This is a genomic window from Blautia sp. HCP3S3_C12 (assembly GCF_052064155.1).
GTDB lineage: Bacteria > Bacillota > Clostridia > Lachnospirales > Lachnospiraceae > Blautia_A.
In genome coordinates, this window is the sequence record NZ_JBQHWC010000009.1 from 57,672 (window position 1) to 114,351 (window position 56,680).

A 56,680-nucleotide genomic window follows, 5' to 3' on the forward strand; every position below is an offset into this window, starting at 1 on the left:
AAATACGAGTAATATTCTCAAATACAGAATCTTCAGACTCGGTTCCCTTATAGTTTTTGTTTGTAATCTGTACAGTTGTGATGATAATACCATCAATCATGTTAGTAGTATTGAATTTGTAGGAAATGGTATAATCTTTTCCTTCTTCCAGTGTCACATCCTTACCATCAACTTTTGCAGTTACAGTAGTCTTAGGTGCATACTGGGAAGCTTTTGTATATCCCTTTACATAGGAAACTTTCTCAGCTGTCTTAGCAGTTGCTTTTACTGCATTGATATCAAAGTGATAAATTTCTTCACAGTGTTCATAGCTCTTCAGACCTTTGATGATAACTGTTCCGGCTTTCTTTCCGGCATCAACACCCTGTACAACTACTTCGTAATTTTCCGGAGACAGAGCTACTGTTTTTCCACCTTCTTTTTTTGTAAATACAACTTTAGATTTATCAATAACTCTTTCTTTACCTGTATAAGTAGCAGCTGTTGTAAGATAAGTTTTGGCATCATCAGTTAATTTATATCCTTCATGAGCAAATGTCTCATTGCCAAGAGTATAGGACATTTTCTGGAAGCCAGTCGTGTTTTTATATTCCCTCTTTGTTTTGGTATCAACTGCTGTAATCTCCAGATCATATGTCTTAGTTCCGGCTTTCGGAGCGTCTAATACCTGAACATCGTAATCTACTCCCATTACCAAGTTCAGCTCTTCGCCTGTTGTTTTATCATAGAAATGTATATTTCCGTTAAAACGCTTATCATTGAATGTTAACACAGTTCCATCATATGGGATACTGCTAATCTGGATGTTTACATTTGCAAGATTTCTCTTGACAACTTTATAGCCATCTGATGTTGTCAGTTTGCCCTGGTCTCTTACAGATTTTGTTACATAGTTAGGAGCGCTGTCCAATGTAACTTTTGCTTTATGTGTCTTATTATCAACAGTAAAGTTTTTTGCATCCTTACTATCTGCTTCTACAGATTTGATTACAGCTGTAGATAATGCAGTTGCCTTAACGTCAGAAATAGCTGGTGTGATTACATTTCCTGTATACTCATATGTTGTATTTGGCTTAGCCATGGATGCTTTGAATTCACCCTTTGTTGCTTCCTTAACCTGAATCTTGTAATCATAATTTAAGCTTCCGGAATACAGTTTTGTATTCTTTGGTGTTGCTGTAATTGTGAATACAGAATCTGCATCTGTGCCATTATCGCCTGCTTTGAGGGTAGAAGTAATATCAAATTCAGAATTATCAAGTTTTGTGCCATCTGCACCAGTGAATTCTGCTACAATCTGCTTTGAATCAGGTGACTGATCTTTTCCATTATATGTTACCATATGACCAGGTGCACCCAAATAGATAAGGCTTGCACGACCAGCAGCCTGCTCACGATTTAAGTCTACTGCTGTAACAGTAACTGGATCACTTTCGTATACCCAGGAATCATTGCCAAGTGTGGGTGTCCATCCATTGTCATATTTATCAGAATAAATACGTAATGTTACCTTTCTTCCTAAATCTGCAGCAGTTGGCTGATATGCTGTAATAGTTCCATCATCTGTATAAACAGGTTGCGGTGTCTGAGCAAGACCATCTACATACCAGGTGTAATAAAACTCATCGACTACGTCGCCGTCTTTATCGTAGAATTCTCCATTTGCCTCTACAGGATTAGTCCAACCTGTCTGAGAAAGTTTAATATCTGTTTTAGATTCAGATACAGCTGTTGCTGCTTCTGCATCTGCTGTAGTATCTGCTACAGGTGCTTCTGTCTCAGCATCATCTGTAAATGCGTCTGCTGTATCTGCTACAGGTGCTTCTGCTTCAGAAGTTACTGCAGCGTCTGTACCGTCACTGAACTCAGCAGCCCATACCGGCACATTAGAAGTAGCAAGCATTGCAACTACAAGAGACATACTTAATGTCTTTTTAGCCATGCCCTTCTTTGTGTTTTTAATCTTTGTCATGATTATAGTTCCCCTTTCCTTAATATAACTATTTTCTTTTTGGGTAAAGATTCCTAGACATAATCTGTCTGTTATGGTTAATAATAGTGCTTTAACCACTTTTTGTCAAGTGTAATGCTTAAGAATTTTACGATTTTTTTAAATTTTCCTGCGTGTTGAATCATTTTATTTCCTTGATTTTTTCCTGCATACCCCCATAATTTGTTACATATTGAGAGTGTTTTCCGGAATTGTCACAAGATGATGTATTTCTATCTGCTTATTTCTTTCTCACAATCACCTTATCCAGATGCCAGATATCATCCACGTATTCCTGGATGGTTCTGTCGGAGGTGAATTTGCCGCTGCAGGCGGTGTTGAGGAGGGCTTTCTTTGCCCAGCCTTTTTCATCTTTGTATGCTTCTTCTACGCGCTTCTGAGCGTCTGCGTAGGAGCGGAAGTCTGCAAGGATGAAGTAGCGGTCTGCTCTGTCTGTGTTCTTGTTGGTGAGCAGGGAATCGTACAGGTCGCGGAAGAGCTCTGTATCGCTGGAGAAGGTTCCGTTGATGAGCTGCATCAGTACCTGACGGATTTCTTCGTCTGTGTTGTAGATTACGTTTGGATCATAGCCGCCGTTGTTCTCATAGTTGATAACTTCATCGGAGCTTAAGCCGAAGATAAATGCGTTTTCTGCACCTACTTCCTCTACGATCTCTACGTTGGCACCGTCCATGGTTCCCAGTGTAGGTGCACCGTTGAGCATAAATTTCATATTACCTGTACCGGAAGCTTCCTTGCTAGCTGTAGAGATCTGTTCGGATACATCTGCTGCCGCAAAGATGATCTCTGCGTTGGATACACGGTAGTTTTCAATAAATACAACTTTGATCTTTCCATTAATAGAAGCATCGTTGTTTACTACATCTGCCACGGAGTTGATCAGCTTGATGATCTTCTTGGCTGTTGCATAACCTGCAGATGCTTTTGCACCGAAGATAAAGGTTCTTGGATAGAATTCCATTTCCGGATGCATCTTGATCTGGTTGTACAGATAGATAACATGCAGGATGTTCAGGAGCTGACGTTTGTACTCGTGAAGTCTCTTAACCTGTACATCGAAGATGGAGTGCGGATCTACTTCTACGCCGTTGTGCTCAAGGATGTATTTAGCCAGACGCTCTTTATTCTTGAACTTGATGTTCATGAATTCCTGGAGTGCTTTGTCATCATCTGCGTAAACTGCCAGTTTCTTTAACTGCGGAAGGTCTGTAATCCAGTCCGGTCCGATATGCTCTGTGATCCAGTCTGCAAGGAGTGGATTTGCGTGAAGCAGGAAACGTCTCTGAGTGATACCGTTGGTCTTGTTGTTGAATTTCTGTGGCATCATTTCATAGAAGTCTTTTAATTCCTGGTTCTTCAGGATCTCTGTATGAAGGCGTGCAACACCGTTTACAGAGTAGCCTGCTGCGATTGCAAGGTGAGCCATCTTAACCTGTCCGTCGTAGATGATTGCCATCTTTTTGATCTTCTCGTAGTTTCCCGGGTATTTTGCCTGGATTTCGAGAATGAAACGACGGTTGATTTCTTCGATGATCTGGTATACACGTGGAAGCAGTCTGGAGAAGAGCTCGATCGGCCATTTCTCAAGTGCTTCGGACATGATGGTATGATTTGTGTAAGCAACGGATTTGGTTGTTACTTCCCATGCTTCGTCCCAGCCAAGTCCTTCTTCGTCCATGAGGATACGCATTAACTCTGCTACTGCTACAGTTGGATGGGTATCGTTCATCTGGAAGGTTACTTTCTCATATAATTTCTTAATGTCGCTGTGTTTCTTCTTATATTTATCGATTGCTGCCTGTAAACTTGCAGATACGAAGAAGTACTGCTGTTTCAATCTCAGCTCTTTACCTGCATAGTGGTTGTCGTTCGGGTAAAGGACCTCTACGATGTTGCGGGCAAGGTTCTCCTGCTCTACTGCTTTCTTGTAATCACCTTTGTCAAAGGAATCCAACTCGAAGTCTACGATTGGTTCTGCATCCCAGATACGAAGTGTGTTTACTACATCGTTATCATAGCCTGTGATCGGCATATCATAAGGGATAGCTTTTACTGCCTGATATCCTTCATGAATGAATTTGTTTCCGCCCTTTTCAGGATCGTATTCTACTCTTACATATCCGCCGAAGTGTACTTCTTTGGCATATTCCGGACGGCGAAGTTCGAATGGGTAGCCGTTCTTTAACCAGTTATCCGGTACTTCGATCTGGTAACCGTTCTCGATTTTCTGTTTGAACATTCCGTAGTGATAACGGATTCCGCATCCATATGCAGAGTAGTTTAATGTTGCGAGAGAATCAAGGAAGCATGCAGCAAGTCTTCCCAGACCACCGTTTCCAAGAGCCGGGTCTGGTTCCTGGTCTTCGATGCAGTTGATGTCGAATCCCAGCTCATCAAGAGCTTCTTTTACTTCGCCATATGCACAAAGGTTGATCAGGTTGTTTCCAAGGGCACGTCCCATCAGGAATTCCATGGACATGTAGTATACAGTCTTTGGATCCTGTTCGTCGTATGCTTTCTGTGTTTCAAGCCAGTTATCGATGATAACGTCTTTTACTGTGTAGCTTACTGCCTGGAAAATCTGCTCCTGTGTAGCTTCTTCAATTGTTTTTCGATAGAGGAATTTTACGTTGTCTTTTACGCTTTTCTTGAATGCCTCTTTCTTGAACATTTCGTTTGTCATTTCATACCTCCCGTAATGGTTTCACTGTTCACTTTATTCTCAGCAATACACCTTGCGGATATTGCCGGTGAACCTCTTCATTCCGTCAACTCTTCTGTTTTCTCATATCAGAGAAATTGGGGGGCAAAGAATCTCCGCCTCCAATTTCCTCTCTGAAATCAGACTATCACAGATAATGATACTCTTTTTTCGACAGTCTGTCATGTGTATAATTGCCGAATTTTATAACATTTTTTTGTTATCGTGCATTGCGAAAGTAGTATATTTCCTGTGAAATACCTGTAACTTATCAGTACCTTGTCAATAATTGATCAAATGTTGTCAATTACAGTTTCTTAACACCCATAGTTACTGCTTCTTTGTTGATGTTCCACTCTTTCACATAACCATCGGTCTCGCCAAGTACCATTTCGTCTGCAAGTACTTCAGATTTGATCTCATCTTCATGTGCTTTCATAACTTCCTGGATCTTGTCGTTTCCATGAGCGTATACTACGATCTTATCCATGACTTCGAAGCCTGCTTCTTTTCTCATGGTCTGGATCTTGCTGATGATCTCGCGGACGAATCCTTCTTCGATCAGTTCAGGTGTGAGGTTTGTATCAAGAACTACGGATGTTTCACCGTCGGATTCAGATACATAGCCTTCTGTCTGTGCTGTTTCAATAAGAAGGTCTTCTTCTGTAAGTTCTACATCATTTCCGTTGATATCCAGTTTCAGGACACCGTTGGTTCTCAGTTCGTTCATTGCTGCTGTTCCGTCAATGTCTGTGAGAGCCTGTTTAATTCCGCCGAGGAGTTTACCGTATTTCGGTCCTACTGTACGAAGCTGTGGTTTGAAGCTGTAGGAGATAAAGGATTCTACGTCATCTGCAAATTTTACTTCTTTGACATTCAGCTCGTCTGCGATGATGTCTGTGTAGAATTTGTCCATCTTCTTCTCAGCTTTTACATACATAGTTCCGATCGGCTGACGGTTCTTGATGTTTGCTGTATTTCTGCATGCACGTCCGAGAACTACGATCTCAAGAAGTTCTTTCATATCTGCTTCGAGGTCTTTGTCGATCCATGCTTCGTTTACAGTCGGGAAGTCGCAGAGGTGGATACTTTCGATAGCATCTTTGTCTACGCTTCTTACCAGGTTCTGGTACATGTCTTCTGTCATGAACGGGATCATCGGAGCTGCTGTCTTGGCGATTGTTACCAGTGCATGGTACAGAGTCATGTAAGCGTTAATCTTATCCTGCTCCATTCCTTTTGCCCAGAAACGTTCACGGCTTCTTCTTACATACCAGTTACTCATCTCATCTACGAATTCCTGAAGTGCTCTTGCTGCTTCCGGAATCTTGTAGTTTGCCAGATCATTGTCTACTGCCTGAACAGTTGTATTTAATCTGCTAAGGAGCCATTTATCCATGACTGGAAGCTGGTCATATTCAAGGTTGTATTTGGTCGGATCGAAGTTGTCGATATCTGCATATAATACGAAGAATGCGTAAGTATTCCAGAGTGTGCTCATGAATTTACGCTGTCCTTCTACAACTGCCTTGCCGTGGAAACGGTTCGGAAGCCATGGAGCACTGTTGATGTAGAAGTACCAACGGATGGCATCTGCGCCGTATTTGTTCAGTGCATCGAATGGGTCAACTGCATTTCCTTTGGACTTACTCATCTTCTGTCCGTTCTCATCCTGGACATGTCCCAGAACGATTACGTTCTTGTATGGTGCTTTATTGAAGAGCAGTGTGGATTCTGCAAGGAGTGAATAGAACCATCCACGAGTCTGGTCTACTGCCTCGGAGATAAAGTTTGCAGGGAACTGCTGCTCAAATAATTCTTTGTTTTCAAATGGATAGTGGTGCTGTGCGAAAGGCATTGCTCCTGAGTCGAACCAGCAGTCAATAACCTCCGGTACACGATGCATTTCTCCACCGCACTCCAGACACTTCAGTGTGATCTCATCGATGTATGGGCGGTGAAGCTCTACTGTCTTGGCTCTCTCATCACCGCTCATCTCGAATAACTCCTGACGGCTTCCGATGGAATGCATATGTCCGCATTCACACTGCCAGATGTTCAGTGGTGTTCCCCAGTAACGGTTACGGCTGATACCCCAGTCCTGAACGTTTTCAAGCCAGTCGCCGAAACGTCCTTTACCGATGCTCTCAGGGATCCAGTTGATTGTATTGTTATTTCTGATCAGGTCATCTTTGACTGCTGTCATCTTGATAAACCAGGATTCTCTTGCGTAGTAGATCAGTGGTGTGTCACATCTCCAGCAGTGTGGATATTCATGCTCGAATTTCGGAGCATCGAAAAGTTTGCCTTCTTTGTCCAGGTCTGTGAGAACCATAGGGTCTGCTTTCTTTACGAAAACGCCTGCGTATGGAGTCTCTTTTGTCAGGTTACCCTGTCCGTCTACGAACTGTACAAATGGAAGATCATAGTTACGTCCGATTCTGCTGTCGTCTTCACCGAATGCAGGTGCGATATGAACGATACCTGTACCATCGCTCATAGTAACGTATGTGTCACATGTTACGAAATGAGCTTTCTTTTTCTGTTTTGCTGCTGCTTCTCCTGCACATGCAAAAAGCGGCTCATACTCTTTGTGTTCCAGATCTGTTCCTTTGTAGGTTTCCAGAACTTCGTATGCTTTTTCACCTTCCTCTTTTGCAAGTTTGCCGAGGACTTTGTCCAGAAGTGCTTCTGCCATGTAATATGTGTATCCGTCTGCTGCTTTTACTTTGCAGTAAGTCTCATCCGGGTTTACGCAGAGTGCAACGTTGGACGGAAGTGTCCATGGTGTTGTTGTCCATGCAAGGAAGTATGCATCTTCACCGATAACTTTGAATCTTACAACTGCGGAACGCTCTTTTACAGTTTTGTATCCCTGGGATACTTCCTGTGCAGAAAGCGGAGTACCACAACGTGGACAGTAAGGAACGATCTTGAAACCTTTATACAGAAGTTTCTTGTTCCAGATTTCTTTCAGTGCCCACCATTCGGATTCAATATAGTCATCATAATAAGTTACATATGGGTGTTCCATATCAGCCCAGAAACCAACTGTGGATGAGAAATCTTCCCACATTCCTTTGTATTTCCAGACACTTTCTTTACACTGTTTGATAAATGGCTCCATACCGTATTCTTCGATCTGTTCCTTGCCATCCAGTCCCAGTTTCTTCTCTACTTCCAGCTCTACCGGAAGTCCATGAGTATCCCATCCTGCTTTACGCGGAACCATGTAGCCTTTCATTGTACGGTATCTCGGGATCATATCCTTGATTACACGTGTAAGTACATGACCGATGTGCGGTTTACCGTTTGCAGTAGGCGGTCCGTCGTAGAATGTATAGGTTTCTCCTTCTTTTCTGTTTTCCATACTTTTCTCAAAGATATGGTTCTCTTTCCAGAATTCCTCGACCTTTTTCTCACGGTCTACGAAATTAAGATTCGTATCAACTTTCTGGTACACAGCTGTTTCCTCCTATTTCTTCTGATAATAAAAAAATCGCCCTTTTTGTAAAAGGACGAAGGTTTCTCTACTTTCGTTATACCACCTGTTACACGGTACGGGCGTCACTGCCGATACATGCATCCTCTAACGGGGATTACCGTCAGCTCTTACACGGCGCAATGCCCCTGGGAACTGAAACTCCGGAGTGATCTTCTCCTGCATTTACTTGCACCGGACTCCCACCATCTCCGGCTCGCTGCTGCTTTCCTCTACAGGTTACTGTCTCCATCTTTGTCTTTGTGGTTATTATGGCCACGGTATGGTAAACCGCAGCGTTTCCATAAAGTTTATTATAAGGGCTTATTTTTCAGGATGTCAAGTGTTTTTTCTTATATTTATAGTTATATAAAATACTATCATTTAATTTTACACAGACGTTGTAAATAATGCTATAATGGGGTAAAATATGCTGTCAGGAACGAACCGTATCACCATTATTTATCAGATAAAGGATTACACTTCATATGTTTAAAGGAAATTTTTATAAAATCATAAAGCAAGGCATGTCTGCCCTTCTCTGCGGAGGACTTCTTTTTTCCCAGCCGGGAATTATTTATGCATCGGAGAATACAGCTGCACAGGTTACGGCTGTGCCGGAGCATTCCTCCACCTACTCCCAGGCTGCAGATACAGACTCTATCAAGGGCTGGCCTGCAGGACCTAATATTGAGGGAGAATCTGCTGTTCTTATGGATGCAGTCACAGACACTGTCCTGTATTCCAAAAATGCAGATAATAAGCTATATCCTGCAAGTATTACCAAAATCATGACTGCACTGCTGGTCTGTGAGAATCTGGATATGAATGACAGTCTCACTATGTCCGAGGCTGCTGCCTACGGCATTGAGGCCGGAAGCTCTACCATTTATGCAGAAACCGGGGAGGTCTTTACTGTAGAACAGGCTGTGATGGCACTGATGCTGGAATCTGCCAATGAAATGGCTTTGGCACTGGCCGAGAAAACCAGCGGTTCTGTAAAGAAGTTCGTTGAGCTGATGAACCAGAGAGCTGCACAGCTCGGCTGTAAACACACACATTTTAATAATCCCAATGGTCTCCATGATGAGAAGCATTATACCACTGCCAGTGACATGATGAAGATTGCCAAGGCAGCCTGGTACAATCCTCTGTTCCGTAAATTCGTCACCACCCAGACCTACGAGATTCCCCCTACCAACAAGCAGCCGGAAACCCGTTATCTGCTGAACCATCACAAGATGCTGGCAGGGCAGTCCTATGCCTATGACGGAGTCCTGGGCGGCAAGACCGGATATACCACTAACGCAGGAAATACCCTGGTCACCTATGCCAAAAGAGGAAACTCCATCCTCATTGCAGTGGTCCTTAATTCCACAAACGGTGCTTTTCCGGACACTGCCTCTCTGCTGGATTACGGATTTAATAATTTTGAAAAAGCAGATTTAAATGTGGATCCGGATCCTGTGACAACTCCATTTCTCCCCTGCGAGAAATATCTGCTGAAAGACAATGGAAACACCAGTCTCTTCCATTATATCAGGCATGTGTATGTTACTGTCCCCACAGGAACAGACACCGGCACCCTGACCAAAAAGCAGTGGGTTCTCAACAATTCTGTAGGCCCTAAGCGTATTAAGAGTAAATATTATCTGGATGACCACATGGTTGGCTACGGTATGCAATATGAAAAGGAGATCCTTTCAGATCTCCTTCTCCAGACTTCTCTTTAATTGTCGTTTCTGACGGAGGAGCTCCTTTCTCTCACGGAGCTCCTCCGTTTCTTTTGTATCTGTAAACCGCAGAGTCTTCACTGCAAAGTATTTGTTCTCGTCCGTCTTATGAATCCGGATTTTTCCCTTGATCAGCCCGTGCTCTCCGCAGGCAGAAACACTGTAATAAACTCTGGGATTGTTCATGAACCAGCGAATCTTGCGCCTGGCAGGTTTGTGACACATGGGGCAGAGAGTGCCGGCCACGCCTCTGTCCTTCATAATCCGTTCTCTGTCGACAAACTCTCTGAATACATACTTATCATAATCCGGATAGGAAATAAAGATTTCGTCCTTTTTCTTCTTTGGATTCTGATACACATCCAGAGAAGGATGGTTGATGATCATAATGTTGCTGATCCTTTTCAGCACTTCTGCCGTATAGTAGGCATCCGCAAGTGCTCTGTGAAAGCCATATTTCTTCTCAATGCGAAGCTCATCAATGGCATGCTCCAGTGCACACCGGGAATCCCCGTCATCCCAGGTAATACTGTAAAGCTTCTGTACATCATAATAGGTTACAGGCCCGGGAAGCTGATCCAGCATTTTATAAAATTTCATATTTCTCTGAAGTTCCATCACATCCTGATTTCCCCAGGTAAAGAAATACCAGTCCCTACCGCACCACTCCAGGAATTCTCCTGCTGCCTGCTCAAAGGATACCCCGTCCAGCAGATCTCTGTAATCCATATGGATCACCTCATGGATGCTGCTGTGGATCCTGTTATATACCTGAGGCCGGATCAGACGATGAAAGCTGTCTGTGATTTCCTTTTTGCTGTTTACCTTCACTGCCCCGATCTCTATGATCTCAAAGGGCAGCTTTTCATTGCGGTTTTTCTTTCCATCAGGACTCTGGTTCCATTCCAGATCAAAGACAATATAATTCATGCAATCATTCCCTGCAGTTTTTTCACTGCAGCTTCTCTCCTAACTCATAAATAGCCTCTATCAGATATTCCTGGAATCTGGCTCCGTCTGCATCCATGAGTACCACATTCTCTTCACTTTCCTCATGCTGCCACCAGCGGAAGTCACAGATGGTTCTGCCTCTGGATGCACAGTCAGAGCATTCCACATCCAGCACTGCCTTCTTTGCCACAAAAAGCTCCGGATGGGTCAGATACATAAAAGGCACAGCATCATGAATGCTTACCTTTCCTCTGTATTTGTTGCCGTTTGCCAGACTATAGCCTGCCATATCCCCGCAGAATCTGGCGATCCTGTTATTGGACTGGCACATTTTCTCTACCTGGGAAGCTGTCAGTGCACATTTCTCAGTAGCATCCAGACCGCACATTACCACAGGGATTCCTGAACGGAATACGATTCTGGCAGATTCCGGGTCTTCATAAATATTGAACTCTGCAGAAGCAGTTACATTTCCTCCTGCTACAGCTCCACCCATAAGCAGAATCTCCTGGATTTTCTCCTTTACCTCGGGGAATACCTTGAGAAGTAATGCTACATTGGTGAGAGGTGCTGTACAGATCAGTGTGATATTCTCGCCTTCAGGAAGCTCTGAAATAAGCTTTTTCATAAAAAAGGCTGCACTTTCCTCTACTACATCCTCCTGAGATCTGGGGATTTCCACGTTTCCCAGACCATTGGCACCATGATAGTCAGATGCCGGCTGCGGATCTCTCAGCAGGGGAGTTTCTGCTCCTCTTGCCACAGGAATAGAAAGCCTGTAAAGGGATACCAGATCCAGTGCATTCCTTGTCACCTTATCTATTGTCTGATTTCCTGTTACAGAGGTTACTGCCAGAAGCTCAAAGGCTTCCGGATGGGCAGCTGCATAGGCCAGCGCTATAGCATCATCTACACCGGGGTCGCAATCCATAATGATTTTTCTTTTTTCCATAATCACTCTCTTTCCGGATCATCTGTTGTTAATCCTGGCTTTTTTTTAAGTTCTTTATTTTAAGATTTTTATTTTAAAATTTTCAATTCATATTCGCGGCTTCCAAGGCCAATTTTTTCTCCCTGATCCAGGGTTGCTTTCCACTCAATATTAGGATTGGAGTCCTTGAAGTGGTCGTGGTGACAGTGCCATCCCGGCTCTGCCAGATGATCTCCAAGCTGACTGTTATCCAGTGGTTTTGCCTTCAGACAGGCATCTGCACAGGCCTGATCCAATGCAATAGGGTCAAAACTTGCAAACATTCCGATATTAGGAAGGATTGGTGCATCATTTTCTCCATGGCAGTCACAGTTGGGGCTCACATCCTGTACCAGTGAAATATGGAAGCACGGACGGTCATGACAGACTGCCTGTGCATATTCTGCCATTTTTCTGTCCAGAAGCTCATTGGCATCACTGTTAGGATTATAAACTGCATCATAATTACATGCACCGATACAGCGTCCGCAGCCTTTGCACTTATCGTAATCGATCACTGCCTTCTTATCCTGATATGTAATGGCATCACTTCCGCATTCCTTTGCGCAGCGGCGGCATCCTCGGCAAAGGTCTTCATTGATAGCCGGTTTACCGCTGGCATGCTGTTTCATTTTTCCTGCACGGCTTCCGCAGCCCATTCCGATATTCTTGATGGTTCCGCCAAATCCGGTAGCCTCATGTCCCTTGAAGTGTGTAAGGCTGATAAAAATATCCGCATCCATAATGGCACGCCCAATCAGGGCTGTCTCACAGTATTCTCCGTTTGCCACCGGCACCTCTACCTCGTCTGTTCCGCGAAGTCCATCACCGATAATGATCTGGCAGCCTGTTGTAATTGTATTAAAGCCATTCAGATTTGCACAGTCCAGATGCTCCAGTGCATTTTTTCTGCTGCCTGGATACAGAGTATTGCAGTCTGTCAGAAAGGGCAGTCCGCCCTGCTCTTTGCACAGATCTGCCACTGCCTTTGCATAGTTCGGACGAAGGAAAGCCAGATTTCCCAGCTCACCAAAATGCATCTTGATCGCTACAAACTTGCCTTCCATATCAATATTCCTGATTCCGGCTGCAATACAAAGCTTTTTCAGCTTGTCAATCTGGCTGGTGCCAACCGGGCATCTAAAATCCGTAAAATAAACTGTTGATTTTTCCATCTGTCGTTCCCTCCTGCTAATTATGATCTCAATCTTATTGTTTATTTATCATATCACATGTCTGTCAATTATGAAATTCATACCATCACATTTTTTCAGAAATCTCTTTCATCCGGTTACTGTTCCCTTTGTTCTCAGTAACTACATCTGTTCATATGCTTTGGAAACTTTCTTATACTCTGCAGGTGCAGTGATCTTCTCCACGATCACATCTCCGTCTTCTGCATTCTGGTAACGGTAAATATAAACACCCTCCTGAATCTCATCCCCTTCGATCAGAGATACTGCCATATAGCTCTGACCTTCCACTTCAAAGGTATCCATAATGGCAAATTCCCGTTCTGTTCCATCAGAGATGGGGATATTGATCACTTCGTATTCTGATGCTGTATTGTCTGTAGAAATTTCTGTTTTTATTTCTTCTTTATTCTCGCTCATTTTTTCCTCTTTTCCTTTATAAAAATTAATAATAATTGCGCCGACCCAAAGCAGCTCCTAACGCTCCTGTCATTTCCGGTGTTGCTATCCCACATTTTAGCAAAACCTGTTAGTGAAGTCAAAAACAATCTGCGGGATCCGCTCTCCCTGAGGCCAAAAAGAAAGCCATGCCCATATGAGCACAGCCTTCTCGTTTTCTTTATTTTTATTCACTTATGCCATGATCGGTTTTAATGCTTCTGCAAGCTTCTCTTTCTCAGCTTCTGCCTCTTCCAGGTTTTTGCCGAGAGTTGTGTAATAGATCTTGATCTTTGGCTCTGTTCCGGATGGACGTACAACTACTGTCTCACCGTTATCCAGCTTGTAGATCAATACATTTGCTGCAGGAAGTCCTGTTTCTTCCGGTTTCTGATAATCTGTTACTTTTACGATGGCATGACCTGCGATCTCTGTGAGAGGTTTGTCACGAAGTCCCTGCATCAGAGCTGACATCTTGTCCATTCCGCTTAATCCCGGGAATTCAAAGCTGTCTACTTTGTTCAGGTAACGTCCGTACTGTGCATAAATCTCTTCCATTCTCTGTTTCAGGGAACTTCCGATGCTTCTGTAATATGCAGCCATTTCACAGATCAGCATAGATCCGATGACAGCATCCTTGTCACGTACATATGGTCCTGCAAGATATCCGTAGCTCTCTTCAAATCCGAAGATAAATCTGTCTACTTCATCTGCTGCTTCAAGCTGTGCGATCTGATCGCCGATCCACTTGAATCCTGTAAGTACGCTTCTGAGTTCTACTCCATAGTGCTCTGCCACTGCATCTGCAAGTGGTGTGGAAACAATGGATTTCACTGCTACCGGATTCTTTGGCATTGTACCTTTTTCGATACGGCCTGCACAGATATAATCAAGAAGGAGTACACCTACCTCATTACCTGTTACCAGCTCATAGGAACCATCCGGGCATTTCATTGCAATACCAACACGGTCTGCATCCGGGTCAGTTGCAAGCATTAAGTCTGCACCTGTTTCTTTTGCAAGATTTAATCCAAGCTCCAGAGCTGCAAAGATTTCCGGGTTCGGATAGCTGCAGGTTGTGAAGTATCCGTTAGGATATTCCTGTTCCGGAACGATGGTGATATCTGTGATTCCGATATCTTTTAATACCTGAGTTACAGGTACAAGTCCTGATCCGTTTAACGGGCTGTAAACCAGTTTCAGTCCCGCTGTCTTGCAGAGACCCGGACGAACCTGACGGGATTCAATAGCTTCATAGAGCGCCTGCTTGCAGTCATCTCCTACAAAACGGATCTTTCCCTGTTCTACGCCTTCTGCGAAGGACATATATTTGGCACCTGTAAGTACGTCTGTTTTCTGGATCTCTTCATATACAATGGCAGCTGCATCGTCTGTCATCTGGCATCCGTCAGGACCGTATGCTTTGTATCCGTTGTACTTAGCCGGATTGTGGGATGCTGTTACCATAATACCTGCATTGCAGTCATAGTAGCGTGTTGCAAAGGAAAGTGCAGGTACAGGCATCAGTGCGTCATAGATTCTGACATTGATATCATTTGCTGCCAGTACGCCTGCTGCTGTTTTTGCAAATACATCACTTTTGAGACGGCTGTCATAGCTGATGGCTACTGTCTGATTGCCGCCCTGTGTTTTTACCCAGTTTGCAAGTCCCTGTGTTGCCTGGCGGACTACATAAATATTCATACGGTTGGTGCCTGCTCCAAGAACTCCACGAAGTCCAGCTGTTCCGAATTTCAGTGCTACTGCGAAACGATCCTTGATCTCTTCGTCATTTCCTTCGATTTTGGATAATTCCGGATTAAGATCCGCATCCTGCAGATCTGCTGCCAACCAGCGTTTGTATTCTTCCTGATACATTTTTACCACTCCTGCCCTTATTTTTTATTATTTTTTGTGTATATTACATAAGATATCTTCACTATACCATAATTTGTTCAAATCAGCAATACAAATTACCAGAACCCATGTAAGACAATCCTATTCCTTTTCATTTTCCTGTTCCAGCAGCCTGAAGGACAGCTCCAGATAGAAAATCTCCTCCGGGTCATCCAAATCCGACTGAAGGATTTCCCTGATCCTGTCCAGTCTGTAGAGAAAGGTGCTCCTGTGTATAAACAACTCCCGGGCAGCCTGGGTGGCACTGAGATGCTGTTCCAGATATACCCGAAGAGTTTCCAGATACTGGGTCTGATTTTTTTCATCCTGTTCCTTTAAATCCAGAAGCCCTTCATGGCAGATCATATTTCCCGGTAGTCTCCTGGTAGTCTGTTCCAGAATATAGGTCAAGGCTACCTGATTAAAATAATGGATCCACAGATATGGCTTTTTACGGCTGCCTACATCCAGGGCTGTTTTCGCCTGTATATACTGTCTCCGCAGATTCATATGTCCGGTCATCACTCTGCTGTAGCCAGCCTTCAGATAGGTATCTCTGATAAAATAGATCAGTTTACCGGAAATTTCCTCCTGATCCATCCCCAGTCTGGTAAGGTTAAAAAACACTACGATCTCATCCTGATACAGAAAGCATACAGAATCTTCAAACTTCTTCTTAATATAACGAAAAACAGCCTTTGTGGAAAGATTCTGCTGATTCAGATAAGTAATCTGCAAAACCAGGCACATGTATTCATGATTTCCGCCCCATCCCAGTTCACCAAGCTGTCTGCTGACCCGCATATAGTCTGCTGTACGGTCCGAGAGAAGCCGGATAAAAATCTGTTCCATATCCTCATCCGGATTTGTCTCCTCTTCCTGAGCCAGCAGAAACTCCAGCTTATCTGTGAGAATATCCAGCACACAGAAAACTCCCTGGGTGATCTCCGTCTGGGTTTCTGTCAGGATCAGCTTGTGTGTTACTTTTTCATCTACCAGAAGATTTCTACTGATAGAACGGCACCCACTGGTATGATCCCAGTGCTCTGTATACATTTTTGACGACAGATCTTCTCCTCCGGCTTCCGATGATGACGCAAAATCCAATCCCTTTACAGCAAGAGAGTTTTGCAGAAATTCCGAAGTTACCTTCAAAAGTGACTCCATCCCTGCATGTTCTACCATCAGATTGTGGATTTTCCGCTCCCACTCATCTGCAGCATCAAAGATTTCCTGAAGATCATTCATAAATCCATAAATTTCTTCCATTCCTTCCAGGACTATTTCCATGTATACCAAGGTATCCGGAAGTTCATTAGATATCTGCAGCCTTTCAGTGTCGGCTTTTCTGCTTATGATCCAGAATGTTTCCTCTGTATCTGATGCCCTTTGCACCAGGTCAGCAATATGCTCTCCCTGGATCAGATATACATGTTTCTTTTGAACAATTTTTTTCTCCAAATACAAAAAAGGGCGCAAATATCCGTCTGTGCCGGATAAATTTCCCTTTTTTAGAATTTTATATTTTTCCTTTATTTTTTCGTACAAGTAAACTGATGAGAGCCGCAAGCCTCCATCCTCCTTACACAACAAACGTTTTGGCAACCTCCACTGCCTCAATGCAGTTTTCCGTATAGGCATCCGCTCCCATATCCTTTGCCAGCTGCCTGGTTACTGCACCGCCTCCGACCATAATTTTAAATTTACGCTGATCTTTACTGCGTTTCAGAGATTTCACCACCTGTTCCATTTCCGGGATGGAGGTACTCAGCAGAGAGGAAATACAGACGATGGACACATCCGGATTCTCCTTCACAGCACGCAGAAACTGTTTTTCGGAAATATCTACTCCCAGATCGATCACCTTAAAGCCTGCGCTGCGAAACATAACAGCCACCAGATTCTTGCCCACATCGTGAAGGTCTCCCTCCACAGTTCCCAGTATTACAGTTCCCATATTTCTCCTGTTAAGCTGCCCATCCTGCTCTTCCAGAAGTTCAAAGCCCTTACGCACGCTCCGGGCTGCAGCAAGTATCCGGATAATGTCTGCACCCTTGGATCTGTAATTTTCTCCCACTATTCTCATTGCCGGAGTCATAGCTTCCTCCACAATCCGGGCTGCAGAAATATGCTGATTCACCGCCTGGCGAACCAGCTTCTCTGTTTCACCCGGATTCCCCTCCTCGATGGCATTTTGTATCTGCTCAAGTATTGTCATATGATCAAGCCTGCCTCTAATTCTTCTTGCAAAAACACCTCCGCCCCGCGGCGAAGGATTTTCTCTAATTTTATCACAGCCACCTGCTTTTTACAAGTCAAGCGGATATTCGCAATCCGCTGCTTATTTCTTTTCGCAATTGAAGCAGGGGACTTACTTGATTCGGTAAGAATGTGGCTGTTCCTTTACACTGTTCCTCTATTCCAGAAGATAGCAGCTGGTGTAGGAAATAGTACAATCTCCGTAGTAATATTTCAGCCCATTTGCCTGGCATACCTGGGTCACCAGCATTCCATAGGCTTCCATAGATGAAAAAGCCTGCTTTGGAAATCTGCAGGGAGCATCCGGATAGGTACAGACCTTACATTTGGTACAGCATCCCGCACCGATCGCCAACATATCCGGATATATTTCCCTCAATTTCTTCTCAAACTCTGAAAAATAGTTTTTATGTCTGGCCTCTGTTTCCATCATGCCTTCGCCATCCAGGGCATCCTCCAATTCTCCAACCGTCTGAACAATAATACCATTTTTATACTGCCGGACCCTGGCCTCACATTCCTCCAGCGAACCGCAGCCCGGAGGACAGCTCCAGCATTTATCATATTTATGGCAACTGCCTGAGGCACACATCTGCCGCACCTCCGGCTTCAATTCAATGGTGTCACAATCCAGCAGCACCACATGGGAAAAGCCCTGCTCCATTCCCATTTGCTCTAATTTTCTGATGTCCATATTACAATCCCCCTTGCTAATCTCTTGTATAATCTATATCAATTCGTGTCAGGCGGATAAAATCATTCACCTGTCTCAAAGCCCAGCTCATCAATAAAATAATCCTGAAAATCAGCCGATGCAGCCAGCTCCACAAATTCAATCTTTCTCACCAGCTCATCCATCTCCAGCATTTCCTTCTCATTTACAAGTGCGATTTTCGCACCCTCACCAGCAGCATTTCCCACTGGCTTCACTTTCTTCACAAGCGTGGCCGGAAGCAAGCCAATTTTCCCTGCACTGACCGGATCCATATAGTTGCCAAAAGCACCTGCAATATATACCGAACTGATGTCATCTTCTGTAATCCCAAGTCTCTCCATAAGCATCCGGATTCCCGCTGCAATGGCAGCTTTCGCAAGCTGAACCTCTCCGATATCTTTCTGAGTCAGATAAACCCCTCTCTCGTTTCCGGCCTGCTCCGGGGGTACCAGAATAAACACACCTTGCTTCTCCTGCCCGCCGCTCAGCATACCATTCTCATCCAGCATTCCAGCATCCAGAAGCCCTGCCACCAGATCGATCAATCCCGAACCACATAAACCAACCGCTGGCTTATTTCCAACAGTTGTATAGCTCCACTTTCCATCCTCATACTTCACATGATCCACAGCCCCAGCCGCGCCACGCATACCGCACTCAATCTTCGCACCCTCAAAAGCAGGTCCGGCCGCAGTAGAACAGGTCACCATCCGCTGCCTGTTTCCCAGAACCATCTCCCCATTCGTTCCGATATCGATCATCAGAGAAACCTCTTCCTTCAGATCCTGTCTGATTGCCAGCAGACAACCACAGGTATCTGCGCCCACATATCCTGCAATATCCGGAAGCAAGATCAACTCTGCACGCTCCTGCACAGCCAGACCGTAATCCCCCGCATTCAGCACCAGCCTCTCACTCACAGCCGGAGTATAGGGTGCATGCACCAGCGAAGCCGGAGAAATCCCCAGGAACAGATGATGCATACAGGTATTTCCCACAACACACACCTGAAAAACATCCTCTCTCCTTATCCCTGCATCCTCTGCCAGGCTTCCCAGCATCTCATTAACCGCTTCCCGAACACACATACTCAACGCTTCTGTTCCATGCTCCAGCCCATAATTGGCCCTCATGATTACATCCGCACCATACTGTGCCTGGGGATTCATCCTGCTCTCAACTGCCAGAGTCCTACCATCCGCACCATCCAGCAAATACCCTGCGATGGTAGTCGTCCCAATATCAAACGCTGCCAGACACCTCTGACCAGCTTCCTTCCTCATTTCCAGAATTCGCCGTCTATTGTAAATCACATACCACTCACCAGAATCCCTGCGCATCCCATACAATTCACCTGCAAGCTTCAGATCCACCTCCATCTGCCCCGGCTCAACCTCACCATCTGTCTCCGCCAGCGTATCCAGCAGCCTCTGCCAGTCCGACCGCTTCTCCCCGGTTTTCGCCTTCCCCAGCTCAACCCGAGCCATCCGTAGTCCCGGTTCAAACACAACCTCTCTGTTAAATCCATCCGTCAAAATCTTCTCATTGCCAGCCCTGTCCAATGTCTCCACTACACAAGTCTCACCCTCACCAATCCGCATCTGACACGCCTTAACCACTTCACCATTCATCTTAACCAGACACTTCCCACATTTCCCCAAACCGCCACAAGGCGCATCCGGCCTCAGACCCGCCTGAATCTCCGCTTCCAGTACCGATGTCCCATACTCCACCTCTATCTCAACACCCTCACGCACAAACTTAACCCAAGCCATAAAAAAACCTCCCACATATCCAATCCAAACATCACAACAGTCAACGGCCAGCTCAGAAAAATATTTTATTTCATGTGCATTTGCAGGGGTCTTAGATATTCTTAGTCCTCAGAAATCTGCGTTATGAGCAGACTGTATCACTGTCTGAGCGAAGTCGGAGACGGAGCGAGTTTGAGAAGTCTGCTCATGCCCTTAGCAGATTTCTGAGGGCTTAGAATATCTTAGCCCCCGAAACCGCACATGAAATAAAATATTTTTCTGAGCGTCCCTTTTCCATTATAACACGTTCTAAAAAATTCCAAAATACAGGAAAGGACCACTCCACAGAGCAGTCCCTCCCCCATTATGTTTTCATGTTATATCTATACCTGCACAAAGCAATCAGATCAGGCCACCAACTTTTTAGCCAGTGAAGCCGCACTAGCCGCATCATCTGAATAACCATCTGCCCCAATCTCCTCAGCAAAGGCCTCTGTGATTGGTGCACCGCCAACCATAACCTTAATATTTCCTCTGAAATCAGCTGTATTTAATGCCTCAACGGTCTCCTTCAGTGCCGGCATAGTAGTTGTCAGCAGAGCTGAAAGAGCAATGATCTTAACATCCGGATTCTCTTTATAACACTCAATGATCTTGGCAGCCGGAACATCAACGCCCAGGTCGATCACTTCAAATCCGGCACTTTCGATCATCATGGCAACCAGGTTCTTGCCGATATCATGAAGGTCACCGGAAACAGTGGCAATGATCACCTTTCCAAGTGCTCCTGTAGAGCCGGATGCCAGATGTGGTTTCAGAACATCAACGCCTTTTTTCATTGCACGTGCTGCAACCAGCATTTCCGGAACAAAAATCTCACCGTTTTTAAATTTCTCACCAACTATGGACATTGCGCTGATCATACCATCATTCAGGATCGCAACCGGATCATCACCTTCATCAATGGCTTCCTGTACAGCCGCACCTACTAATTTTGCTTTTCCTTTTTCAACTAATTCCGCAACTTCATTTATTTTAGACATAATCAAAACCTCCTGTTATTTCTTAAGTTCAGATTCTAACCATTTCATTCATTTACACAGTTTCTGCAGATTCAGCTTATTTCTTCTTTTCTGTACCAATTAAGCCTTCTCTGTAAGCTCCTATATATTCCATACAATAATCATCCAGACCAAGTAATGCTTCTGTTGCATAAACAAGTCCCAGCATATCCTTATTTGTAGGATCCATAATACCGCTGTCCAGACCTGCATTCATTGCAAGTACCAGAAAGCCATAATTGATCAGCTTACGAACCGGCAAATTAAAGGAAATATTACTGATCGCAGCTGTAATATGAATGGTTGGATACTGTTTCCGAACACTTGTGATCGTTTCAATATTTGTATCAATACCATCCTCAGAAGTACAGAGCATCTCAACCAGAGGATCAATATGAATCCTGTCAGGAGCAATTCCGTATTCCTTTGCTTTTGCCATAATCTTATCAAAAACCTTCAGACGATCCGCTGCGCACTTGGGAATTCCTGTATTATCACTAAGCAGCGCGATTACCTGCCAGCCCTCATTTCCAGGTTCCGCCATAATCGGGAAGATCGTATCGATTTTATGTCCCTCTCCTGATACAGAGTTAAAGATTCCGGGTTTTTTGCAGAATTTATAAGCCTGTGCCAGAACATCCGGACTCGGGCTATCAATAGAAATCGGGAGATCTGTAACCTCCTGTATACAGTCGATCATCCATTTCAATGTTTCCACTTCTTCCGCTTCCGGAACAGAAGCACAACAGTCAATAAAGGTAGCTCCGCTTTCTGCCTGAAGCTTTGCTCTTGCCTTGATAAATTCAGAGTCTCTTTTCGCAATTGCTTCTGCAACAATCGGGATAGAACCGTTAATTTTCTCACCAATAATAATCATTTCTCAAACACCCCCGTAGCATCATCCTCTGTGACACCTGAAATTTCATCCAAGTGTCAGACAGATATTTGTATTCCGTTTTACCATTGGCAAATACCTGAAGTCAGAACATAATCTGCCATGGAAGTCTTGTGGATTCAGATGCCTTGATGCCAAATTTTTCCTCATTCAATCTGTCAATAGAATCGCAGAGTGATTTGTAAACACCCGGATAAACAGAACCAGGACCACCCTGGGCAATACACGGAATAAAGTATTTATTTCCACACTCTTCGCATACACGGCGTACCACTGCATCACAGTTCTCATCTGTCCAGCCTTCAAAATCAACTGCACGGTTCTCAATACCACCCATAAAACTGATCTTTCCACCGTATTTCTTGATCAGTTCCGGAAGGTTATTGGTTTCCATACATCCCTGCCACACATCAATTCCCATCTCGATCATAGAAGGAACCAGAGTTGCAGCATAACTGTCAGAATGATGGACTACCAGTTCTACTCCATGGCTGTGATAATAACCATAAATTTCCTTATATGGCTCAAGTAAAAATTCATCAAACATTGCCGGGCTCATAAATGTGCTGTCCAGTCCACCCCAGTCATCATGATGGAACAGCATATCCGGATGAAGGTTAGAACAAATTCCCTCAGCCAGTTCCAGCTCCCACTCTGTCAGATACTTGATCAGATCATGCATCTCATCCGGATTGGTAATATAATAAACCAGTGCATTGCTGATCTCACACAGATGATGAGTCTGTTCAAATAATCCAGGTGCAACGAAAGCTGCCTTAAAAGCCTGCTCACCGTCAACTGCATCATACTGGGCTTTCACCATATCCCACTGATCCTGAGTAAATTTCAGTGATGGTGCATGTACATAATCCTTCCAGTCTTCAATATCCTTTACTACAATTTTATCAGGGGTATGTACAGGAAATGCTCCCGGTACTCCCTTTGGAAAAGTGTTGGTTACACCCCATGCATTCACCACATTTTCCTGTCCCGGCTGAAGAAGCGGGCTCGCAAACATAAATGGATGAAACAGAAGCTGTATTGCCTCATACTGATTGACAAATCTGTCAGGATTACCGCCTCTTATAACTTCCAGCATATTTTGTTTTGGTGTTAACATATGATCTACCTCCTCATATCATACCGAAAATGCCCCCACATTTCCGCGTTTCTTTGTTTATTTTGTCGTTCTTTATCTTGCTTTCGATAATTCCATTGTATCATTTGTATAGTTTAAAATATATAATCAGATATGTGGATTTTTCACACCTGTATTCCTACAATTTGTACGAATCGAATTCTCCATCTTTATGTTACGTACCACTCCACAAAAAACATTTTCCACAGCCCCTTCTATTGCGGTTTTTCTGTAAACTCGTTATAATTTACATATAAATATAACGTAGGCGGTGATTTAAATGTACAAAAAACTCTTGCTCCCTTTTCTGGTTTCTGTCAGTCTGATGAGTGCTTCTCTATGTTATGCCTCAGAGGGCCAGGGAATGCTTTCTCCCTCTACAGGCTCCTCTGACAGTGTGTTTGGCGGCTCCTCCTCCGATGAGTCCGAACCGGTGACAGATGCCAGACTTCAAGCCCTTTTAAACAAGCTTCAAGTACAGTTTCCCACAGACAACGGAAGCTGGTCTGTATATATATGTGACCTTCCGGGAGAATCAGAAGGCGGCCTGAATGCAGGTTCTATGCAGGCCGCCAGTCTGATCAAGCTCTATATTATGGGCGCTGTTTACGAACAATACGACACCATTATCAGTCAATATGGTAAAGAGGCTGTGGATTCTGCTCTGTATTCTATGATCACTGTCAGCGATAATGACTGCGCCAATACGCTGGTAAATGATCTGGGCAACGGCAATTCCTCTGCAGGCATGCAGGCTGTCAACAGCTTTTGCCAGACTCACGGATATACAGACACAAGCATGGGACGCCTTCTCCTTGCAGATACCTCCACAGGTGATAACTATACCTCTGCAGAGGATTGTGCTGATTTTCTGAAGGAGATTTATGACGAAGAGGATTCCGATTTTTCCCATGCATCAGACATGTATGCTCTTTTGAAGGCTCAGACAAGACGCAACAAAATCCCCGCACAGCTGCCCCAGGGAGTAAAGGTGGCCAACAAAACAGGAGAACTTTCAGATGTGGAAAATGACGCAGGTATTCTCTATGATTCCGAAAATGACCTGGTGATCGTGTTCCTGTCCCAGAATCTGGTCAATGCTTCTGCCGCCCAGAACACAATTGCTTCTCTCAGCAAGGAAATCTATACTTATTACAACCAATAAAATATCAGGTCAAAAACTCAAGCTTTCGACCTGACACCAGAATAAAAATTCAAAGGAGGTTTTTACTATGAAGAAGAAAAAATTTTGCTTACCGGTTATTGCCACCGCAGCACTTGCACTGTCTTTTTCCGCCACTGCCCATGATGCCCAGGCTTCTGTCAATACTTATCAGGTAAATGTGCCAACCGGATACCTGGCTCTGCGAAACGCAGCCAACGCAGATGACAGTAACATTTTCGGACAGCTTTACACCGGAGATCTGGTAGAAGTTTCCGACTACGCAATCGCTACCGGATACTGGTATGTTTATTCTCCCAAATATGATACTTTCGGTTATGTAAACAATGACTATCTGAATGCTATCAATTCCTCCTCCGGATATTACTATGATTCCCAGTGGACTGTCAGCGTAAGCACTGGTTATCTGGCCCTTCGCACTGACAAGGCTTATAATTCCTCCAATGAAATCGGGCAGCTTTATACCGGGGATACCGTAAGCGTCTTCAATAGCAGCGATCCCGCTTACTGGTATGTATATTCACCCAAACTTAACCAATATGGTTATGTAAACAAAGATTATCTGACCGGCGGAGTTGTTGGAGCCGTAGGTACTGTCTCTCTTTACGCAGGGGAAACAAGGGTTGTCAATGTTGCTACAGGATATCTGGCTCTCCGCAATATGAAGGCTTATGATTCCTCCAATGAAATCGGGCAGCTTTATACCGGGGATACTGTTCAGATTCTGGATACCAGCGATGCACAATACTGGTATGTATATTCGCCCAAATATGATCTCAACGGATTCGTAAACAAAGACTATCTCAGCGGCACGGCTTCCTATTCATCCAGAATTGTACGCGTTTCCAAAGGATATCTGGCTCTCCGTTCCTCCAAGGCTTATACCACAGCCAACGAAACCGGGGAACTTTATACCGGAGATACTGTAGAAATTATAGATACCAGCGATCCAACCTATTGGTATGTATATGCCCCCAAATTGAATAATTACGGTTATGTAAACAAGGATTATTTGTATTGATCTGACAGCTTGATACAGTTTGATTCGACCAAAAAAGAAACTGCATATTCTGTGATGTCTGCCAATTTCGCAAACATCATCTGAACATGCAGTTTCTTTTATTTCCACACACTGATAAGCGGGCGTCTCAAAAAAAGTTATTTTATAAATTTTATTAATTAATAGTTATCAGCATGATGGTTTCTATTTCATTTTCATCAGTAATTTCCGCTGAAAAACTTACTGTCTTTTGGCAGCTCATAATCTTTAAAATAAGCTCCAAAATCAATTTTCAAATAATTACAGAGATTGGCAAGCTCTACCATAGTATTGTCATTGACCGGAATGCCATTCTCTCTGCGTTCTTTCTCTGCCAGCACTTCTTTCTCACCGTGAGTATAAATCTGCTCTGCGCCCTCAGCCTTGGGACTCTGGCGAAGAGTTTTCAGATATTCTGAGAAATGCGCCTTGATATCATCTGCATTGCCGAAGATTGCAGGGTCGATCGCTGCAAATCCATGGCAGATACCTGTCTTGTCTTTAAATGTACAGCATTTATCAGAAGTAACACCCATAGAAAGAATAGAACTGAAAATCTCACAGAGCATTCCATATCCATAACCTTTATGGCTTCCATTTACCTCTTTGTTGCCGCCAAGTGGCATAATTCCGCCGCCTTTCTTGCCGACAATGTTTGCAAGTACAGCCGGTGCATCCGTACTTTCATGTCCGTCTGCTCCCAGAGCCCAGCCCTCAGGAAGCTGTTTACCTGATTTATTATACATTTCCAGTTTTCCCCTGGTTACAACTGTTGTGGAACAGTCAAAAAGGAAAGGATAGGGTTCTGCAGGCATTGCTACTGCAATCGGGTTGGATCCCAACATTGCCTTACGTCCAAAGGTAGGTACCATGATCGCTTCTGAGTTCGTGCATGCCATTCCAAGCAGCCCCTGTTTAGAAGCCATTTCCGCATAATATCCTGCAATACCAAAATGATTGGAATTTCTTACTGAAACAAAACCAACCCCTGTTTTTTTCGCTTTCTCAATTGCTTTCTCCATTGCAAAATGACTGATCAGCTGTCCCATACCATCATGTCCGTCGATCACAGCTGATACAGGTGTCTCAAATACAACCTCCGGTTTTGCATCAGGATGGATGGTTCCTTTCTCAATTCCTTTATCATATCTTACCATTCTCTGCATTCCGTGGCTCTCAATCCCGTACAGATCTGCGGTAAGCAAAACATCTTTAATGATATTTGTCTCTTCTTCATTAAAACCAAACTTACGAAATACATCGTGACAAAAAGTATTTAATGTGTCATAACTCCATTTTACATATCCCATAACTGCAAAGCCCCCTTGTAGTATTACCTCTTCCTATATTGGTTATACCAATCAATTTGTTAAAATAATTATATTACCATCGCTTTTAAAAATCAACTGTTTTTTCTGATTTTATTTTTCTTTTTTTCTATAACATAAACAGGGTGAGTAATTCTAAATGAATTGCTCACCCTGCTCTAGAACTGCCTGCTTCACAGCAGCTCCCCTTCATTATTTTTTTAATTTGCTTCTTTTAAAATTGCAACATCATATGGTTTTAATTCAACAACATTCTCCACTGTTTCATGTGTGATCATGTTCTCATATGACTGCTCCATTGAAACTATAACTGAATGGTCATTATAGTTCAAAATAAACAATGCATCATTTGTTCCATCTGTAGCATCTACAACTTCTACACCATCAACTTTATATAAATCCATATCAATCCCTGCTTTTCTTCCCAGATAAACAGCCAACATTTTCATGGCTTTTTCATCCAGATCGCAGCCCAAATAATATACCTCACCTTTTCCTGTCTGATTTACAGTCATGCAGGCCTCACCTGCATAAAAATCAGAAGTATATTTTCCAATTACTTTTGCAGTAACTGGTTTCACTATATCACACCACATGTGAGCCATTCCATTTCCAAACACACCTGTCGTAGCAGTTGTTTTCTCCAGAAGCGGATCATAATCTTCTACCTCTACACCGGCTAGGTCTGCAAATACGCCTGGTACAGTTTCTGTAAGCATGTTATTGTACATATCTTTGATTCCACTTCTGAATGAGAACAGAACTTTTCCACCTGCCTGTGCATAAGACTCAATGTTCTTCTTTCCTTCATCTGATACCATCATCAGCATTGGTGCAAGGACAAGAGCATATCCATCTAATTCTTCTTCTGCTGTCACGAAATCTACCGGAATTCCCATATTCCAGAATGGGCGGTAATAATCAAGCAATAAGGAATCATAGTATAATCCTTCTACCTGACGATGGATGGACTGGCTCCATTCACTGTCAAAGGATTTAATGATCGCAACACGTGCTCTCGGCATCAGTGCCTGATAGCTCTTACTTAATTCTTCCATTTCTTCTCCCACCTGGGAGATCTCAGCATATCTTCTGTTTGGTTTTCCATCATGATTCAAAATACCATGCCAGAGTTCTTCTGTTCCAAACGGACATGCTCTCCAGCGGAAGTATACAACTGTATCAGCTCCATTTGCTACAGACTGATATGTCCACAGACGGAGTTTTCCAGGTGTTGGTGTCGGACCCATCTTGCTCCATCCACAGGGACCGGACTGCTGTTCCATAACCCAGAATGGTTTCTTTTTATAACTTCTTAGTAATGCATGGTCTCTTGATACTGTTTCCGGTTTTGCTTTTCCCCACTGGAATTCAATGTAATTATCCCATGTTACGAAGTCAAATTCTTTGGATAACTTAAAGTAGTCGATTCCTGTTCCTGAATTAATTGCAGCATCCAGAAGATTACTGGTTATCGGAAGATCAGAATATTCTCTGATCGTCTTTACAGATTCTTTTGTAAAATCAATTACAGAATCGCTGCAGAAACGATAATAATCTAACAACAGTGCAGGATTCTGTCCCTGTGTGTCATGGCAGGTATCATAGCAGGCTCCTGCCTTCGGGATGATCAGTTCATCGAAGCTTCTGTATATCTGACTCCAGAAAGTAGTTCCATATGTTTTATTCAGATTATCAATGGTACCATATTTCTCTTTCAGCCAGTTACGAAAACGATTTTCGCAGGATTTACAGTAACATCTGGTTGTATTTGACCAGCCCAGTTCATTATCTACCTGCCACGCCTCAATTGCAGGATGTTTTGCATATCTCTTTGCAATAAGAGTATTTAATTTCTTTGTTTTTTCTCTGTAAATCTGGCTGTTAAAGCAATAATGTTTTCTTGTTCCGAAGAGCTTCGGATTACCATGAATATCATTCTGGAGAATATCCGGATACTTATCTACCATCCACTTAGGAGGTGTAGCAGAAGGTGTACACATTACAACCTTAATTCCGTATTTCCCAAAGAAATCCAGTGCCTCATCCATCCAGTCAAATTCATATTTTCCTTCTTCCGGTTCATAAATGCTCCATGCAAATTCACCGATTCTGATCACTTTGATATTTGCTTTAACCATCATCTCCGCGTCTATTTTCCAGAGCTCTTTGTCCCAGTGTTCCGGATAATAATCTGCACCAATTCTCATGGTATTTTCTCCCTGTTATTGTCCAAAATTAAATTTCACAGATTTTAATGCTTCTTTGCAGCTGCAGTCACCTGTATATGCAATATATGTAATATCCTCTTCTACAAAATCATCTTTTTCTTCTGAATAATAAGCCATATCCTTTGAACTTACCTGAAGAGAAACTTTCTTTTCTTCTCCCGGCATTAATTCTACTCTCGCGAAATCTTTCAAGATTTTAACCGGACGATCTACAGCACTTCCCTCACATCCGATATAAAGCTGTACAACTTCTGCGCCTTTTACATCTCCTGTATTCTTTACATTAACAGAAATCTTTGCTGTTTTATCAAATACTTCAACTGTCGGCTCGCTGATGTCAAATGTTGTATAGGATAAACCATAGCCAAACGGATACAGAACAGGAATGTTTTCTTTATCCATCTTGCAGTAGCCATGATAATATTCATACTCTGCATATGTGCAGTCAGGATCAAAATCAGGATAGCTGTCTTCGGAAAGTGCTACTGTATATGGAAGTTTACCGCTTGGGCAAACATCACCGAACAGAATATCTGCCAGTACATTCCCGCCTTCCATTCCACTGTAGAAGGAGAAGATAATTGCAGGAACATCTTTTTCCCACTCATCGATCAGGATTGCACTGCTTCCGATAATGGAAACGACAGTATTCGGATTCACACCCTTTACACCATGAATCAGATCGATATCTCTCTGATGAAGTCTCATGCTTGCTCTGTCTCCGCCCATTCCGGCAATATCACTTCTATCAGCCAGATATTCTCCTTCATCGCTATGGATATAACCGGCAACGATCACTACTGCATCAGCATCTGCTGCAAGTTCTTTTGCACGTTCCAGATCACTTCCGTCATTATAAAGGATCTGTGCTTTCGGCATTTTTTTCATCAGGCCTTTAAATGGCGTAACTGTATAATATGGATGAACCTTACTGGAACCATGGTCGCCGATATTTTCTGTATCTCCCAGTACTCCAAGAACTACGATCTTCTCTGTTTTCTCTTTATCAAGCGGAAGTACATGATTTTCATTCTTCAGAAGTACCATCGATTCTTCTGCTGCTCTCTTTGCTACTGCTATATGTTCCGGGCATGCAAGAATATCTTCTGTATATTCCTGCGGATCTTTTCTTGTCTCATAATAGAGTACAGTACGAAGAATGTAACCAACTGCTTCATCTACATCTTCCATAGCAAGAGTTCCGTCTTCAATTGCTTTAGGGATCTGTTCTGCATAATGACAGATACATGGCATTTCAACATTCATTCCACTCTTTACTGCCTTTGGACCATCTTTTACAGCCCAGAGGAAATCAGATAAAGTAAATCCCTCGAATCCCCATTTATCTCTGAGGATATCTTTTAACAGATATTTACTCTCCGATGCCTGTTCTCCATAAACTTTATTGTATGCTCCCATTACAGAAGCCGCGCCTTCTTCAATACATCTCTTGAAGTGAGGAAGATATACTTCAAAAAGTGTTCTCTTATCTGCATGCACATCAGCTTTAAATCTCGCATTTTCAATACTGTTCATTGCGAAATGTTTAATGCACGCCATAACATTCTGACTCTGAACACCTCTGGTCAGAGCTGCTCCCATTTCTCCCAGATGATAAGTATCTTCTCCATAGCACTCTTGCGCACGACCCCAACGCGGGTTTCTCGGAAGGTTGATGCAGACACCACCGTAATAGTTTCCACCCACTGCACGAACTTCTGCACCGATTACTTCTCCAATCTTCTCTTCCAGATCGCGATCAAAGCTGGCACCTCTTGCCATGGAAACAGGAAAGCAGGTTGCAGATCCAGCTACTACGCCTCTTGGTCCATCTACAAAACGGATATTTGGAATGCCAAGACGTTCTACTTCTTTTGTCGGATACGGTTTTACATTATAATGTTCAATCAGAAACAGATCATCCAGTAATTTCTTCTCTGTAACCTGTCCTGACATTATCCCAATCTTCTCATCCAGTGTGAGTTCCTGGATCACTTCATCTACATATTTCTTTATTGTTTTTTTTGAACAATTTTCTGTCAGTTTTGTTCTTTTTACTACATCCCTCATCCTTTACTTCTCCTTTCATAATTGCACTTGTCTGATGTTTATTTTTATTTTCTCTTTGCATATTTTCTCATGTCAATAATAACAGCAAGAAGAATGATCAGACCTTTTACGATATACTGCCAGTACATGTTTACACCGATGAATGCAAGGCCATAATTGATAACTGTGAACATCAGAACACCAATTACGATACCGCCTACACTACCAACACCACCTGAAAGAGATACACCGCCGATTACGCAGGCAGCAACTGCATCCATTTCATATCCGTTACCGGTTGTATTGGAAGCACTTCCGATACGTCCTACTTCCAGGGCTGCTGCAAATGCATACATCATACCTGCAATTGCGTAAACCATAATCTGTGTCTTTATAACATTTACACCTGATACTTTTGCAGCTTCCGGGTTACCACCTACTGCAAACATATATTTACCAAATTTTGTTTTATTCCATACGATCCACATAACTACACATACTGCTGCGGCAATGATGATCAGATACGGAATCTGGAAGTCTCCGATTCCAATAGAACCAATTGCAATCTGAGTTACTTTTGAATCAATACCACCAATTGGCTGTGCACCATATGGCGGACGGTCAAAATAAATAGAAGATGCACCATATAAGATCAACTGCATACCAAGCGTTGCGATAAACGGCGGTACTTTAAATACTGCAACAAGCACACCGGATATTCCACCAAGTACAAGACAGATTGCCAGTACCAGTAATAATGGAACGATCAGCGGAAGCTCTTTTAAATTCGGATACATTCTGTATGCATAGTCTGGATCCTGAACTAAAGATGCGAAGATAACTGCTGCCAGACCGATCATACGTCCTGTGGAAAGGTCAACGCCCTGCACTACCAGTACCATTCCGGCTGCTAATGCAATAATAATCTTAGTTGATGACTGCGCAAAAATATTTTTAAAGTTATTGAATGATAAGAATCTTGGTTCTACTACCACAATTGCAACTAACAGGATAATAAAAACCAGATAAATTGCTTTTTCAGCAATAAGTTCTTTAATTGAAATGTTCTTTGAATTTTTCACCAGAATCCCCTCCTGAGTTCGTATTGAAAGATCAGATAAATCGGGCCGCTGCCTGCATAACATCTACCTGTCCTACTTCTTTTGAATCAAATATAGCTGATTGATGTCCATTGCTCATAACCAGAATCCTGTCGGAAATTCCGAACAGTTCCGGCATTTCTGAGCTTACTACGATAATTCCTTTTCCTTGCTCAGCCAGCTGGTTGATCAGCTGATAGATTTCAAATTTAGCACCTACGTCAATACCCCTGGTAGGCTCATCCAAGAGCAGGATATCAGGATCTGTCAGCAGCCATCTGCCCAGAATTACTTTCTGCTGATTTCCTCCTGAAAGGTTCGCGATCTTGGACTTCATTGACGGAGTTTTTACTTTCATGGCATTTATCATTTTGGTAATATCTGCTTTCATTTTTTCTCCGTTTAAAAGTCCCGTCTTCTGATATTTCGGTAAATTGGAAATTGTCATATTAAATCCAACACTCAAACCTCCAAAAATACCATCCGATCTTCGTTCCTCTGTCAGCATTGCAAATCCATTCGCCATTGCCTCTTTTGGACTTCTGTTCTGAACTTCTTTTCCTTTTACCAGTATCTGACCTTTGCCTTTCATTCTTATGCCAAATAATGTTTCAAGGATTTCCGTTCTCTTAGATCCTACTAATCCGGCGATTCCAAGGATTTCTCCCTTATGTAATTGAAAATTAACGCCCTCAAATCCTGGATTTAATGTACCGAGGTCTTTTACTTCCATTAATACATCACCTATCTTGGCTTTCTTTTCCGGATAGCGGTCTTTTAATTCTCGTCCAACCATCATTTTGATGATCTTATCAATGGTCAACTCACTGGCAGGTTTTGTATCAATCCACCTGCCATCTCTCATGACTGTTACATCATCAGAAATACGCAGAATTTCTTCCATTTTATGTGATATATAAATAATACTGGTATTCTTTTTCTTAAGCTTTTCTATAATCTTAAAAAGATGCTCTACTTCTTTCTCTGTAAGCGATGAAGTCGGTTCATCCATTACAATTACTTTTGAGTTATACGAAACTGCTTTTGCAATCTCTATCATCTGTTTTTGTGAAACTTTCAGGGTTCCTATCTTAACCTTCGGATTTACCTGAATATCCAAATCATCGAAAATCGCTTTTGTGTCTTCATACATTTTCTGGTCATCTACCAGACCATGCTTCATTGGAAATCTTCCAAGCCACATATTTTCCATAACTGTCTGATTTAATACCTGGTTCAGTTCCTGATGCACCATGGATACATGATTCTGTAATGCTTCTGATGGGCTGGAAAATTTAATGTTTTTGCCATCCAGAATGATTTCGCCCTCATCAAATGAATAAATACCGAACAGACATTTCATTAATGTGGATTTACCTGCACCATTTTCTCCCATAAGAGAATGCACTGTTCCAGGACGTACACATAACGTTACATCGTCAAGTGCTTTTACACCAGGAAACGATTTTGAAATATGCTTTAATTCCAATATATATTCTGTTCCCATTTTAAAATCCTTTCCCTCTTTTTTATTACAGGCATCCGTTTAAAACGAATGCCTGCCTGTAAAATCAGTTATTTTTTATTCATAAGTTGACTTTGCTAAATCAAGATTATCTTTGGTGATTGCCTGATATGGAACTCGTACAGCTTTTGCTTCTTCTTCCATTTCTACACCTTCGATTCCATCCACAGCGTCTTTACCACTTGTAAGGTTCTCTGCCATTTTTACAATTGTCTGTCCCTGAGTCTTAGCATCCTGTAATACGGAACCTGTGATCTCACCGCTTTCAATCTTGGAAAGAATTTCAGGAAGAGCATCAATTCCATAAATCGGAATGTATTTGCTGCTTTCTTCTCCATCTGTATTAAATCCGGCTGCTTCTACTGCTGATAAAGCACCAAGTGCCATTGCATCGTTTCCTGCTACGCAGCATTCAATTTCGTCACCGTATTTAGATACCCATGCATCCATTTTTTCTTTTGCAGTTGCTGTTACCCACATTCCTGTATCTTCTGCAAGAAGGTCAATCTCAATTCCTGCATCTTCGATCGTGCTCTTGAGATAATCACATCTCGGCTGGGATGCTGTATGTCCCGGGTCACCCATCAGATATACAAGCTGTAATTTTCCATCACCGTTTTTATCCATTTCCGGATGTCCTTTCCAGTAGTCGATTACCATCTGTGCCTGAATAGATGCACCATAATCTCCACCTGTAGATGTTACCTGATAAGCATTTTCATAAGAATTAATTACATCGTAATCTGTTATCTCTTTGTTGAAGAAAATGATCGGAACATTTCCTGCGTCTTTACATTTCTGGATCAGTGTCGGAGCTGCTGTTACATCACATACAGAAACTGCAACTACAGAAGCGCCTTTAGCCAGCATTGTATCAACCTGATTGTTCTGTGTGGACTGGTCATTCTGTCCATCTTCGATGTTTGTTTTAAAGATTCCATCGCATGCATTTGTAATCGCTTTTCCAATATAAGAGTTGAAGTTATCAGAAGCTGAATAAATACCTGCGCCAAGAATCTTCTCATCATCAGCCTTTACCTGTGCTGCACCTACGCCGCCAACACCGGCTACCATTACTGCTGCCATTAAGACACTTAATAACTTTTTCTTCATTTGTAAACCCTCCCATTAGTTTATTTTACGCGTTTGTTATTTTGTATACTCATATTAACTTTGAGGTCCTATTTTTTCAACTTTTGATATTTAGATTAAGGGGGACATTCTTTTGTTTCTTATTTTTGTATAAAAAAAAGACGAATTATCCAAAATTTTTATCATTATTGCACATTCGTCTTTTTTTGCTTTACCATTCTTCTTCTCTTGTCAGCACACCGTGCTTAAGAAACATGGATTCTCCCTTGATTTTATTCATAATTGCAAAGTTAGCAGTAAGAAGAATTACTCCGATTCCTCTTTTCTGCAATGCTCCGATCATCTTTCTTGTAATTTCCCTCATATTAATATCCATATCTGTAAATGGATTCTCAATGATCACAATCTTTGGCTGATACACCAGCCATTTTTCATAGGCCAGCTTCTGTAGTTCTGCATTTCCAATATTTTTCAGTTTCTTCTTATTCAGCTCATCGTTCTGAAGGAAATCACTTACACTTCTGGTATACTTTTTCGCAAACCAGAATCCTCTTACCTTTTCATGCAGCGGCACACTCACATTTTCCGTTGCACTCATATTATCCAGGATCATGCTCCTATACGGTGCCTCTGTTATAAACCCTACGCCCTCACGTACTGCCTGGCTCATATTTGATACCTTATACAATTTCTCAGAAATATAAATCTGTCCTTCTTCAATGCTCTCTTCTCCCGAAAACATTTCCCAGAAACTGCTCTTGCTTTTTTCATCTGAATAATAAATCTTAAGCAGCTCTCCGGAACACAATGTAAAATTAAGATTCTTCAGATAACAGGTACTTACATCTCTTACTTCTAATACATTGTTCTGCCCATTTATTACTTTCTGCCCATAGGCTCCAAATGTTTCTGCCTTATTTTCATATATCAGAGCTTTCAGAACTTTACTCAACTTACAGTTTAACTGAGAAATCCCAGATACAAATGTAGTTCTTCCATTTTGAACAACTGCAATAGATTCCATCCATTCCATAATAAAATCTTCAAATCCTACTGTAACCAGAAATGACATATGGGATTTCATTTTGTCAATAAGAGAAAACACTTCTCCCAGATCCTTTTCTGATAAAAAGCTGGTAATCTCATCCAGAATCACAATTTTCTTTCTTTCCTCATAGGCTTTAAGTAATTCTATAATAACCTTTTCCTTGGCAGATAAATTTCTGACTTTATGAGGCATATCATCCGAAATATTCAGTTCCGTCCTTAACTTCTGGAAACGTTCTCTATACTCTTTCTGATCCAGAAACAGTTTTCTGTCTGAAAAAAGAAATATATTATCTTCTATCGTAATAGAAGGCAGTAATTTACTTTTAGAACCAATCACCGCCACCTGCTGTTTTAACAATCTGGCAGCTTCTTCATAAGCTTTCCTTTCCTCATTTACAAAAATCTTTCCTGAATAAAGTAAAACATCTCCAAGCAGCATATCAATAAAGAGCTTCTGTTCCAGAATATCATCGAATACGATTCCTGTTATTTCTCCCTGAAACAGTTCCAGAGACAGATCATCAAATATAACATTATTCCCTTTTTTTATCTTTCCGCCTTCTATATTCAGTAATTCTCTTTTCACTGATTTCTCTGCTCCCTGTTTGTAATGATCGGTACCGATATCCTGACTTCTGTTCCAAGATTAGGAATACTATAAATATGTATTCCATATTCATCCCCAAATAACAGCTTAATACGCCTGGATACATTCGGCAGAGCAATACCTCCACGTTTACGCTTCTCTTCTGTCAGCGGCCCTGAAGTTATCTCCAGTCTCTGGTTGATCTTTATAAGCTCTTCTTCGTCAATTCCAATTCCGTCATCATGAATATTGATCAGAAGTTTCTTCTCTGTCATCTCCAGTGAAATGGTGATAACTCCACCTTCTGCTTTCGCTTCCAGACCATGGAGAATTGCATTTTCAACTACAGGTTGCAAAGTAAGTTTAGGGAGTTTACATTCCAGGATCCTTGCATAGTCATCCGGAAAATTAACTCTCATATCCAGTTTATCTCCAAAACGATACTGCTGTATTTTAAAATAATTCTCTACATTCTCCAGTTCATCTTCTACTGAAACCAGATTTCCTGTATCCGTGATGGTATATCTGAAAAATGTAGACAATGCTTCCGTCGTATCAGCAATACTATCAATTCCTTCACATAGCGCATCTCCTCGTATTGCTTCCAGCGTATTATACAGAAAATGAGGATTGATCTGATTCTGCAGTGCAAGAAGTTCTGCATGTTTTGTCGATAACTCAATAATGTTCTTTTTATCCAATATGGAATCCAGCTTCTGCATTACTTCATTCTGCTCTGGAAAAATCTGATAATCCTGATCAATCAATTCCTGAAAACTTCCACTCTGTATAAAATGTTTGAATAATTTTCTGGTCTCATTACATGGTTTTATCAGAAACTTATAAATAATCACATAAATGCTTCCTGTAATAACCATCTCTGTCACAATAACCACCATCATAGAAAAGAATCCCAGATATCCTTTCGATGCAGCCCATATAACTTCTATAAACTGAAGACCTGCCCCTAATCCCAGAAGAACCCACAAAAAATTAACTGCCTGTCTGCTAAATATATTTCTTTTTTTCATAGTTTTTGCACCTGCACATTTTGATTAACTATATAACTTTCTAAATTCTGAAGGATTCAATCCTGTTGTCTTCTTAAACAATTTAGAAAAATATTTCAGATCATTATATCCTACTGCAGATGCTACTTCCGCAATGTCATAATTAGTCTGTATGAGATAGTTCTTTGCATTTTGGATACGAAGCTCTGTCACATACTCAAGGAAATTTTTTCCTGTTTCTTTCTTAAACAGTGTAGAAAAATAGGCAGCATTAAATCCAATATACTCACTGACGTTCTCCAGACTGATATGTTTGTTGAAATTATCATGGATATATTTCTTTGCATCACGTATCGGTTTACTCTCTTCATCCTGAATATTCTTCATATAAACCTGATGCACCCGGGACAGATCCGATTTGATCCACTGAAAGAGTTCATCATAATCCCATATCCTTCTGTACTGTTTTTTATAATCTTCAATCAGAAAAAGATTTCTGCCTTCACGAGAATATTTCATACCAAACCGCAATGTTTCAACTAATTCACCAAAAACTTCATAAACCAGTTTTCCGTCATACTTAAATGGCTTCAATTTCTCTCCAACCTTGTCAACAAGGCGGAGGGTTCCTTCAATATCCATTCTTTCCTGATAGGTCAGAATTTCATTTCGCAGACCACTGTCAAAAATTTCTTCTTTAGTTTTTCCACTTTTACTGTCTTCACTATAGCAGATATATGTATCTTCATTTTCGCCCATTCGATTCATGATCGCCAGTTCTGCCTCTCGGAAACTATCCGTGATTCCCATATAAGAACTATGTGTATTTCCCTGTCCGATCCTTATTCTGATATCAGGAAATACAGTTTTCAAATTAGATACATTAACTATCAAATGTTTTAGCTTTTTTCTGACTGGTTCAATCTCTTTATCCACTGTATTTAAAATGCATACGATTTCATCCTGATATACTGTAGACATATAAGTTTCGCAGTATATCTCCAATTTTTCTTTTACCATCTGATGAATTTTGTTCATTACAAATTCTTCACTGTCACCGGCAGATTTGTCCGAATTTTTTGAGAAAAATGGCCTGACTCTGACTGCTGTAAAAAATCCTTTATGAAATTTACAACCATACTGTTCATTCAACTGTTCCAGACTCATATCTGCTTTTAGCGGATTAGTTGCTGAGTTTTGGAGCGTTTTCATAAGAAAATTCTCCCGTATATGTTCTCTGGATGCTTCAATGATAGATTCCATTTCGTTTCTGATTCTGGTACTCTTAATCAGAGATTCATGTGATTCTTTAATTTCAGTTAATGAGTTTTCCAGTTCTCTCTTTTTTAATGGTTTCAGCAGGTAGTCTTTTACCCCATACTTGATTGCCTGCTGTGCATATTCAAACTGACTGTAACCGCTAATTACTATGAAATTAATCTCCGGATTCACTTCTTTTGCCCTGCGTATCAGTTCAAGTCCATCATACACCGGCATACGTATATCTGTAATCACAATATCCGGCTTCTTCTCACAAATATTTTCATAAGCAGTCTTCCCATCATTTGCGAAACCAATAATATCCATTTCCAGGGCATCCCAATCCACAAGATGCTGAATCAGACGGCATACTTTTATTTCATCATCTGCTATTAATACCTTCAATCTTCTTCCTCCCAGTCTATTTCCGCATATATTAACATTAATCCTTCTGAAATTCTATTATAAACTATCTAATTCTTTTTGTATACCTATGAATCTTCTTTGTATTATCATCAAATTATCTGACACATTGTCTTTTTTTCAGAATAAATATTTATTGCTTGCTTTTATAAAACTCCAAGAATATACTATGAACAGATAATGAATCTGTATTATTTTGCCACTCATTATCTTCTTATATTTTTCTGATAAACCATAAAGAATTTATAACTACACTCACAAATAATCTTATCAGAATCTTATGAAATTATTTTATAACAAAATAAAGAAAAGGATATCTACAATATGATTCAGGACATCGCACCACATACTTATCACAACGAATACAAACCTTCTGCCCCGGATAAAGACAGCTTTATCCTTGCATACGAAAAAGGCAGTATACTTCTTCCCCGCCAGGAACGGGATGCAGATATTACTTTCCCACGTTTCCGGGAGTTGGAGGAAAAGATCGCTGATCTTTACAACAATTTTATTTATCTGTTTTCCATAGATGATCAGCGTTTCTACCTGATCCCGGAGCTGGATACCTCTCTGCTTCCGGACTATGAATTTCAGGATGTACGGATTCTTCGGACCGCTCAGCCACAGCATCTTGCATTTGCAGGAATTACAGGACATCAGCTTTTCCAGTGGTACAGCAAGCGCCGGTTCTGCGGCTGCTGTAGAGAACCAATGCTGCACAGCCAGAAAGAACGTATGATGGAATGCCCTTCCTGCGGCAATCAGGAATATCCTGTTCTGTGTCCTGCAGTTATTGTAGGGATCACAAACGGAAATAAAATCATCCTGTCCAAATATGAAGGACGTCGATTCAAACGCTACGCTCTCATTGCAGGCTTTGCAGAAATCGGAGAAACAATTGAGGAGACTGTTCACAGAGAAGTGATGGAAGAAGTGGGACTGAAGGTCAAAAATCTCCGCTACTACAAGAGCCAGCCCTGGTCCTTCAGCAGTACCTTGCTTTTTGGATTTTTCTGTGACGTAGACGGCGATGATACCCTGACCATAGACCATGAAGAACTCTCCATGGCACAGTGGGTAGAACGGGACAAAATCCCGGATCAGGGCAATAATATCAGCCTGACCAAGGAAATGATGATGCTCTTCCGTGATGGAAAAGAACCCAGATAAACAATATTCTATATCAGAAAAAGCTCATAGAATATTTTTCCCTATTATGCTAAAAGGATACATACACGGTAATGTTACTGTGCATGTATCCTTTTCGTTTCTCTGTAAAATTGCTTCACTATATTCTCAAAAATATTTCTGATTACTCTTCACGCCGCACTCCCGCTGCCAAATCCACGGCTTCTGCGGCTTCCATTACATTCCTGTTCGAATTCTTTCAGTTTCCGTCTTGCATCCGGTGTCAGGTTTGTCGGAACTTCAATCTGTACAGTTGCATATTCATCGCCATGTACAGACGGATTGTTCATGGCAACGATACCTTTACCTCTCAGACGTATCTTCGTTCCGGACTGAGTACCCGGTTTGATGTTACAGAGAACATCACCGTAAATGGTGTGAACCTTTGCCTCACCGCCAAATACTGCTGTTGTAAATGGGATATTTACAGTTGTGTAAATATCTCTGCCTTCCCGTTTATATCCGGGCTTATCCTGAACATTTACTTTCAGAAGCAGATCACCGGCTTCACCTCCGCCCACTCCCGGATATCCTTTTCCTTTAAGTCTGATAGACTTACCGGATTCAATACCTGCCGGAATATTGACTTCGTAATTCTGGACGCCACCGTTGCTGCTCTGCAGGCGGATAACCTTCTTACCGCCAAAAGCAGCTTCATCAAAGCTGACAGTAACCTCCGCATGAAGATCCTCACCTTTACTGCTGTAAGAACCGCTAAAGCCATGACTGCGGAAATCACTTCCACCTGTACCAAAGCCACTGCCGAAGCCGCCAGTTCCATTGCTTCCGAATCCACCAAAACCACTTCCATGAAATCCACTGCCACCGAAGCCGCTGCTTCCAAAACCACCTGATGATTTACTCTTCTTAAATCCACCACCAAAGAGATTCTTCAGGATATCATCCATATCTTCGCCATTTTCAAAATGATATTCATGATAACCATTGCCATCACTGTACGAGCCATGGAAACCACCGCCAAATGGATTGCCCTGTGCTCCGCCAAAGCCACTGCCAAACGGGCTGCCCTGTGCGTTTCCATAATTACCGGCACCTTCTTCAAAAGCAGCGTGGCCAAACTGGTCATACAGTTTACGCTTCTTCTCATCACTCAGAACATCATAGGCTTCATTTACTTCCTTAAAATGCTCTGCTGCCGAAGCATTTCCCTCATTGCTGTCCGGATGATATTTCTTGGCCAGTTTTCTGTATGCTTTCTTAATCGTTGCTGCATCCGCATTTTTGTTCACGCCCAGAACTTCATAGTAGTCTCTTTTCAATATCATCACCTTCCTTCATAAACACATTCTAACGCAATCATTCCTGACTTCATATTTCTGCAATCCTCATTATGCAAACAACGGGAAGCCAAAAGATTTGACCTCCCGTTGCTGTAACTTAACATCTATTATCCTTCAATGGAGATGCTGTGCTTCTGTTCCACTGCTGGCTTTGCTTCTTTCTTCGGAACAAATAATGTCAGGATACCATGTTTGAATTCTGCTTTGATGTCGTCCTGATGTACTTCTTTACCTACATAGAAGCTACGACTGCAGGCACCTGCATAACGTTCTCTGCGGATATAACGTCCTGTCTCTTTTTCCTTCTCATCTTTATCCAGACCTTTCTCTGCACTGATGGTCAGATAACCATTTTCAAGTGCTGCATGAACTTCATCTTTCTTAAATCCTGGAAGATCTACAATCAGTTCGTATCCGTTATTCATTTCCTTGATATCAGTTTTCATTACATGATTTGCTTTATGTCCATAAAGTTTCTTCTCTGCATCCTTCATTGCTCTGTCATCATAATAGAATGGGAAATCTCCAAAAAAGTCATCAAATAAATTTTCTCCAAAAATACTAGGCATTAACATAAGTCATATCTCCTTTTCTAATATATTTTATATATGTCAAATCTGTTCACCAGATTTACTTTCCAAATCTATCTTTACAGGTTTTTTCAACCTTTTATTTTCAATCTTTTAGTGTAAGCTTTTATTTTTATATCTGTTTTTAATCTCTGGCTGACCCTTAACGGGTCAGTCAGAATATTTATTCATCAGCCTTCAATGGCAATTGTTTTCTTCTGTTCTACCGCTGGTTTTGCTTCTTTCTTTGGTACAAATAATGTGAGGATACCATGTTTGAATTCTGCTTTAATGTCTTCTTTCTCAACTTCTTTACCTACATAGAAGCTACGGCTGCAGGCACCTGCATAACGTTCCTTACGGATATAACGTCCTGTCTCTTTCTCCTGCTCATCTTTGTCCAGGCCTTTCTCTGCACTGATAGTCAGATAACCATTCTCCAGGTCAGCCTTTACTTCATCTTTGGTAAATCCCGGAAGATCTACGACCAGTTCATAACCTTTATCAGTCTCCTTGATATCGGTTTTCATTATGTGGCTGGCTCTGCGTCCGTAAAGTTTCTTCTCTGTATCTTTCATTGCTCTGTCATCATAATAAAATGGAAAATCTCCAAAAAAGTCATCAAATAAATTTTCTCCAAAAATACTAGGCATCAACATAAGTCATCTCTCCTTTTCTATACCGTCCATCTGTATGTGATGGACTCTCAGTTATGCATCTTTACCTTGTTTCTTTGGAACTTAGGTTATTCGGAATCTCATGGAACTTATTTCTTTGTTCTCTTTTTGTTCCCCTTCCTTTGTTCTAGCTGTAATATAACACTTATTATTAGCACTGTCAAGAGGTGAGTGCTAATTTTTTTGTGAAGAATTTGTGAATTGTGAACCGGCAAAAAAAAGACGCAACCCACATTTCTGTGACTTACGCCTTTCTCTGCTCATATTTTGTCATCCAGACTTTTAACTCTATTTATGATAACTTACTCATAACAACATACCTTACAAATGACATTACTTTCCGCAGCACTCCACAATAGTTTTCTCTACATCTTCTATCTGAAATGGTTTTGCCAGATGTGCGGTCATGCCGGCTGCGAGACATCTTTTGGCATCTTCCTCAAATGCGTTTGCAGTCATTGCAATGATCGGAATTGTTTTTGCATCCGGCCGATCCATGGCACGTATGGCTTTTGTTGCTGCAATCCCATCCATAACAGGCATCATAAAATCCATTAATATGGCATCAAAGGTTCCCGGAGGATTACTTTCGAAGTGCTCCACTGCCTGTCTGCCGTTTTCTACAACTGTAACCTTCGCACCGTCATCTGTCAGCAGCATTTCTACGATTTCTGCACTAAGCTCATTATCCTCGGCTGCCAGCAGATGCAGTCCACGAATATCATATTTCTCTGCAATTTCCTTATCCTTTTTCTGTTCCCGGGCAATCTCAAATGGAATGGTAATGACAAACACAGTTCCAACGCCCACCTGACTTGTCACTTCAATACTTCCATTCATCTGCTCAATCAATCCCTTAGTGATCGCCATTCCCAGACCGGTTCCCTGATAAACACTCCGGGCATCTGTTTTTTCCTGTGAAAACGGATCAAAAATGCGGCTCAGAAACTCTGCACTCATCCCTATACCTGTATCAGAAATCGTCCATCTGTATGTACAGATCCCATCATGTACATCTGCAGCCTCCATTACCGTAGTGATCTTTCCTCCCGGCTGGTTATACTTAATACAGTTTCCATAGATATTCAGAAAAATCTGGCGAAGATGCAGTGAGCTTCCATAGACATAAGGATAGGGAATATCCTCCTTATTTTTCTCATAAATCCACTGAATGTCCTCATCTGCTGCCCTGTGAGTGATAATACTCTCAATCTCATAAACCAGATCTTTGAGACAGATATATTCATGAGTCAGAACAATATGACCTTCCTCTATTTTACTCATCTGCAGAACATCATTGATAAGGGAGAGCAGATGATCCGCTGCTATCTTCATCTTTTTATGATTTTCCCGTATCAGTGCTTTATCCTCAAAATGGGTCTCGTCAATCTTTAACAGACCAATAATACCATTCAAAGGTGTCCTGATATCATGGCTCATACGACTGAGGAAATTGGTTTTTGCCCTGCTCTCGGCACGCATCTCATTGAATGCTGCCTGAAGGCGCGCCTGTTCCTGCTCATCCCGTTCATGTCTCTGTGTGGTATCCTGCAGCAGAATGATCGCATAGATCATAGGCACCTCAGCAAGAATTTCTGTATCAAACACCACCATTTTGGTCATCAGAACTGTTTTCTGTACCCAGCGGATACTTCCATCGTCTTCGCGGGCACAATATTCCACAGACATATTTGTTTCTCCATTCTCAAACCTCTTACGAAGTTTTTCACAGTTATCTGTCATGCAGTAACCGGCAATTGTTTCCTGGGTGATTTTTTTCTCATATTCCCAGCAATAATCCCGATAAGAACATGGAAGCGGGTAGTCCATAAAAAGTTCCCGGCTCTTCTGTTCTTTTCCATTCAGTACGATTCTTCTTTCCAGAACATCCTTTGTCAGATTTACTGTATAGATCACATCTGACAATTCCAGAAGCGCATCCACATAGCTGTCATTTTCCAGGATAGACTGTTTCAGCTGTTCATAATAGAGCTGTAGCTGCTCTTTTGCACCTGTCTGACCTTCAGAAGTTTTTCGGATAGTTTCAAATGCCAGAAGAAAATGATGCAGCTTTTTGTCCTCATCCCAGTCCACCGGAATCAATGTCAGGCGGTTATACGCCCCCTGTTTCCCGATATTATACTCATATTCCAGCACATCTTTCTTCGTATGCATTTTCTTTTGAAGTTCCGAAATCTGCAGTCCTTCGCGGATATCTGCCTGACAGGACTTTTCAATCTGTTCCTCTATAATCTGTTCCACTGCACCGGAGTATGCACCATCAGAGGCCAGGAAAAAATTTTCACTGGAACGAATCGCCCGATAGGTATCCATCCTGGCATCACAATACAGACAGTCTGAGAAATTACTGCCGTGCTGATTAAGCAGTTTTAACAGCTGATATCCCTGATGCTTTTCTGCTGCAGCCTCTTCCCTTTTTACATGATTCTTATTGATATACATGTTTTTGTCTGCGCAATTAAACAGCTCTCTCATTGTACTTCCGGGAAAATCGCCGGCCAGTGCAAATCCCACCGCATAACTTAAGGGAGTATCCGGATACACTCTGGATTCCTCTAGCATATCCCTGCGCACCTTTTCAAGGCACTGTGTCATCTGTTCCCTGTCCAGTCCGTGGGTAACTACAAGAAATTCATCTCCACCTGCTCTTCCCACAAACTGCTCAGCCGGCATGGAATCCCGCAGGCAGATGGCAAATCTACGGATATAGGCATCACCGGCTTCATGACCTCTGCTGTCATTAATACGCCGGAGATTATTAAGATCAAAACTGCAGACACCGGTATCTGCATCCGGTTCTGTCTCACTCAGCAATTCTTCACATTTATTTTTGTTCGGAAGTCCTGTCGCATCATCCAGATATACTTTACGCTGCAGCAGGCGGTTCATTGCAGCATATTGTATTGCTTTGATGAACTCATATCCAATCAACAGCATCAGCACAACAATATCTGATGTGATATATTTCTCAAGCAATGATAAGGATGTGGCTTTTTTCTGCGAATATTTTTCGGCCAGACCTGTTGCTTCATCACAGATTACAAAGAAATCCTCACTTCTGGATATAATATCTGTTTTTTCATATCCTTCAGATCTCCCCAAACAGATTTCCTTATACAGATCAGAAAAGCCCTCGTCCAGTTCCTGCATTTTATTCTGAAAATCCCTATCATTCAGATATACCAGATTCAGTTTCGTATTTCCATTGCGCAGACCATCAATGAAAGACTTTACTTCCTGGATCATTGCATCGTCCTGTTCCCCGGCAACCTCCAGCTTGATGATCCTCTGTGTCTCTCCACGGACTAAACCGGTATAATTTACAATACGAGCCGTTCCCTGAATATCAGAAACAATTCCCATCATTATAATAATAAGGATAGCCAGAATAACTGCCAGAATACCAATACTGACCTGAATAATACTGGATTTCTTTTTCTTATTCTTTACTTCGGACATGGCCCTCCCCCTTCTTGTTTTGTTCTGTAAAAAATGGCCTGGATGAACCGATATCCCAGATATCCTGATATAGCGCCTGCCAGGGCTCCGCCAAGAACATCTGTGGGATAATGCACATACAAATACAATCTTGATATTCCTATCAGACAGGCAAGAACCAGAACCGGTTTCCACAGCTTCTTTTCTCCTGCCAGATATAAAGCAGTTACTGAAGCAAATGCCGCTGCTGTATGTCCTGACGGAAAAGAATAATCATGAAGTCTGGATACCAGAAGCTGCACTCCTGTATTTACATCATAAGGTCTTGTCCTTGCCACCAGATTTTTTAATATTACATTGCAAAGTAATAAATCTATTATCAAAGCAGCCGCCATAATTGCACCTGTTTTTCTCATTTTAGGAATCAGAAGAAATACTATCGTCATCACGATCCATATAATCCCTGCATTCCCCAAGCTCGTAATAAACACCATCAATTTGTCCAGAAACGGCGTGTGCAAAGTCTGGAACCAGTCCAGAATATTTAATTCAATGCTCATATCTTTTCTCCCATTCTTTCAGCATATGCATTATTTTACCCTACTTTTTCCTGTATGCCTACTCAAATTTGAATATATTTATTTATAAACAGGCAAAAAAACACCTGGCAGACTACTTTTTATAGTCTGTCAGGTGTTCTTCTGATTCCACACTGGATTGCACCTGTCGGACAGGCTTTCTTGCATCTGCCGCAGCGGATACATTCCGGGCTGTTGGAGTTTTCCACAGGGTCTACGATCATCTGGCATGCTTTTGCACATTTTCCGCATTTTATACACTTGTCCTTATCCACTCTGTATTTATACAGGGAAACGGGATTAAATACGGAATAAAGTGCTCCCAGGGGACAGATATATTTGCAAAACGGACGGTAGATCAAAATAGAGAGAATGATCGTTATGACAAGGATCACATTCTTCCATATGTACAGCCAGCCCAGTGCACTGCGCATGGATTTATTCAGAAGTACCAGCGGCAGTCCGCCCTCCAGTGTTCCTGCCGGGCAGATCAGTTTGCAGAAATAGGGTGCCCCCTGTCCCATAATATCCACCAGAAACAACGGAAGCAGAATTACAAATACTGCGAAAATCACATATTTCAGCTTACGAAGCAGCTTGTCGCCTTTGAATGTGCGGATTTTCTTAGGAAATGGAATCTTATTCAGCAGATCCTGGATCAGTCCGAAGGGGCAGAGAAAACCGCAGATCAGCCTTCCCACCATAGCCCCGATGAAGATAAGAAATCCCACCACATAATAAGCCATTTTGAAATTCCAGCTCCCTATCACAGCCTGAAGAGAACCGATAGGACAGGCGCCAACAGCACCGGGGCAGGAATAACAGTTCAGGCCCGGAACACAGGCATTTTTCAATTTGCCTGTGTAAATTTTGCCTGTGACAAAACCGGTAACATGACTGTTTGTAATGAATGCCCACAGTGCCTGGATTCCATGGCGGGGCCACTCATTGATCTTCATATTTTTTGTGTTTTGTTTCTTATTACTTTTGTTATCGTTGTTCTTTTGATTACTCATTTATCCAATTCCCACACATTCCATACAGATGTTAATGGCTTTTGTAAACACCACTGCCAGCTCTCCGCGGGAAATCCCATATCCCATAAAACAGGCTCCCACAAGCATAAGAATCACAGCCGGCCATTTACTGTTCCATATTTTGCTGGTTTTTAATTTATTCATTTATTTTCCCTCTGTGACATTCTCCAGCTCTTTTTCCACGATTTCTTTCCACTCGTCCAGACTGTGGCTTCCGGAGTAAGTTTCGCCTACAATATTTCCGTTCTTATCAACAAAGAACGTTTCCGGGAAAGCGGAGATTCCATTAAGACGTCCGTTCATCATTCCGGAATCCGGGATCAGGAATGGATAGGATGCCTTTGTTTTCTCCTGAAGTACCTGAGCCTTTTTCACTGCTACCTCATCCTGCTTTCCATCACTGCCTACTGTATCCAGTGTCACGCCTACTACTCCTACTCCTTTATCCTTCATCTCCTGATAAAGCTTCTCCAGATCAGGAATCTCATTGACACATGGAGAACACCAGGTGGTGAAAATATTTACCATAGTCAGATCATATTTGCTGAAGATATCCTGTGTGTAAGTTTTTCCATCAACTCCTGTTGTTTCAAATTTGCCTACATTTGTTCCTTCAGCTGCCTCTGTACTGTCAGAAGTATCCTGCGGCTGATCAAATGCAGAAAGCATCTGGAACGGGGTCATTTCTGTAAGTGTTACTTCAATCCCCTCCACGTCCTTTAACAGATCTGCATCCGCATCTTTGTTTGTGCTGAGATAATATTTATATTTACCGTCACTGCTAGTACCCAGTTCTTTATGCTCTGTGCAGCCGGTAATGGTATCCAGATCTTTCTGGGATTCCTCATCATACATTCCGATCACACCTACTCTGCTGAGACTTTTCAGCCAGTCGTCATATCCGGTGCCCATCTTGTCCACCTCTGCATCCTTCTGCTCATCTGTCAGGGTGCACCAGCTGGCTGTGGCATATGTGACTGCATCTGCATTGTCATTCCATCTCTCATCTGTGAACATGTAAATGTTCTTCTTCTCCATCTGCTCTTTCAGGTCTTTGGAAATCCCTAATTTCATTCCAAGAAATGGATACTCATAAGTATCCTGTGCAGGCTGAGCAATCTCTGAGGGTTTGAAAGATCCTGCGATCAAGCCCTCGGAAGCTGCCACACTGCCATCATCTGCTGCCTGAGCATCCTTTCCATCCATCTGAGCCGCACCTGCACCGGCTTCCTCTGCAGGCACTGAAAGAGTTTCCTCTGCATGTGCAGTTACAATACCTCCCATAGATGTCACACTTAATACACCTGCTGCAAAAATCGCCATTAATCTTATTCTTCTGTTTTTCATTATAAGTAAGCTCCCTTCATTTTTTACTGCTATGATTTTTATATTACTTTTAAGCCAAGCCGATAAAAACATACACTTCTCTACCTGCTCCTAACCAAATAACTGCTTCACAGTTTAATTGGTTAATTCCTTATGTCTGTCTGCAGATCTGGATTTCATCCCCGCATGACAGACACTGTTTTATTGATATGCACACATTATAGCATCTGAGAAATAAAATCTGTGTTAAGAAAATAACTTTTCAAAATTTTATTTCATGGCCAATCACAGACAAATCTGAAACTTGTTAAAAGAACTTTGTAATCGGATATTTTAGAGGATTGCTATAATATGAAACATTTTCTTTTTTTTACACGAATTTTATACTTCGTGTGCTATGATAAAATTGATAATATATCAGAGTCAAAATTTTAACCGAATCAAGTAAGTCCCCTGAACAGACCGGACGGCTTTCCCATCTTGCGGAAATCCTGCTGGACATGACAGGCCTTCAGACTGTAGAGCGTTCTGACACTATTTCTCTTGCAGCACTCACAGAAGAGGTTTTCTGCGATCTGGACCCGGTTGCAGAAAAGCATCATATCCGGCTTATTCAGACAGAAGATGACTGTACTGTTACAGGCAGCTATATCCTTCTGTACCGGGCAGTCTATAATCTGGTTGAAAATGCGATCAAATATAACCGGCCTTCCGGTTCCGTTACTGTAAGCATTCATTCTGCAGAATCTGCAGTCCTGGAGGTAACTGACACAGGCATCGGTATCTCCCCTGAAAATCAGGAAAAAATCTTTGATCCCTTCTACCGTGTGGACAAATCCCGCAGCCGCGCCATGGGCGGTGCAGGTCTGGGGCTTGCTCTTGTAAGCGAGATTGCCAGACAGCACAACGGCCAGGTAAAAGTAACCCAGAGCAGCGAAAAAGGCAGTACCATTGCCCTGATACTGCCTGAATCAACTGACTATTGATTTTTTTCTTATTTATTTTTTTCCAGAATCTGAATCAGTTTCTGTGTATCTTCCATAGTAGTAGCCCAGCTTGTGGCAAAGCGGATCACAGAGTGTGTCTCATCATACTTCTCCCAGAATCCGAACTCCACATCCTGGGCTATTTTTTTCATTACCTCATTGGACACAATGCAGAAGATCTGATTGGTGGGAGTATCCAGAGAAAGCTGATATCCATACTTCTTCAGTGCATCCTTGATCTGCTCTGCAGCTTCCATTGCAGGTTTGCCGATCCGCAGGTACAGCCCGTCCGTAAACAGTTCACCAAACTGGATTCCTGCGATCCGTCCCTTGGCAAGCAATGCTCCATGCTGCTTGATGATCGTAAAGAAATGAGGAATCCGTCCTTTCTGCGGTATAACCACTGCTTCTCCAAACAATGCTCCGCATTTGGTTCCTCCAATGTAAAATACATCGCTAAGTTCAGCCAGATCAGTGAGAGTCACATCATTCTCCGGGCTTGCCAGTGCATAGGCAAGGCGGGCGCCATCCACATAAAGGGGAAGATGATTTTCCCGGCAGACTTTGCTGAGAGCTGCTAATTCCTCTCTGGAATACAGGGTACCATATTCTGTTGGCTGGGAAATATATACCATCCCGGGCATTACCATATGCTCATAATTGGCATCATCATAGAAATCCTTCACCAGCTTCTCAATCTGCTGTGCAGAGATTTTTCCATCTTTCTGCGGTACTGTCAGAACCTTATGTCCACCAAATTCAATAGCACCCGATTCATGGGTTGCAATATGCCCTGTATCCGCAGCCACAACTCCCTGATAAGATTTCAAAAGTGCATCGATTACTGTGGCATTGGTCTGTGTTCCGCCAACCAGCAGGAATACGTCTGCCTCCGGTGCATTGCAGGCTTTTCTAATCTTTTCTTTCGCATCTTCTGTATATGGATCCTGACCATAGCCCACTGTTTTCTCCAGGTTTGTCTCCATCAGCTTCTTCATGATCGCAGGATGCGCACCTTCCATGTAGTCACTGGCGAAATATAAACGTGATTCTGTATTTTCCATTTTTATCGTTATGTCCTTTCTACTGCACTATTTGCGCATTTGACTTTTTTATTCATAGCTTCTGTTCTGTACCGGAACGCTATTCATTCTGTTACTCTATTTTTCTTAGCATTTCTCCCATCTGCTCTTCTGACTTTCACAGATGGAATTCCACTGACAATTCCCACAGATTTCTTTCCTCTTTCCTGATGCCAGGATTTTCTTTTGAACAACATCTGTAAAATCATCAAATTCCATAATCTGTCCATTTTCCAGACCGCACAGTTCCAGCACTGCATTGTCATATGCTTCTACAAGCGAAAAGGAAGAACAGCATCCTTTTTCATTATTGGGACAGGCAGAACAGATCTCGTCTGTATCTGCATGAAGCTGTATCTTCGCTCCCTTCTGGAAAATATCCAGCATTTCCTGCATATGTGCGGAAAACCCATCACTGTATCCCTCACCCTTGAAATATGCAAGGCACATTCCATGGTGAGGGCGTAGTGGAATATTTTTTATAAAAGACATCTTTGTGCACCCTTCTCCTTAATTTTTTAACATATTGGATACTTTAACACAAAGCGTTTTTATTGACAACTTTTTTTATTTTATAGTTTACAATTCAATAATTCTATATACTGGTCGGATTTCATCAGACTTACTGGATAAAATCAGAAAAATCCTTTTTTACTTTTTCTTCATTTACCAGCCTTAGCTACCCTCATATTATAAAGAAAGGTACCCAATGATGCCAGAATAATCAGCACATATCCTGTAAAGCTGTACTTATCCGGAATCTCTCCAAACAGGACAAATCCCAGCATCGTGGCAAAAATAATCTGCGAATAATCAAAGATGGAAATCTTCCCTGCAGGTGCATAGGTGTATGCAGCCGTAATCGTAAACTGTCCGCCCGCTGCGAATAATCCTGCCATCAGCAATGTCACAAGCTGTTTCATACTCATGGGTGTGAAATGGAACAACATCCACGGCACAACCGACAAACAGGAGAAAAATGAAAAATAAAACACGATAACCGGTCCCTTCACTCCGTGAGTTCCCAGTACACGCACCATCGTATAGGCAATTCCTGCTCCCAGTCCACCGCAGACTCCTATCAGTGCCGGAACAAGTGCCGCATTCTGAAATCCCGGTTTCACTACAAATAAACATCCGATAAACGCCAGCGCAACACACGCAGCCTGCGCCGGTCTGATCTTTTCCTTTAACAAAAGGAATGAAAAAATAATCGCAAAAAACGGAGATAACTTATTCAGGATCGATGCATCTGCCACCAACAGATGGTCAATGGCGTAAAAGTTACACAGAATCCCCAGTGTCCCGCACACACAACGCAGGATCAGTGGTCCCCAGTATTTCTTATCCACCTTCGGCACTGTACGATTTTTACAGAGAATCACCGCCGCAAACACCGCCGCCACCAGATTCCGGAAGAAACTCTTCTCCACAGACGGCAGATCACCTGCCAGACGTACGCTCACATTCATACAAGCAAAGAAAAACGCCGACAGGATGATCATTATCATACCCTTTATGTAATTTTCCTGTTTCATCAGATTTAACCTGCCTTTCTGTCCATGCAGACAGCTTCTTTTTATCATATGCCGTCTGTCATCTACCTGTTAATCATATCACGGACAATCGTTTTAGTACAAATAGATTTTTTATTCCAGCAACACTCTAAAAAGGGTTGCTGACCTGATTTTACATCCCATTGACTTTTCCAGATGCTTGTGTTACTCTAACACAAGAAAAATCTGCATATAGATGATAACAACGGGAGCCTGTGGGACAGGCTGAGAGGAAGATAGATCTTCGACCGCACCTGATATGGATAATGCCAGCGTAGGTACTGTATTTGTATATTAAAATCTGCCAGTGTGTTATTCCGGCAGATTTTTTTTGCAGGATTTTATCTGTTTCCTGCACAACTGATAATGTCTGCTTCAGCAGACCAAATCTTCATTTCAAGGAGGTTCATTATTATGAACACAGACAGATCCAAAACATTCAGAATGGTCATGCTCGCCATGATGGTTGCCATCGGCGTTGTCATCTCACCCATTCTGAGAATCGAGGGTATGTGCCCTACTGCACACCTGATAAACATCGTCTGCTCCGTACTTCTGGGACCGTGGTATTCACTTCTTTGTGCCACTCTCATCGGAATCATCCGCATGATGTTTATGGGTATCCCGCCACTTGCACTGACAGGTGCCGTATTCGGTGCATTTTTATCAGGCGTTTTCTACCGCGCTTCTCATGGAAAGATTATCTGCGCAGTGATCGGTGAGATCTTCGGAACCGGTATCATCGGCTCTCTGGTTTCCTATCCTGTAATGACATTTCTTATGGGCAGAAGCGGACTGAACGCATTTTTCTATACACCAATGTTTCTGGCAGCAACCTCCATGGGTGGCACCATTGCCTATTTCTTCCTGAAAGCCTTAAGTCACACAGGAATGCTTGCCAAATTTCAACAAAGCCTTGGAGCAAAAGTATATGACCGTAAATCAGACAAATCCCAGACAACTGACCCGAGCAGCACAGCCGCTGATTCACTGCATCACTAATCCAATTTCTATCCATGACTGTGCTAATATTATTCTGGCGGCCGGAGGCCGCCCGATCATGGCAGAACATCCCGCTGAAGTAGCTGAGATTACCAGAAGCTCTCATGCACTGGCACTGAATCTTGGAAATATCACTGATGCGCGTATGAAATCCATGCCTGAATCTCTGAAAACTGCAGCCAGTCTCCACATCCCTGTTATGCTTGATCTGGTAGGTACTGCCTGCAGCAATCTGCGTTACGAATTTGCAAACAGACTTATGAACATTCATATGCCGGAACTTCTCAAGGGCAATATGTCTGAGCTTCTTGCCATGTCCGGCCAAACCACCCATGCCATCGGCATTGATGCAGGGGACGAGGATACCGTCACAGATATCAATCGGATTCATCTGCAGGAACTTTTCCAGGAAAAAGCTGCTCAATGGAACACTACACTCCTGATCACTGGCAAGGAAGATATGATCGTTTCTGCAAACAAATGCTCATTTATCAAAAGAGGCACTCCTGCCATGTCGCAGATCACCGGAACCGGCTGTATGCTTGGCATGATCTGTGCCACTTATCTGGCAGTCACAGATCCTTTCACTGCAGCTTTCACTGCAGCTACAGAATTTGATATCGCCGGCGAAAGAGCTGAAAAAAACAGCTCCGGCCCCGGAAGCTTCCAGGTGGAGCTGTTTGATCAGTTTTACCAGTTATCCTTATAATAAGTAGGTGAAAAAGTGCCTATATGCCCTCATATAACGAAATGCTCAGAGGATGAATAATGTTTTTTAGGCCTCAACAGGCTTCAATGGCAAATTCTTCTCTCTCAAAGGGCGATTTATAAATCAAACTCGTCTTCTATCTTTTCCTGTTCGTCTATAATATTCATCCTTATCTGCATACATCAGCTTATCAGCCATTGCCTTAATTTCTTCAAAATTAAGTTCTATATGTTCTGAACAAACAACTACTCCCTTAGACACACTAAGTTCAGAAATAAGATTTCCCTGGAAGTTTTCAGTTAAATAATCAAATGTCTTAACTGCATCCTGTGCTTCTTCTCTCGTTCCTCTCAGTAATGCAACAAACTCATCGCCACCTACACGATACGTCCTTCCAAGACCTGAGAATGCATTAACCATACACTTCGAAGCGCCAATAATTAACTCATCCCCTGCTTCATGACTAATATTATCATTAGCTGCTTTTAAACCGTTCAAATCCATCATAATAAGAACGTATTCTATTAAGTTATTATTTTTCTTGATTATTTCACAGTCAGCTTCAAACCCTCGTCTATTATATAAGCCTGTAAGCTCGTCCTTTATAGATGCTTCATATCTTCTGTTGTATGCATCCTTTGCCTTCTTCTCTCTCATACTAATAATAACAAATGAAGTTGCCATTATTAATACGCCTGCGATAAAGATTAAAACAATTGGAAGTATAATTTTATTTACATCCAATTTAACAGGATTATTATCTCTTATTACTATATACCAATCAAATCCTTCGAGATACTTGGTCATATAACAGCCATTCTCCGATAACTGATAATAAAAATCATCATCTGATATATTTCCAAAATATGAATTATCCAAGTAGCCTGTTTCTATAGAACTTACATCCGTATCAACCTGTATAAGTCCATCATGATTAACTAAATATACTTTGATATTGTATTCTTCCTCGAACCTGGCAAGTATGTCTACAAGGTCATTCATATCAACTCCGACACCACATACTCCCAAAATGTCTCCATTCGTGTCAATAATACCGTAATTAATAAACACCGAAAGACTCCCGTTATTATCTTCATCAGTATCAACATTAACTATATATCTTTTCCCTGAATCCAAGTAATCCTTATACCATATATCATGGCTGTCATTTTCAACATCAAGATACCTACTTATTCCACTATATGTATAATATGCTCTTGTTTTATCCGAAACAACAAATACCATTTTATAATCAAATTCATTACCAATGGATACCAGACGATTAGTTATATCGTCTTTGACACTCTCCGCCTCTTCTCTGGTTTTCCCCTCTATGTAGGTTCTTATATCAATATCACTGCTAATCGTCTGAGAAACAGTAATTAGCTTAATAAATTCATTCTCAACCTTTGCTGAAACCATCTGCGCAATTGTTCTGCTCTGTATTTCAGAGTTTTCCTTAGTTACCTGCTGAATCACATTCACACATGCTATGATGGAAACACTCATGCTAAGTAGCATTATGATAAACATAATAACAGAATCAAATCTGCTGTCATTAATCATATTCGTATGTTCATCCCCATTATGAGACCAATCATACATATATGCAGCAAACATTACGAATGAACCTATTCCCAGTCCTAAATTGGTTATAGAAAATCCATAAATAAAGGACTGTACAACTGTTGCAATTATTGGAATAAACGAAAACAACATCATTGAAATGAAGCTTCGTTTTTTCAAATACTTTCTATACTTAATCGCCATACCTGCTCCTATAAATATGACGACAAGTGATATTAGTGTATATACATACCAGGAATTATTCCTGTGATAATAATTTGCCTCATCGAAATAATACATCCATGGATAAAACAAATTAACCACAACAATGAAAATATTAATGCACGAAAAGATATTAGCAATTTTAACACTATTGCCACTTACTTCAGCACCTTTTTCAACAAAAACAGAACTAACAAACCTAACATAGGTATTTGCCATTGCTATGTTCATAGCAAATACCATAAGATTAGCAATTCTAGTATAACATAAATTAAATAAGTACCATATATTTTAAACTAAATATGTGATATACTATTCTCATCAACGAAAGGATGGTTGTTATGAAA

Annotated in this window: 43 protein-coding genes and 1 riboswitch (1 of these 44 running past the window's edge); of the genes, 7 read left to right on the forward strand and 36 right to left on the reverse strand. The window is 42.0% G+C overall.

The genetic code is table 11. From position 1 onward, the window contains the following. From ACTNDS_RS09080 to ileS, 3 genes are all read right to left on the reverse strand, one after another. Positions 1-1,972, reverse strand: partial view of a hypothetical protein gene (locus ACTNDS_RS09080; protein ID WP_441035176.1) — the 5' end (the start) only. Its footprint begins 1,973 nt before the window's first position; 1,972 of the gene's 3,945 nt are visible here — the first part of the coding sequence; it begins with the start codon at positions 1,970-1,972; its stop codon lies off the left edge, out of view. 259 nt (positions 1,973-2,231) lie between these two features. Beyond that, positions 2,232-4,694, reverse strand: a complete 2,463-nt coding sequence (locus ACTNDS_RS09085; protein WP_441035178.1) for a glycogen/starch/alpha-glucan phosphorylase — start codon at positions 4,692-4,694, stop codon at positions 2,232-2,234. Positions 4,695-5,019: 325 nt separating this feature from the next. Beyond that, positions 5,020-8,175, reverse strand: coding sequence for an isoleucine--tRNA ligase (gene ileS, locus ACTNDS_RS09090; RefSeq protein ID WP_441035180.1), 3,156 nt, complete (start codon positions 8,173-8,175; stop codon positions 5,020-5,022). A 506-nt stretch (positions 8,176-8,681) separates the two neighbouring features. Here ileS and ACTNDS_RS09095 point away from each other — a divergent pair. Beyond that, complete coding sequence (locus ACTNDS_RS09095) at positions 8,682-9,926, forward strand: D-alanyl-D-alanine carboxypeptidase family protein (protein ID WP_441035182.1); 1,245 nt, start codon at positions 8,682-8,684, stop codon at positions 9,924-9,926. On the opposite strand, the gene ACTNDS_RS09100 is transcribed toward ACTNDS_RS09095, so the two are convergent. The 12 genes from ACTNDS_RS09100 to ACTNDS_RS09155 form a co-directional block, all read right to left on the reverse strand. Beyond that, a complete protein-coding gene (locus ACTNDS_RS09100; RefSeq protein ID WP_441035184.1) occupies positions 9,897-10,856 on the reverse strand; it encodes an exonuclease domain-containing protein in 960 nt (319 codons plus the stop codon). The two genes, ACTNDS_RS09095 and ACTNDS_RS09100, sit on opposite strands and share 30 nt — an antisense overlap. Positions 10,857-10,878: 22 nt before the next feature. Next, positions 10,879-11,829: a nucleoside hydrolase gene (locus ACTNDS_RS09105; RefSeq protein WP_441035186.1), complete on the reverse strand. Its 951-nt coding sequence runs from the start codon at positions 11,827-11,829 to the stop codon at positions 10,879-10,881. A gap of 68 nt (positions 11,830-11,897) precedes the next feature. Continuing rightward, a complete protein-coding gene (locus tag ACTNDS_RS09110) occupies positions 11,898-13,022 on the reverse strand; it encodes a DUF362 domain-containing protein (protein WP_019160386.1) in 1,125 nt (374 codons plus the stop codon). A 141-nt stretch (positions 13,023-13,163) separates the two neighbouring features. Further along, positions 13,164-13,460 carry a DUF1292 domain-containing protein gene (locus ACTNDS_RS09115; RefSeq protein ID WP_441035188.1) on the reverse strand — a complete coding sequence of 99 codons (297 nt, stop codon included), beginning with the start codon at positions 13,458-13,460 and terminating at the stop codon, positions 13,164-13,166. A 213-nt stretch (positions 13,461-13,673) separates the two neighbouring features. Then, positions 13,674-15,356 (reverse strand): phospho-sugar mutase, encoded by a 1,683-nt coding sequence (locus ACTNDS_RS09120; RefSeq protein WP_118593302.1) that lies wholly within the window; start codon positions 15,354-15,356, stop codon positions 13,674-13,676. 120 nt (positions 15,357-15,476) lie between these two features. Further along, the gene (locus ACTNDS_RS09125) at positions 15,477-16,841 is read right to left on the reverse strand and encodes a PucR family transcriptional regulator (RefSeq protein WP_441035190.1); all 1,365 of its coding nucleotides are present in this window, start codon (positions 16,839-16,841) and stop codon (positions 15,477-15,479) included. A gap of 115 nt (positions 16,842-16,956) precedes the next feature. Further along, a complete protein-coding gene (locus tag ACTNDS_RS09130; RefSeq protein ID WP_441035192.1) occupies positions 16,957-17,592 on the reverse strand; it encodes a cobalamin B12-binding domain-containing protein in 636 nt (211 codons plus the stop codon). 198 nt (positions 17,593-17,790) lie between these two features. Beyond that, entirely contained in the window at positions 17,791-18,327 is a 537-nt protein-coding gene (locus tag ACTNDS_RS09135; protein ID WP_303243374.1) for a DUF2284 domain-containing protein, read from the reverse strand. A gap of 62 nt (positions 18,328-18,389) precedes the next feature. Beyond that, a complete protein-coding gene (locus tag ACTNDS_RS09140) occupies positions 18,390-20,123 on the reverse strand; it encodes an ASKHA domain-containing protein (RefSeq protein ID WP_441035194.1) in 1,734 nt (577 codons plus the stop codon). A 386-nt stretch (positions 20,124-20,509) separates the two neighbouring features. Further along, positions 20,510-21,145, reverse strand: a complete 636-nt coding sequence (locus tag ACTNDS_RS09145) for a corrinoid protein (RefSeq protein WP_433844686.1) — start codon at positions 21,143-21,145, stop codon at positions 20,510-20,512. 76 nt (positions 21,146-21,221) lie between these two features. Next, complete coding sequence (locus tag ACTNDS_RS09150) at positions 21,222-22,040, reverse strand: methyltetrahydrofolate cobalamin methyltransferase (RefSeq protein ID WP_441035196.1); 819 nt, start codon at positions 22,038-22,040, stop codon at positions 21,222-21,224. A gap of 103 nt (positions 22,041-22,143) precedes the next feature. Beyond that, a complete protein-coding gene (locus tag ACTNDS_RS09155; protein ID WP_441035198.1) occupies positions 22,144-23,178 on the reverse strand; it encodes a uroporphyrinogen decarboxylase family protein in 1,035 nt (344 codons plus the stop codon). Positions 23,179-23,476: 298 nt separating this feature from the next. On the opposite strand from ACTNDS_RS09155, the gene ACTNDS_RS09160 reads away from it, so the two are divergent. Together ACTNDS_RS09160 and ACTNDS_RS09165 are read left to right on the forward strand one after the other, a co-directional pair. After that, a complete protein-coding gene (locus tag ACTNDS_RS09160; RefSeq protein WP_441035200.1) occupies positions 23,477-24,361 on the forward strand; it encodes a serine hydrolase in 885 nt (294 codons plus the stop codon). A 67-nt stretch (positions 24,362-24,428) separates the two neighbouring features. After that, complete coding sequence (locus ACTNDS_RS09165) at positions 24,429-25,400, forward strand: hypothetical protein (RefSeq protein ID WP_441035202.1); 972 nt, start codon at positions 24,429-24,431, stop codon at positions 25,398-25,400. A 197-nt stretch (positions 25,401-25,597) separates the two neighbouring features. On the opposite strand, the gene ACTNDS_RS09170 is transcribed toward ACTNDS_RS09165, so the two are convergent. The 9 genes from ACTNDS_RS09170 to ACTNDS_RS09210 form a co-directional block, all read right to left on the reverse strand. After that, positions 25,598-26,728 (reverse strand): Ldh family oxidoreductase, encoded by a 1,131-nt coding sequence (locus ACTNDS_RS09170; RefSeq protein ID WP_441035204.1) that lies wholly within the window; start codon positions 26,726-26,728, stop codon positions 25,598-25,600. Between the two features lie 218 nt (positions 26,729-26,946). Beyond that, positions 26,947-28,956 carry a beta-galactosidase gene (locus ACTNDS_RS09175; protein ID WP_441035205.1) on the reverse strand — a complete coding sequence of 670 codons (2,010 nt, stop codon included), beginning with the start codon at positions 28,954-28,956 and terminating at the stop codon, positions 26,947-26,949. Positions 28,957-28,971: 15 nt separating this feature from the next. Next, positions 28,972-31,047, reverse strand: a complete 2,076-nt coding sequence (locus tag ACTNDS_RS09180) for a beta-glucosidase family protein (RefSeq protein ID WP_441035207.1) — start codon at positions 31,045-31,047, stop codon at positions 28,972-28,974. Between the two features lie 44 nt (positions 31,048-31,091). Next, positions 31,092-32,108 carry a galactose/methyl galactoside ABC transporter permease MglC gene (gene mglC / locus ACTNDS_RS09185; RefSeq protein ID WP_441035209.1) on the reverse strand — a complete coding sequence of 339 codons (1,017 nt, stop codon included), beginning with the start codon at positions 32,106-32,108 and terminating at the stop codon, positions 31,092-31,094. A gap of 31 nt (positions 32,109-32,139) precedes the next feature. Beyond that, on the reverse strand, positions 32,140-33,633 hold the full coding sequence (locus ACTNDS_RS09190) for a sugar ABC transporter ATP-binding protein (protein ID WP_055153306.1): 1,494 nt from the start codon (positions 33,631-33,633) through the stop codon (positions 32,140-32,142). Between the two features lie 75 nt (positions 33,634-33,708). Then, the gene (locus tag ACTNDS_RS09195) at positions 33,709-34,764 is read right to left on the reverse strand and encodes a galactose ABC transporter substrate-binding protein (protein WP_441035211.1); all 1,056 of its coding nucleotides are present in this window, start codon (positions 34,762-34,764) and stop codon (positions 33,709-33,711) included. A 190-nt stretch (positions 34,765-34,954) separates the two neighbouring features. Beyond that, positions 34,955-36,379, reverse strand: a complete 1,425-nt coding sequence (locus ACTNDS_RS09200) for an ATP-binding cassette domain-containing protein (RefSeq protein WP_441035213.1) — start codon at positions 36,377-36,379, stop codon at positions 34,955-34,957. Continuing rightward, on the reverse strand, positions 36,376-37,410 hold the full coding sequence (locus ACTNDS_RS09205) for a sensor histidine kinase (protein ID WP_441035215.1): 1,035 nt from the start codon (positions 37,408-37,410) through the stop codon (positions 36,376-36,378). The genes ACTNDS_RS09200 and ACTNDS_RS09205 overlap by 4 nt, the downstream gene beginning before the upstream one ends. 24 nt (positions 37,411-37,434) lie before the next feature. Beyond that, positions 37,435-39,054: a response regulator gene (locus tag ACTNDS_RS09210; RefSeq protein ID WP_441035217.1), complete on the reverse strand. Its 1,620-nt coding sequence runs from the start codon at positions 39,052-39,054 to the stop codon at positions 37,435-37,437. Positions 39,055-39,396: 342 nt separating this feature from the next. On the opposite strand from ACTNDS_RS09210, the gene nudC reads away from it, so the two are divergent. Continuing rightward, positions 39,397-40,245: an NAD(+) diphosphatase gene (gene nudC, locus ACTNDS_RS09215; RefSeq protein WP_441035219.1), complete on the forward strand. Its 849-nt coding sequence runs from the start codon at positions 39,397-39,399 to the stop codon at positions 40,243-40,245. A gap of 149 nt (positions 40,246-40,394) precedes the next feature. On the opposite strand, the gene ACTNDS_RS09220 is transcribed toward nudC, so the two are convergent. The 8 genes from ACTNDS_RS09220 to ACTNDS_RS09255 all read right to left on the reverse strand — a co-directional run bounded on the left by ACTNDS_RS09220 (position 40,395) and on the right by ACTNDS_RS09255 (position 49,231). After that, positions 40,395-41,546: a DnaJ C-terminal domain-containing protein gene (locus ACTNDS_RS09220; RefSeq protein ID WP_441035241.1), complete on the reverse strand. Its 1,152-nt coding sequence runs from the start codon at positions 41,544-41,546 to the stop codon at positions 40,395-40,397. A 125-nt stretch (positions 41,547-41,671) separates the two neighbouring features. Next, positions 41,672-42,139, reverse strand: a complete 468-nt coding sequence (locus ACTNDS_RS09225) for an Hsp20/alpha crystallin family protein (RefSeq protein WP_008705425.1) — start codon at positions 42,137-42,139, stop codon at positions 41,672-41,674. Between the two features lie 185 nt (positions 42,140-42,324). After that, on the reverse strand, positions 42,325-42,792 hold the full coding sequence (locus ACTNDS_RS09230) for an Hsp20/alpha crystallin family protein (protein WP_008705428.1): 468 nt from the start codon (positions 42,790-42,792) through the stop codon (positions 42,325-42,327). Positions 42,793-43,143: 351 nt separating this feature from the next. Further along, positions 43,144-46,290, reverse strand: coding sequence for an ATP-binding protein (locus ACTNDS_RS09235; protein WP_441035222.1), 3,147 nt, complete (start codon positions 46,288-46,290; stop codon positions 43,144-43,146). Next, complete coding sequence (locus tag ACTNDS_RS09240; protein WP_441035224.1) at positions 46,278-46,829, reverse strand: phosphatase PAP2 family protein; 552 nt, start codon at positions 46,827-46,829, stop codon at positions 46,278-46,280. Before ACTNDS_RS09240 ends, ACTNDS_RS09235 begins: the two co-directional genes overlap by 13 nt. A 119-nt stretch (positions 46,830-46,948) precedes the next feature. After that, positions 46,949-47,863, reverse strand: a complete 915-nt coding sequence (locus tag ACTNDS_RS09245) for a 4Fe-4S binding protein (RefSeq protein WP_441035226.1) — start codon at positions 47,861-47,863, stop codon at positions 46,949-46,951. Next, positions 47,864-48,028 (reverse strand): CD1871A family CXXC motif-containing protein, encoded by a 165-nt coding sequence (locus ACTNDS_RS09250; RefSeq protein ID WP_019160354.1) that lies wholly within the window; start codon positions 48,026-48,028, stop codon positions 47,864-47,866. After that, a complete protein-coding gene (locus ACTNDS_RS09255) occupies positions 48,029-49,231 on the reverse strand; it encodes a TlpA family protein disulfide reductase (RefSeq protein WP_441035228.1) in 1,203 nt (400 codons plus the stop codon). It lies immediately after the preceding gene. Positions 49,232-49,710: 479 nt separating this feature from the next. Here ACTNDS_RS09255 and ACTNDS_RS09260 point away from each other — a divergent pair, with 479 nt between their 5' ends. After that, positions 49,711-50,196, forward strand: a complete 486-nt coding sequence (locus ACTNDS_RS09260; protein ID WP_441035230.1) for a sensor histidine kinase — start codon at positions 49,711-49,713, stop codon at positions 50,194-50,196. Positions 50,197-50,204: 8 nt separating this feature from the next. Here the strand turns inward: ACTNDS_RS09260 and ACTNDS_RS09265 are convergent, their stop codons facing one another. The 3 genes from ACTNDS_RS09265 to ACTNDS_RS09275 form a co-directional block, all read right to left on the reverse strand. Continuing rightward, positions 50,205-51,260: a threonine aldolase family protein gene (locus tag ACTNDS_RS09265; protein ID WP_161234122.1), complete on the reverse strand. Its 1,056-nt coding sequence runs from the start codon at positions 51,258-51,260 to the stop codon at positions 50,205-50,207. Between the two features lie 105 nt (positions 51,261-51,365). Beyond that, the gene (locus ACTNDS_RS09270; protein ID WP_022381173.1) at positions 51,366-51,770 is read right to left on the reverse strand and encodes a DUF1284 domain-containing protein; all 405 of its coding nucleotides are present in this window, start codon (positions 51,768-51,770) and stop codon (positions 51,366-51,368) included. Positions 51,771-51,940: 170 nt separating this feature from the next. Then, complete coding sequence (locus tag ACTNDS_RS09275) at positions 51,941-52,816, reverse strand: DMT family transporter (RefSeq protein ID WP_055054095.1); 876 nt, start codon at positions 52,814-52,816, stop codon at positions 51,941-51,943. Between the two features lie 213 nt (positions 52,817-53,029). Beyond that, a riboswitch (TPP riboswitch) is annotated at positions 53,030-53,133 on the forward strand. A gap of 115 nt (positions 53,134-53,248) precedes the next feature. Between ACTNDS_RS09275 and thiW the strand changes: the two genes are divergently transcribed. Beyond that, positions 53,249-53,836, forward strand: coding sequence for an energy coupling factor transporter S component ThiW (gene thiW, locus ACTNDS_RS09280; RefSeq protein ID WP_441035233.1), 588 nt, complete (start codon positions 53,249-53,251; stop codon positions 53,834-53,836). Then, positions 53,766-54,545 carry a hydroxyethylthiazole kinase gene (gene thiM / locus ACTNDS_RS09285; RefSeq protein ID WP_441035235.1) on the forward strand — a complete coding sequence of 260 codons (780 nt, stop codon included), beginning with the start codon at positions 53,766-53,768 and terminating at the stop codon, positions 54,543-54,545. The genes thiW and thiM overlap by 71 nt, the downstream gene beginning before the upstream one ends. 123 nt (positions 54,546-54,668) lie before the next feature. On the opposite strand, the gene ACTNDS_RS09290 is transcribed toward thiM, so the two are convergent. Continuing rightward, positions 54,669-56,564: a sensor domain-containing diguanylate cyclase gene (locus tag ACTNDS_RS09290; RefSeq protein ID WP_441035237.1), complete on the reverse strand. Its 1,896-nt coding sequence runs from the start codon at positions 56,562-56,564 to the stop codon at positions 54,669-54,671. Positions 56,565-56,680 lie beyond the last annotated feature (116 nt).

What these genes read in the sequence shown, in the direction of transcription:
- ACTNDS_RS09145 (WP_433844686.1), bottom strand. Translation starts at nt 21,145, where the DNA reads ATGTCTAAAATAAATGAAGTTGCGGAATTAGTTGAAAAAGGAAAAGCA.
- ACTNDS_RS09175 (WP_441035205.1), bottom strand. Translation starts at nt 28,956, where the DNA reads ATGAGAATTGGTGCAGATTATTATCCGGAACACTGGGACAAAGAGCTC.
- ACTNDS_RS09095 (WP_441035182.1), top strand. Translation starts at nt 8,682, where the DNA reads ATGTTTAAAGGAAATTTTTATAAAATCATAAAGCAAGGCATGTCTGCC.
- ACTNDS_RS09265 (WP_161234122.1), bottom strand. Translation starts at nt 51,260, where the DNA reads ATGGAAAATACAGAATCACGTTTATATTTCGCCAGTGACTACATGGAA.
- ACTNDS_RS09130 (WP_441035192.1), bottom strand. Translation starts at nt 17,592, where the DNA reads ATGACAATACTTGAGCAGATACAAAATGCCATCGAGGAGGGGAATCCG.
- ACTNDS_RS09170 (WP_441035204.1), bottom strand. Translation starts at nt 26,728, where the DNA reads ATGGGATATGTAAAATGGAGTTATGACACATTAAATACTTTTTGTCAC.
- ACTNDS_RS09110 (WP_019160386.1), bottom strand. Translation starts at nt 13,022, where the DNA reads ATGGAAAAATCAACAGTTTATTTTACGGATTTTAGATGCCCGGTTGGC.
- ACTNDS_RS09275 (WP_055054095.1), bottom strand. Translation starts at nt 52,816, where the DNA reads ATGAAACAGGAAAATTACATAAAGGGTATGATAATGATCATCCTGTCG.
- ACTNDS_RS09135 (WP_303243374.1), bottom strand. Translation starts at nt 18,327, where the DNA reads ATGGACATCAGAAAATTAGAGCAAATGGGAATGGAGCAGGGCTTTTCC.
- ACTNDS_RS09165 (WP_441035202.1), top strand. Translation starts at nt 24,429, where the DNA reads ATGAAGAAGAAAAAATTTTGCTTACCGGTTATTGCCACCGCAGCACTT.
- ACTNDS_RS09225 (WP_008705425.1), bottom strand. Translation starts at nt 42,139, where the DNA reads ATGTTAATGCCTAGTATTTTTGGAGAAAATTTATTTGATGACTTTTTT.
- nudC (WP_441035219.1), top strand. Translation starts at nt 39,397, where the DNA reads ATGATTCAGGACATCGCACCACATACTTATCACAACGAATACAAACCT.
- ACTNDS_RS09235 (WP_441035222.1), bottom strand. Translation starts at nt 46,290, where the DNA reads ATGTCCGAAGTAAAGAATAAGAAAAAGAAATCCAGTATTATTCAGGTC.
- ACTNDS_RS09180 (WP_441035207.1), bottom strand. Translation starts at nt 31,047, where the DNA reads ATGAGGGATGTAGTAAAAAGAACAAAACTGACAGAAAATTGTTCAAAA.
- ACTNDS_RS09260 (WP_441035230.1), top strand. Translation starts at nt 49,711, where the DNA reads ATGACAGGCCTTCAGACTGTAGAGCGTTCTGACACTATTTCTCTTGCA.
- ACTNDS_RS09255 (WP_441035228.1), bottom strand. Translation starts at nt 49,231, where the DNA reads ATGAAAAACAGAAGAATAAGATTAATGGCGATTTTTGCAGCAGGTGTA.
- ACTNDS_RS09100 (WP_441035184.1), bottom strand. Translation starts at nt 10,856, where the DNA reads ATGAATTATATTGTCTTTGATCTGGAATGGAACCAGAGTCCTGATGGA.
- thiW (WP_441035233.1), top strand. Translation starts at nt 53,249, where the DNA reads ATGAACACAGACAGATCCAAAACATTCAGAATGGTCATGCTCGCCATG.
- ACTNDS_RS09205 (WP_441035215.1), bottom strand. Translation starts at nt 37,410, where the DNA reads ATGAAAAAAAGAAATATATTTAGCAGACAGGCAGTTAATTTTTTGTGG.
- ACTNDS_RS09245 (WP_441035226.1), bottom strand. Translation starts at nt 47,863, where the DNA reads ATGAGTAATCAAAAGAACAACGATAACAAAAGTAATAAGAAACAAAAC.
- ACTNDS_RS09290 (WP_441035237.1), bottom strand. Translation starts at nt 56,564, where the DNA reads ATGAACATAGCAATGGCAAATACCTATGTTAGGTTTGTTAGTTCTGTT.
- ACTNDS_RS09230 (WP_008705428.1), bottom strand. Translation starts at nt 42,792, where the DNA reads ATGTTGATGCCTAGTATTTTTGGAGAAAATTTATTTGATGACTTTTTT.
- ACTNDS_RS09195 (WP_441035211.1), bottom strand. Translation starts at nt 34,764, where the DNA reads ATGAAGAAAAAGTTATTAAGTGTCTTAATGGCAGCAGTAATGGTAGCC.
- ACTNDS_RS09270 (WP_022381173.1), bottom strand. Translation starts at nt 51,770, where the DNA reads ATGTCTTTTATAAAAAATATTCCACTACGCCCTCACCATGGAATGTGC.
- ACTNDS_RS09240 (WP_441035224.1), bottom strand. Translation starts at nt 46,829, where the DNA reads ATGAGCATTGAATTAAATATTCTGGACTGGTTCCAGACTTTGCACACG.
- ACTNDS_RS09160 (WP_441035200.1), top strand. Translation starts at nt 23,477, where the DNA reads ATGTACAAAAAACTCTTGCTCCCTTTTCTGGTTTCTGTCAGTCTGATG.
- ACTNDS_RS09140 (WP_441035194.1), bottom strand. Translation starts at nt 20,123, where the DNA reads ATGGCTTGGGTTAAGTTTGTGCGTGAGGGTGTTGAGATAGAGGTGGAG.
- ACTNDS_RS09105 (WP_441035186.1), bottom strand. Translation starts at nt 11,829, where the DNA reads ATGGAAAAAAGAAAAATCATTATGGATTGCGACCCCGGTGTAGATGAT.
- ACTNDS_RS09085 (WP_441035178.1), bottom strand. Translation starts at nt 4,694, where the DNA reads ATGACAAACGAAATGTTCAAGAAAGAGGCATTCAAGAAAAGCGTAAAA.
- thiM (WP_441035235.1), top strand. Translation starts at nt 53,766, where the DNA reads ATGACCGTAAATCAGACAAATCCCAGACAACTGACCCGAGCAGCACAG.
- ACTNDS_RS09190 (WP_055153306.1), bottom strand. Translation starts at nt 33,633, where the DNA reads ATGGGAACAGAATATATATTGGAATTAAAGCATATTTCAAAATCGTTT.
- ACTNDS_RS09250 (WP_019160354.1), bottom strand. Translation starts at nt 48,028, where the DNA reads ATGAATAAATTAAAAACCAGCAAAATATGGAACAGTAAATGGCCGGCT.
- ACTNDS_RS09120 (WP_118593302.1), bottom strand. Translation starts at nt 15,356, where the DNA reads ATGTATCAGGAAGAATACAAACGCTGGTTGGCAGCAGATCTGCAGGAT.
- ACTNDS_RS09155 (WP_441035198.1), bottom strand. Translation starts at nt 23,178, where the DNA reads ATGTTAACACCAAAACAAAATATGCTGGAAGTTATAAGAGGCGGTAAT.
- ACTNDS_RS09115 (WP_441035188.1), bottom strand. Translation starts at nt 13,460, where the DNA reads ATGAGCGAGAATAAAGAAGAAATAAAAACAGAAATTTCTACAGACAAT.
- ACTNDS_RS09150 (WP_441035196.1), bottom strand. Translation starts at nt 22,040, where the DNA reads ATGATTATTATTGGTGAGAAAATTAACGGTTCTATCCCGATTGTTGCA.